Source organism: Kushneria marisflavi, assembly GCF_002157205.1.
In the GTDB taxonomy this organism is placed as follows: Bacteria; Pseudomonadota; Gammaproteobacteria; order Pseudomonadales; family Halomonadaceae; genus Kushneria; species Kushneria marisflavi.
This window is the reverse complement of the sequence record NZ_CP021358.1, coordinates 2,188,754-2,246,424: the sequence shown is the minus strand read 5'-3', so window position 1 is coordinate 2,246,424 and position 57,671 is coordinate 2,188,754. Positions and strand designations below refer to the sequence as shown.

Below are 57,671 nucleotides of genomic sequence, written 5' to 3'. Positions count from 1 at the left end.
CACGGATGACGTATCGACAGGCAGGTAAGCCCCCGTATGACGGGTATGCTGACGGTTGTAGCTGATTCCCGCGACCAGTTCGTGTTCGCGACCCAACAGTTCGAAGGGGCCATCAACGTAGGTATCCACAGCGTCCATTCGACGCGTGCTTTCATAGCGCCCTGCACCGCCGTTGAGTCCCAGTCCGGACTGGCGGTCAGGAAAGCCGAACATGTACAAAAGCTTGTTGTTGCTTTCGAGCGTCGCATGAGTGGCGACCCCGCGCAGCTCCCAGCCGTTATCAAACTGATGATTCAGCTCGGCAAAGACCTTTTCCGAATCGTGATCATAAAAGGACCATCGTGGCGCGACGCTGAAATCTCGATCGAAGTCCGTGCGGCTACCGTCGCTGTAAAGCAGCGGCAGGCCGCCCCAGGTCACATCGTTTTGATGCGTGTTCTGATATTCATATCCCAGCGATACGGTCGTGTTGTCCGTTACATCGGCATCGATCACGGCATAGCCAAACTTCTTGCGCTCGCTGAAGCGATCCAGAATGCCGTTGCCATCTTCATAACCGCCGATGAAACGCCCCCTGATGTCGCCGGATTCGGTCAGCGGTGTCTGCGCGTCGATCACTGTACGACCATGGCCGTGGCTTCCCAGCTCGCCGGAGATGGTTCCTGTCGGCCTGTAAGCGTCTGCATGTTTTCGAACAAAGTTGACCGAGGCCCCGGGATTGCCGGCGCCCGTCAGCAAACCGTTGGCACCACGAACCACTTCGACACGATCATAGATGGCGCTATCCAGTGCCGCATCGCCCATATACCACTGCGGCTGAACGGTCGTTGGTATGTCGTCAAACTGGTAGTTGTTGATCAAAAAACCGCGGGAGTAAAAGCTGCGCCGGGTACTGTCGATGCCCGATACGGAAATGCCCGTCGTATTGGCCAGAATATCTTCAAAATCGCGAAGATTCTGATCCCTGATGCGCTGCTCGGTCATCACACTGACGGATTGCGGAATCTCCTTGGGTGAGAGATTCATCCGCGTACCGGCCGTTATGGCACGCCGGGTATAGCCCACGTTCTCATAGAGATTGGTGGCCGTGACGGTGAGGGTATCGATGGCGGCGTCATCGGCCTGAGCCATGACGGGGGTGATCAGACAGGCGCCGGTGGTCACGATCGTCAGGGCGTGACGACCGCAGGATGGCTTTTTCATGGTATCCCTTGCTGGCGCCTCGTGTGCGCCGGTTATCGGTGTTATGGCCACGCGATTTTGATGAGCCACCAGATGCAAAGTCAACTCATACAACAATTATTCTCATTTTCATTTGAAGAAAGTGTTATGACCCCGCCACCTGTTAACCATAGAAATATTTGAAGTTAACCAGAGACGCTGGCAAAGTCGCCGTTATCTTTTATTTTTGAAAAGGTTAACAGTGCCATGCCCACCACTCGCTCCAATGCCGCCACCGCCGAGTCCTTTCGTCATGACTGGCAGCGCCACGAGATCGAGGCGCTGCTGACCCTGCCCTTCAATGACCTGCTGTTTCGGGCACAGAGCGTGCACCGTCAGCACTTCGACCCCAACGCCGTCCAGATCTCCACGCTCTTGTCGATCAAGACCGGCGCCTGCCCGGAGGACTGCAAGTACTGCCCGCAGTCCGGGCATTACAACACCGGCCTTGAGCGCGAAAAGCTCATGCAGGTCGAGGCCGTACTGGAAGAGGCGCGCCGGGCGAAGGAGGTCGGGGCGAGTCGTTTCTGCATGGGCGCGGCGTGGAAGAATCCGCGTGCGAAGGACATGCCTTACGTGCTGGAGATGGTGCGCGGCGTGCGCGCCATGGGGCTTGAAACCTGCATGACGCTGGGCATGCTGACCCGGGATCAGGCGCAGTCGCTCGAAGAGGCCGGCCTTGATTACTACAACCACAACCTGGACACCTCACCGGAATACTACGGTGAGATCATCACTACCCGCACTTACGCCGACCGACTGGAAACGCTCGATCACGTACGCCAGGCCGGCATGAAAATCTGCTCCGGCGGCATTCTCGGCATGGGCGAAAGCATCAATGATCGCGCCGGCCTGCTGCAGCAGCTTGCCAACCTGCCCACGCATCCCGAAAGCGTGCCGATCAACATGCTGATCCGCATCGAAGGCACGCCGCTGGCACAGGTCGAGGATCTCGACCCGATCGACTTCATTCGCACCATCGCCACTGCCCGCATTCTGATGCCGGCCTCTCACGTGCGTCTGGCCGCCGGGCGCGAACTGATGAGCGATGAGACCCAGACCCTGGCCTTTTTTGCCGGCGCCAACTCGATCTTCTACGGCGAGCGACTGCTGACCGCTCAGAACCCGCAGGCTGCGCACGATCAACGCCTTTTCGAGCGGCTGGGGCTCTATCCCGAGCAGCGACACGATGTCGATGATGCCACCCATGAGGCCGTGCTCAACGATCAAATCCGCCAGGCGCAGGCTGCGGCCATGACCACCGATGCCGCCGCCCATTGAGAGGGACACCGTCGAGATGAGTGCCTTCGAGCGTGCCCTGCATCATCGCCTCGAGCAGCAAAAGTCCGCCGGCCGCTATCGCCGGCGGCGCAGCCAGCGTGATGCCAGCGTGCATACCCGGATCAATGACCGGGGGATGCTGACCTTTTGCAGCAATGACTATCTGGGGCTGGCCACACATCCGCACGTGGTGGAGGCCCTGTGTGACGGCGCGCGCCAATACGGGGCCGGCGGCGGCGCCTCACACCTGGTCAACGGCCATCAGGAGATCCATGACGGGCTGGAGACGCAGCTGGCACAGTGGACCGGTCGTGAGCGAGCGCTGTTGTTTGGCAGCGGCTACCAGGCCAACCTGGGCGTCATCTCGGCGCTGATGTCCCGCGGCGGGCATGTTGTTCATGACCGACTCAACCACGCCTCACTGCTGGATGGCACCCGGCTTTCCGGTGCCCGGCTTCATCGCTTCGCGCATGGTGATCTATCCGGTGCAGCGCAGGCACTGGCCGGGCTATCGCCGGACGCCGATCGACTGCTGGTCAGCGACGCCGTCTTCAGCATGGATGGTGACTGCGCCGATGTGGCCACCCTGGCCCGGCTGGCCGAGCGTTTTGATACGCCGCTGATGATTGATGATGCCCACGGCCTCGGCGTGCTGGGCGCCAATGGCGCCGGCACGCTGGAAGCGCAGAACGTGGCGGCCGACCGCGTACCCATTCTGGTCGGTACACTGGGCAAGGCGCTGGGCACCCAGGGTGCCTTTGTGGCCGGCAGCCACGCGCTGATCGAATCGCTGATCCAATTCGCCCGGCCCTTCGTCTACACCACCAGCCTCTCGCCGGCGCTGGCCGCGGCCACGCTGGCTGCCCTGGATATCGTTCAGACCGAACCGGAACGGCGTGCCCATCTGCATCACCTGATCCAGCGCTTTCGACGGGAACTGCTCACGCTGGCGCTGCCCGATATCACGCTGATGCCTTCCGAAACGCCCATTCAGCCTCTGCTGATCGGCAGCGAACAGGCGGCGATGGCGCTGTCCAAGCGTCTTTATGAGGATGGCATTTTATGTACCGCCATTCGCCCGCCCACGGTCCCCCCGGGGCAGTCACGGCTGCGCGTCACCCTGTCGGCGGCCCACACGGAGGCCGACCTGGATCGACTGCTCGACACCCTCGAGCGCTGCTGCCGGGCAGTGACCTCATGATGACCGCCTCTCCAACCCTGATCCTGCTGCCCGGATGGGCCATGGCACCCTCCTCGCTGATGGCACTGGCCGCTGAACTCAAGGCGCAGCTGCCCGGCTGGGTCATCGACTGCCCGCCCCTGCCGGCTACCAGCGATGACACCCTCGAGGTCTGGCTCGATGATCTTGATGCCCGCCTGCCCGAGCATGCCTGGCTGGCCGGCTGGTCGCTGGGCGGCATGCTTGCCATGGCGCTGGCCGACCGGCGCCGCGGGCACTGCCCCGGCGTTATAACGCTGGGAAGCAACTTGAGCTTCGTGACCCGACATGACTGGCGGCACGCCCTGCCGACGGCCACCCTCACGGCCTTTCAGGGCCGCTGGGCAAGCGCCCCGGAAAAGACCCGGTCACGCTTTTTCGCGCTGGTGGCCCGCGGCAGCGCCTCGTACGCCTCCATGATCCGCCAGCTTGAGCAGCATGCGGCAACCCTCACCATTGAGCAGGCACTGGCCGGGCTGTCGCTGCTGGCGCACATCGATCTGCAGACGCAGCTCGCCCCTGGTCTCTGCCCGAGGCTGCACCTTTTTGCCGAGCTTGATGCGCTGGTGCCCCTGCAGGCCTGCCAGACCATCAACGCGCGATCCGGCAACAGTACGACCCATCAGCTTGCCGACACCGGCCACGCCTTTGTGATGGAGCACCCGGAAGCGTGCGCCCGACACATGGCGGCCTTTATTGCACGAGTCGACGCAGGAGAGGCCCATGAAGGCTGACGCGGCCCTGACGCTCAAACACCGGATCGCCGTGAGCTTTTCAAAGGCGGCGCCTCACTACGACCATCACGCCGGTCTTCAGCGCGAGGTGGCCGATGATCTGCTTCGCGCCCTGCCGGCCGAGGCCCTGCATCATCTGGCCGATGTCGGCTGTGGCACCGGCTACGTCACCCGGGGGCTGCATGCGCGCTACCCGGGCGCCACGGTCACCGGCATTGACCCGGCCCCCGGCATGCTTGAGGAGGCGGCCCGGCGCCACGGCCATGAGCCATTGTTCTGGACGCCTGGAGACGCCGAGCAGCTGCCTTTTGACGACGAACAGCTGGACATGGTGGTGTCCAGCCTGGCCATCCAGTGGTGTGCCACACCGGAAGGTTTTTTGAAGGAAGCCAAGCGCACGCTGCGTCCGGGCGGCTGGCTGGCCTTCACCACTCTGCTTGATGGCAGCCTCAACGAGCTGAAAACCGCCTTTTCAATGATTGAGGACCGTGCGGCGGTCAATGCCTTTCTCACGCATGAGGCGCTCTCGGTCCATCTCCAGGCCAGTCCACTCACGCTTCATACCCTAAAGGTCAGGGATCACCGGGTCTTTCATGACAGCGCCGCCGCCAGTCTGCGGGCGCTGAAGGCCGTGGGCGCTGCCACCCCGGACAGACCGGCACCGCAGGGGCTGATGAGCCGCCGACACTGGGCGGGCGTCACGCAGTCCCTGGAGCGCTTTCGCACCCCGATGGGGCTGCCCACCACCTATCGGGTGGCGCTGGTCCTCATGCAAAAACCTGGAGATCTCTCATGACGGATCACACCTCTGGTCCCTCCCCTTCGGCCTTTTTCGTGACCGGCACCGATACCGATGCCGGCAAGACCCTGATCGCCTCGGGCCTTTTGAGCGCGGCACGTACCCGCGGGCTGACGACCGCCGCCGGCAAGCCCGTCGCCTCCGGCAGCCAGCGCACCTCGCAGGGCCTGCGCAACGCCGATGCCCTGGCCCTGCAGGCCCAGTGCGAGCCTGCGCTTTCCTACGAGGCGGTCAATCCAGTGGCGTTTGAACCGGCCATTGCACCGCATATTGCGGCCAGTGAGGCCAGAAACAGGCTCTCGGTGGCGTCGCTTCTGACGCCCATGCAGACGCTGCTGGCCGCCAGCGCCGACTTCACCCTGATCGAAGGTGCCGGCGGCTGGCGCGTGCCTTTAAGCGATGACGCCTGCCTCTCCGATCTGGCCGTGGCGCTGGATCTGCCGGTCATTCTGGTGGTCGGTGTGCGGCTCGGCGCCATCAATCATGCCCGACTGACGCTGGAGGCCATCGAGCGCGACGGCCTGAGGGTCGCCGGCTGGGTGGCCAACGTGGTGGATGCCGACCTGTCGCGTCTGGCCGCCAATCTGGCCACGCTCGAAGAGTGGTTGAGCCGGCGTGGCGGCATCCCCTGTCTGGGCCTGGTGCCTTACCTTGTGGCGCCGACGCCAGAGCGAGTCGGCGCCTGTCTTGATCTCAATGTGCTACTGGAATCTCATGAACGATAACGCCACATGGATGCAGCGCGACCTGGCCAGCCTCTGGCACCCCTGCACCCAGATGAAGGATCACGAAACCCTGCCGGTCACCCCCATCCGCTCGGGCAAGGGGGTGTGGCTTGAGGATTTCGAAGGTCATCGCTACCTGGATGCGATCAGCTCCTGGTGGGTCAATATCCTCGGCCACGCCAATGAGCGCATCAATGCGCGCATCAAGACCCAGCTCGACACGCTTGAGCACGTCATATTGTCAGGCTTTACCCATCAGCCGGTGATCGAACTCTCCGAACGGCTGGGACGACTGGCCCCGGAAGGGCTGGGGCACTGCTTTTATGCCGACAACGGCTCCTCGGCGATCGAGGTCGCCCTGAAAATGAGCTACCACTACTGGCATAACCAGGGTCGACCGGAGAAGCGCCGCTTTCTGACCATCACCAACGGCTATCACGGCGAGACGCTAGGCGCGCTTTCCGTCGGCGATGTGGCGATTTTTACCGACACCTATCGCTCGCTGCTGCTGGATGTGATCAAGGTGCCGGCGCCGGACGGATTCGGTCTTCCGCGTGACCAGTGGATCGACCAGGCCCGGGCAGCCTTTGCCCACATGGAGGCTGCGCTCGAACGTCATGGCGATGAACTGGCCGCGGTCATCGTTGAGCCATTGATCCAGTGTGCCGGCGGCATGCGCATGTACCCGCCGGAGTATCTGACCTGGCTGCGCGAAGCGTGCGATCGACACAACGTGCAGCTGATATTTGATGAAATTGCCGTCGGCTTCGGGCGCACCGGCACGATGTTCGCCTGCGAACAGGCCGGCGTACGCCCGGACTATCTGTGCCTGTCCAAGGCGATCACCGGAGGGTATCTGCCGCTGTCGGTGGTCATGACCACCGACGAGATCTATGCAGCCTTCTATGACGACTATTCAACGCTGCGGGCCTTTTTGCACTCGCACAGTTACACCGGCAATCCGCTGGCCTGTGCCGCAGCGCTGGCCACGCTCGACATTCTCGAAGACGACGACGTGATCGCCACCAATCGCGACAAATCGGCTCGCATCGAGCAGGTGACGGCGCCCCTGCGCGAGCACCCACACGTCGGCGATGTCCGCCAGACCGGCATGGTGGTCGCCATCGAAATGGTGAAGGACAAGGCAACGCTCGAACCCTATGACTTTCGTGAACGTCGCGGACTCCGGGTCTTTCAGCACGCCATGTCCCGCGGTGCCATGTTGCGCCCGCTGGGCAACGTCATCTACTGGATGCCGCCTTACGTGATCACCCCCGAGGAAATCGACTTTCTCGGCGAGGTGACTCGCGAAGGGCTGGAGGTCGCCACCGGGCGATAGGGCTAACCACTCGCCGAGAACGCGGCACTCAAGGACATGATCACCGGCGCTTCAGGGGTCTGTCTTTCTCCGGGTCTTTGGTCATTGCGCCATTGGTCGACAGGTCACGGCCCTGATTCGACAGTCGAATCAGGGCTCACTACTATCGAAATATGAAAGATCGAAACGGCCGCCGCAGACAGGTGTCAGGGCATCGGCAGCAAGGATCGATACTTTCAGGGGCCGCATCAAAAAAGACGATCACGTCACACCATCGGTGGTAGACAGATGTCCGATAAAAAATGAGCACAGCGCAGACCGGAAAACCGACGACAAGGAAGACGCTCAGGAGCATGCCCCGAGCAGAAGCGAGCAGGAACAGATTGCCCAGCCCTGGTCCCACGAAGAGCAGGCCGAAAGCTGCGAGGCCGAAGAACGCGAGCTGAGCCCGAAGCGGCTGGTCGTGCTCGGGCTGGCCGCACTGGGCGTCTCCTACGGCGATATCGGTACCAGCCCCCTCTACGCCCTGCGCGAATGCTTTCGCGGCGCCAGCCACCTGACACCCAGCGATGCCAATGTGCTGGGCATTCTGTCACTGATCTTCTGGGCACTGATTCTGGTCGTCTCGACCAAGTACATGCTGTTTGTCACCCGCGCCAATAATAACGGCGAAGGCGGCATGCTGGCGCTGGTGGCCCTGCTCAACCCCTGGCGCAAAAATGCCGGGCCACATTCAAAGTGGCTGCTTCGGCTGGGCATCTTCGGCACCGCCCTCTTGTACGGCAGTTTCATGCTGACGCCGGCGATTTCAGTCTCCAGCGCCGTGGAAGGCCTGAATGTGGCCACCAAAGTCTTTGAGCCCTATGTCATCCCGATCACGATCGCCATTCTCGTGGCACTGTTTGCCATTCAGTCACGCGGTACCGAAACCGTTGGGCGCTTTTTCGGCCCGGTGATGGTGGTGTGGTTCACAACGCTCGCCTCACTCGGGATCTACGGCATTGTTCAGGAGCCCGGCGTGCTCGCGGCCGTCAACCCGCTGCGGGCGATCGAGTTCTTTAGCATCAATCACTGGACAGGCTTTGTGGTGCTGGGTGCGGTCTTTCTGGTGGTGACCGGCGGCGAGGCGATGTATGCCGACATGGGTCATTTCGGCCGGCGCCCGATCCAGCTGGCCTGGTTCGGGCTCGTTCTGCCGGCGCTTTTGCTCAACTATTACGGCCAGGGCGCGATGCTGATCCACTCCCAGGGCCAGTCCGCCAGCCAGCCGTTTTATAACCTTGCGCCGGAATGGGCGCTTTATCCGCTCGTCGGCCTGGCGACCATCGCGACCGTCATTGCCTCGCAGGCCGTCATTTCAGGGGCCTTCTCGCTGACCCGTCAGGCGGTCCAGCTCGGCCAGCTGCCGCCGATGCGCCTGTTTCAGACCTCCTCGGAAGAGTACGGTCAGATTTATGTGCCGACCCTGAACTGGCTGCTCATGCTGGCCACCATCGGGCTTGTGCTCGGTTTTCGGACCTCGACCAATCTGGCCTGGGCCTACGGCGTGGGCATCTCCTTTGCCATGACCATCACCACGGTGCTGGCGTTTTTCATCATGCGCGAGCGCTGGGAGTGGCCACTATGGGTGGCCGGGCCGATTACCGTGGCCTTTTTGCTGGTCGACCTGCCGTTTTTCGGTGCCAACCTGCTCAAGGTGCCACACGGCGGCTGGTTCCCGGTACTGACCGCGGTCGCCATGTTCACCCTGATGAGCACCTGGTTGCGTGGGCGTGAGCTGCTGAGCCGACGGCTCAGGCATGACAAGGAAGCGGATGAAGACAACGCCGACGAATCGGCCCCGCTTGAGGAGTTCGTGCGTGAGCTGGCCGACAGCGAGACCATCCGTGTCGAGGGCACCGCCATTTTCCTGACCGGCAGCGATGCCGGTACCCTGCCTATGCTTCACCATCACCTGCAGCACAATCACGTGCTGCATGAACGTGTGCTGCTTTTGACCGTTCGCACCGAGGACTCCCCTCGTATCCCGGCCGCCGAGCGCCTCGAGATCGATGACCTGGGCCAGGGGGTCTATCGGGTCATCGTGCATTACGGCTTCATGCAGACCCCCAACGTCCCGGTGGCCGTGCGTTTTGCCGAACGGTTCGGCCTTGAGGTGGACATGGAACAGGCCACCTTCTATATCGGCCGGGCGACGATCATTCCCACCGACGAGGTCCCGGGCATGATGCTGTGGCGCGAGAAGCTGTTTGCGTTCATGGCGCGTAACGCCATCCAGCCCACCTCGTACTACAAGGTACCGCCGCAACGAGTCATCGAGCTTGGCCTGCGTGTGGAGATTTGACGGTCAAAAGGCAGGCAGAAATCGCAGGGAGCGGCTGTCGGGTGCCCCGGCCAATCCGGACGGGGTGCCCGATGGTGCAGGCTGAAAGGCGTCCTGTGCCTTCCCTGGCCCTTGATTACCAGTGATAGCGCAGCGTGGTCAAAACGGATCGACCGTTGCCGTAGAAGCCACTATTACTGACATTGTCGACGTAGGTCAGATAGTCCCGATCGAACAGGTTGGTGACGTTAACGGCCAGATCCACATTCTCGGTGAGATCGTAACGGGCCATGGCATCGACCAGCGTATAGGAAGCGGCCTTGTCACTGTTTTCATCGTCGATATAAGTGTCGCCGACAAAGCGGGTGCCCAGCCCCAGGGTCAGATCACCGCGGGTGCTGCTGCCGGGAATCGTGTAGTCGGCCCATACCGAGGCAATGTTGCGCGGCACCAGCATCGGGCGGTTGCCTTCGTTGCCAGTCAGGCCGTCTTCCTTGATCTCGGGGTCCCAGTACGAATACGCCGCCGTCATGTTGAGCCGATCGTTGAGAGCCAGCTTGCCTTCAAGCTCGAGTCCGCGAACGTTGATTTCACCGACCTGGCGATAAAGGGTCGGCGTCACCCGCTTGACGACGTTTTCCTGAGTGAGATCAAACGCGGCCAGCGTCACCAGTGCATTGTCGGTCGGACGATATTTCATGCCGATCTCGTACTGCCTGCCTTCCTGCGGCTCGGCGCTGCCCTCGATCAGGCTGCGGCTTGAGGGCGGCTCGAACGACTCCGAATAGTTGGTGTAAAACGACAGGTTCTCCAGCGCCTTCCAAGTCAGGCCGGCACGTTTGGTAAAGGCGTAGTCACTGTAGGAGGCATCTGCCGTGTCTGTTTTGATCTCGTCGTAGCGACCGCCCAGCGTCACGATCCAGCGATCATCAAAGGTCAGCTCCTCCTGCAGGTAGGTGCCGCGTGACAGCTGTTTCTGGTGAAAGTTGTCGGGCGCACCCAGCGTTACGCAGGCCTCTCCACAGTAACGTGGGTTGTCGGGATCGATTCCACCCGCCGTCCCAAAGCGCGAGCGCTCATCGACCTCATCGTTGTTGTAATCAAATCCCGCCAGCGTCCGGGTCCTGATGCCCTCAAATTCATGATCGAACTGGAGCTGGTTGTCGATGGCGTACTGATCGCGCTCACCGGCCACCACGAAGGCAGCGCGCCCGTCGCGCGGGTCCGGTTCGCTCAGGTAGACATGGCGGTAGTCCATGTTCAGATAGGTATAGCGGGCGTTCTGGCGAAAGGTCAGGCCGTTTTGAAAATCATGCTCGAACAGATAGCCGGCATTGCGCTCGAAGCGGTCCAGATCGTTGTAATCGGGCTCGCCAAGAAAGGTTTCCGGGTCAATGTTCGACCCGATCGGGATGGCATGTGAGGTATTGCCACGACGCTTGTTGTAGTCGGCAAGCAACGTCAGCGAGGTGGCGTCATCGGGCTTCCAGGTCAGGGCCGGGGCGAAATAGAAACGATCATCGCGGGTTTCATCGGCACTGAGCTCGGCGTCCTGCCACTTGGTGGTGATGCGATAGCTCCACTCGCCGGCCTGATCGATCGGGCCACCAAAGTCGGCTGCGGTTTCGGTGTGGTCATCGCCCAGTGTGGTGTAGACCTCACCGAAATCGTAATCAAGCGGGCGCTTGGTGATCGCATTGACCATGCCACCCGGCGCGTTGAGGCCAAAGAGCGTCGAGGTCGACCCCTTGAGGATATCGATGCGCTGCAGACCGTAGGGCTCAAGCTTGCCGCCGGTAAAATTGACTGTGCGACGGCTCAGTCCGTCCCGATAGGTACCAGATGAGGTGCCGTCAAAACCACGAATCATGAAGTAGTCATAGCGGTCATCACCGCCGTATTGATCCACCGCCACACCTGCCGTATAGCCAATCGCCTGCTCGAGGCTCTGCACGTTGCGTGTGCGCATCTCTTCTTCGGTGACGGTCGAGACGCTATTGGAAAGATCGAGCACTTCGGTATCGGTTTTGGAGCCGGTCATGGTGCGACGCGCCACAATGGAGCTGTCCGGGCCGGCAGCGCTATCGGGTACGGCAGCCGCCTCGACGGTCATGGTGTCCAGTGATGCTTCAGTGTTCTGCTGTGCCTGAACCGGGGCGGCCGTGGCATACACGCCGGCGGCGGCCACGACAGCACCGAGCAGACGCCGCCGAGCGCCGACGTCGAACACGGGCGATGATGTTTTCATGATGTCCCTTGCCGGTGCGTTTAACGCACCCGTTATTGGTCTTAAAAAGCGAAGGGATTCTGAAAAGCCGCCTCGTTAAAGTCAACAATAATCATTCTCAAATAATAAAATGGCGTTTTTGGGCGCCATTGCAGTATTGCAATGGCTTGACTCGACGCCTCAGAGCATTAGAGCCTCAATCGCCGAAGGCGTTTTAAATGAGGTCCCAAACAGGACAGTCCCATGTCACGACTTTTACTGCTGAGCAGCGCCATGGCCGGTGACACCGGCTATCTGGTCTGGACCCGCCCTCTGATCAAGGAATTTCTGAGCGCGCATTCCACGCCGATCACACGCGCGCTGTTTATTCCCCACGCTGGGGTCAGTAAAGGTTTCGACACCTATCTGGACCACGTCCGCGCCGCGCTTGATCTCGGCGACATCACGCTGGACAGCCTGCATGACAGCGACGACCCCGAATCGGCGATCCGCCGTGCCGAGGCGCTGATCGTGGGCGGTGGCAATACCTTTGCACTGGTCAGCCGGCTTTACGACCTAAATCTGATGGATGTCATTCGCAAGCGCGTGGGTGAGGGCCTGCCCTATATTGGCTGGAGTGCCGGTGCCAACCTGGCAGGCCCAACCCTGTGCACCACCAATGACATGCCGATTGTCGAGCCTCCGAGCTTTCGAACCCTTGAGCTGGTGCCCTTTCAGATCAACCCTCACTTCATCGTCGACAAGAGCGCCGGACACCACGGCGAAAGCCGGGAAGAGCGTCTGGCGGAGTATCTGACGCTCAATCCGAACAGCAGAGTGGTCGCCCTGCCGGAAGGTACCGCCCTGCGCCGGGAAGATGACCGGCTTGAACTGCTCGGTGAGCGGGATGCCTGGCTGTTGATGCATCAAGGCACGCAGAGGCTGCCAGCAGGCCAGCCCTGCGACGGGCTTTTGATGTCGAAGGTCATTGAATACTGAATGATAACGACCGGCCTCGCTTGTGAGACACGACCCCTGAAAGTGGTGAAGGACTTATGCCCCCGGCTCATCTTCCCAGTAGGCAGGCATATCATCATGTCGACCCAACAGGCGGGCGCGTTGCCGGTCAGAACCCTCGGCTCGCGCCATGAACTTGCCTGAGTCGGGGTACTCAATGATGTCTGCAGGAGCCCTGTTTGAAATGGCGAGATAATGCAGCGGCTGATCGCCGGTATTGATCAACTGATGAGCCATCTCTGTACTGCCAGCCGGCGCACCCAGTACATCACCCACCGTGACACGGTGACGCATCTCGCCAAATCGATAATCGCCTTCACCCTGCAAAATGACAAAAATCTCATCTTCCACATGATGATTATGAAACGGGCAACTCGATCGCCCCGGGGGCACCTCATTGTAGGTGACGCCCAATGCCTTCAGGCCGAGCAGAGCGCCAAGGCTGATGTCCGAGCCCCCGAAAAAGTCGCCCTGTTGCCAGGGGCGCGTAGTCAACCGTGACAGATTGATGACTGGTGTCATGACAGATATCTCCGAAAACGCATTGGTTCAAGATGACCAGGCAAGCCTGATCATCTTGCCCGAATGGCGGCAAGGTGCCATCGTCATGACAGGACCGGGCGCACAGGGCGCCCGATGAACAACGACAGGAGCGTGCGCGGTGTTTATTGCCATGAACCGTTTTCGGGTCAATCCCGAGCGTGTGGAAGAGTTTGAAAAGCTCTGGCTGGAGCGTGAAACCCACCTGCAGGGCCTGCCCGGCTTCGTTGAGTTTCATATGCTGCGCGGTCCCTCCGAAGAGGATCACGTGCTCTATTCTTCCCATACCCTCTGGCGTTCGCGCGCGGACTTCGAGGCCTGGACCCACTCCGAGGCCTTTCGTGCCGCCCATGCCAATGCCGGCCAGAGTCGCCGTGAGGGGCTTTATCTGGGGCCGCCGAAATTCGAGGGATTTGAGGTCATTCAGACCATCAGCGACACGAACCAAGACTGAGTGCGTGACGGCCTGTTCTACTGCGGAGCATTTCAATGAGCGATCACGCCGATAGACGTCTGCTGGCCGTGGTAACCGGTGCCAATACGGGGCTGGGGTTTGAAACCGCACGCGCCCTGATGCATCAGCACTACCGAGTCATTGTGGCCGCCCGTGATGAAGCAAAGGGACAGGCCGCTGTCGAGGCACTCCGTGCCGAGTCTCCCAAGGCCGATGTGCGCCTTGAGCTGCTTGATCTCAATCGGCTGGCGTCGGTACGCGAGTTTGCACACCGCGTGCAGACTCAGGAGCCGTCACTGGATCTTCTGGTCAACAACGCCGGCGTCATGGCGCTGCCTCGCCGCGAGTTGACCGAAGAGGGGTTCGAGCGTCAGCTCGGCGTCAATTATCTGGGCCATTTCCTGCTGACGAGCCTGCTGCTGCCGCAGCTGATGCATGCCGCCGCGCCACGGGTGGTCCAGCTTTCAAGCCTTGCCCACCGGGGCGGGCAGATCGACTTTGAGGATCTGCAGGGCGAGCGCCATTACGATCCCTGGCGGGCCTATCGTCAGTCGAAGCTGGCCATGCTGATGTTCAGCCAGACCCTGCAGCGTCACAGCAATCAGGAGCTTTGGGGACTGGACAGCCTGGCAGCGCATCCGGGGCTTTCGCGCACGGCCCTGTTTAATCACGGCGTGAAGAGCCGTCCGCTGGTGGGCACGCTGTTCAGACTGGCCATGCCGCTTTTAAGCCAGAACGCCACCGAAGGCGCACGTCCCACGATTCATGCCGCCACCGCCAGCGACATCCGGCCCGGCGACTATTTCGGTCCCGATGGCCCGGGAGAAACACGGGGTGCCCCCAAACGCGCCCGCATGTCGCAGACCGCCCGCGACCAGGCGCAGGGTGAGCGGCTCTGGCAGGTGTCCTGTGAATTGACCGGCGCCGAATGGTCTGCCTGATCACCTCGCAGGCGGTGAGGTGATGACCTGCACATGGCCCGGTGGAAGGCGCTTTGAAAAGGGCTTAACAGCGGATCAAGCCATGCTTTAAAGCGCCCGCCCGGGCGCTTTTTGACGCTGTGCCGCGATTGCCCTCGCCCTAAAGAGGGTTTTCCGGTCGGGATCGGGTGCGTAGGATAGAGGTTCCTTCGCCATGAGAGCGGCCATGCGTTACTCCCTGATCGTGATTGCAAGCCTTGTCGCCAGCCTGAGCGTCTCATCCGTCCAGGCCTCGGAGACCACCCAACGCGCCATGGCGCAGCAAAAGGCCCGGGTGCTCGAACAGCGCGCCTCCAATGAGGGCGGCGTTCAACCGCCGCCCCCCGACGTTCGCCTGACCCGCGATGGTGCACGGGCGATCGATCCCAACGGCCAGGCGCCGCTGGATGATGCGGTGACCTGTCTGGCCCGCTCCATCTACTGGGAAGCCAAGGGCACCAATGCTCGGGAGATGGAGGCCGTCGCCAATGTGGTCATGAATCGCCTGGGCAGCAGCGGCTTCCCTACCACGCTGTGCGGCGTGGTCCAGGAGGGTTCGGAAACCGGCAGCTGTCAGTTCTCTTGGTGGTGCGACGGGCGCCCGGACGAAGCCAGCGAGCCCAAAGAGTACGCCGCAGCGCGTGAAATTGCCCGACGCGCGCTCAATGGCAGTCTGCTGGATCGCACCCACGGCGCGCTGTTTTTCCATCATCGCGGCATTACGCCGGCATGGGCCTCAAGCTTTGTCCTGACGGCGAAAACCAGGGAGTTTCTGTTCTATCGACCGTAGCATCATGCCCTGCGAACGATGACGGGTACCGCTGCGGCCCGTCATCCTTGATATGAAACACGTCCCTTGTCTCCCCGGCAGGGATGACGGCCTCCTTGCCGGTACAGCGTAAAGACCTGGACACGAAGAATGGTCTAGTGGAGATCAACGGCTTCCCGATTCGCTGTTGTCATCATGCCATGCGCGCCACAGGGTTAATCAAACCTGCTTCAGACTTAAATCCTCCCCACCAGGCCCGCCATGAGCACTTCTGCCAGGGTGGTCATCGCCTGCTGATCTAGCGTTCACAAGCCACCGCCCCCGCTTGATGTCCGGTGGCACACTCTGCTGTATCCATTACAACCATAACCATCAGGAGTGCTGTCCTGTATGCGTCTTATTGGCCGCCTGTTCACCCACATTGCCGTTCGCTACCTACCGGACGCCTTTGTCTTTTTGTTTTTCCTGACGATTGCGGTGCTGGGGCTCGGCATCATATGGGGCGACGGCCACGCGCCGCGTCAGGTGCTGGATTACTGGGGCAACGGTTTTTTCAGCATCTATGAATTTACCTGCCAGATCATTCTGGTGCTGGTCAGTGGCTACGCGCTGGCCCATACCCGGCCGGTGCGGCGCGCACTGATCAAACTGACCCACCTGCCACGCACCGAGGTGCAGGTGATTGTGGCCACCACGCTGATCGCCATGCTCTGCAGCTGGATTTCCTGGGGCTTCGGTCTGGTGGCCGGAGGTCTGGTGGCCCGGGAGATGGGCATTGTCCACCGCGGGCGCGTGCACTACCCGCTGGTGGTGGCAGCGGCCTACTCCGGATTTATCGTCTGGCATGGCGGCTATGGCGGCTCGATTCCCACCGTCATTGCCAATCCCGGACACTTTCTGGAAGCCGAGATGGGCATCATCCCGGTATCGCAGACGGTCTTTTCGATCGGCAATCTGGCCATTCTGGCGGCCATGGTTCTGGTGGTACCGGCCGTTCTGGTCTCGATGCGCCCACGGGCCGATGAACCCCGCACCAGCCTGCCGGACAATGAACAAAGCGATGACCTGACGGCCACTTCCCTGCCCGAGCGCTCATACATGACGCCGGCCCAGCGCCTCGAATATTCCCGGCTGATCCCGCTGACGCTAGGCGTGATCGCCCTGCTCTGGCTGGCAGATCACTTCATTACCGGCGGCGGCGTGAACATCAATACCGTCATTCTGAGCTTTTTCGCTCTGGGGCTTTTGTTTTCCCGCCATACCCGTGAATACATCACCTTTTGTACCGGTGGGTCGCGCACGGCCTATGGCATCATCATGCAGTTCCCCTTCTATGCCGCCATGATGGGCGTGATCGCAGGGACCGGCATGGCCGCCGATATCGGCAGTGCGCTGGTCTCGATCGCCTCCAGCGACACGCTGCCCTTTTACTCATTCATCAGCGCCGGGCTGATCAACTTTTTCATTCCCGCCGGGGGTGGTCAGTGGATCATGCAGGGACCCATCGTGATCGATGCCGCCCGGCAACTGGATGCCGATATGGCCAATGTGGCCATGGCGGTAGCCTGGGGCGATGCCTGGACCAACATGGTCCAACCCTTCTGGACGCTGCCGCTGCTGGCCATTGCCGGCCTGCAGATTCGCGACATCATGGGCTATACCTCGGTGATCATGCTCGTGACCGGCGTTGTGCTGAGTATTGCCATGTTTCTGATTTGACCTGCCCTGGGCGAACGACCTCGCCCCGGTGTAGTCAGACCCGGGGTGGGAAGATCGCCGGAGACAGGGAGACAACATGCGGGCAGCGGCAGGTAAAAAGGGCGTGACTCTGATGACATGGGCAGTGCTGAGCCTTTGGCGCGGCACTGCCATGGCAGATGCTTCCCCGGCGCCGGCGACCATTGATGAATCGATGGCGCTCGAGGTAGCCGAAGTCCTCAAGGCGGCCGCCGAGGCTCCGGTCGTACGCACTGATCATGGCCTGCTGCGCGGCGAGCATGACCAAGGGTTTTCGGTCTATCGCGGCATCCCCTTTGCGGCCCCGCCGGTGGGGGAGAATCGCTGGCGCGCGCCGCAACCGGTCAAGCCATGGCAGGGCCTCCGCGAGGCCACACGCTTTGGCCATGACTGCATGCAAAAGCCGCTGTCGAGCAGTGCCTCACCCGGCGATGAGCGCCCCGATGAGGACTGTCTTTATCTCAACGTCTGGCAACCCGATGGTGCCCGCGCCAGGTCGGGCGAAAGCGACACCACCGACCGTACAGCCACCAAACCGGATAACAGCCGCCGGCCGGTGGTGGTCTGGCTCTATGGGGGGGCCTACGTCAACGGCGGCGCCTCATCGCCGGCTTATGACGGCGAAAGCTTTGCCCGCGATGGCGTGCTCTATGTCAGTTTCAACTATCGACTGGGACGCTTCGGCTTTTTTTCTCATCCGGCGCTGAGCGGCGAAAACGGTGATGACGCCCTTCGGGGCAACTACGCCGTGATGGACCAGATCCAGGCACTTGAATGGGTCAGAGACAACATCGACCGTTTCGGCGGCGACCCGAATCAGATCACCGTGGTCGGCGAATCTGCCGGCGGCAACTCGATTCTCAATCTGATGGCAAGCCCTGCCACCGAGGGTCTTTTTCAGCGCGCCGTGGTGATGTCCGGCGGCGGCCGCGGGCTGCGCGCCATACGTCATGATCTCCACGAGGATCAACCCGACAACCCTTCCGCCGACACCTTTGGCAAGCGGTTTGCCCGGCGCCACGGTATAGAGGGCAATGGTGAGGCCGCACGTCAGGCACTGCGCGATCTGCCGGCGGCGGCGGTCACCGGGGATCTCAACATGAGCATGATGTATACCCCCAACCGCGAGCGCGACACCTTTGCCGGCGGGCCGGTGCGCGATGGCAGGCTGCTTGTTGATGAAACCCAGAACCGTTTCAGACAGCAAAAGCAGCGACAGATACCGCTGCTGATCGGCTCGACCAGCCTTGACCTGGGGCGCGTGGACGCCGCCTCCAAGACCGAGCTGTTCGATGCCTTTGGCGATAACGCCGATCGCATGCGCGCGCTCTATGATCCCGGCGGCAATGCCAATCTGAAAACGCTGGCCAAGGAGATCGGGCGCGATCGCACCATGACGGAGCCTGCCCGTTTTATCGCCGACGAGATGTTCGCGGCCGGTCAGCCGGTATGGCGCTATCGCTTCTCCCATGTGGCGGCGCCAAAACGTGCCGACTGGCCCGGCGCACCGCATGCCACCGATATCCCCTATCTCTTTGATCGTCTCGACAATGCCTACGGCAGCGGCATCGACGACAGTGACCGCACTACGGCCACGGCCTTTCATCGCTACGTGGTCAACTTTGCCCTGACCGGCGACCCCAATGGTGAGGGGCTGCCGCAGTGGCCGCGGCACGACCCGCAGCAGGAGCAGCTGGTGGACTTCACTCAGGACGACGGACCGCAGGTGATGCGCGATCCCTGGTGGGAGCGACTGGACATGATCGAAGGCCGCTGGCTGGTCTCACGTGCCATCGAGCCCGAGGGTGACGAGTAACGGGAGCATCACTTCGAGGTGGTCTATCCTGAGCGCATGATCCAACGCAAACGGAATACCGCATGCAACGCTGGTTGAAAGGACTGCTGACACTGGGGCTGCTGGCCACGCCCCTGTGGGCCTGGGCTCAGGCGTCATCATCCCACCCGACTCGGGTGGATATCGATACCGGCACCCTGCGCGGCAGCAGCATGCTGGACGTGACGGCCTTCAAGGGCATCCCCTACGCCGCCCCGCCCACGGGCGAAAATCGCTGGCGTCCCCCGCAGCCGGCCAGACCCTGGTCAGGTGTGAGGGAAGCCACCCGCTTCGGGCCGGACTGCATGCAGCATCCTGCCCCCGGTGATGCAGCGCCGCTGGGTGCCCGCTCTTCCGAGAACTGTCTCTATCTCAATGTCTGGGCGCCGGCGGATGCCATTCCCGACCCGCGGGCGGACAGTGCCATGACCAATCATCCGGTACTGGTATGGATTCACGGGGGCGGCTACGTCAATGGCGGCACCTCGGCACCGGTCTATGACGGCAGCGCCTTCGCCCGCGATGGCGTGATTCTGGTCAGTCTCAACTACCGGCTGGGCCGCTTTGGCTTTTTTGCCCACCCGGCCCTGAGTCGCGAGCAGCCAGGTCAGGCGCTGGGTAACTACGCCATCATGGATCAGCTGGCCGCCCTGAATTGGGTGCAGCGCAATATTGGCGCCTTTGGCGGCGATGCCGCCAACGTCACCATCATGGGCGAATCCGCCGGCGGCGCGTCGGTGCTGGACCTGACCGGCTCACCGGCTGCGCGCGGGCTGTTCCAGCGCGCCGTGGTGATGTCCGGCGGTGGACGGGCGCTGATGGGGCCAATGCCGAAACTCTCGGACGAGCAGGGTGAGCAGCCTTCGGCCGAGACGATCGGCGAGAACTTCGCGCATCGACACGGCATTACGGGTACAGGCAGCGACGCGCTCGCCGCGCTCAGGGCGTTACCCGCCGATCAGGTGGTCGACGGTCTCAACATGCAGAGCCTCATGGCGCCGCGAAAAGGACCGCGCACCTGGACCGGCGGCCCGATTCGTGATGGCGAGCTGGTATCGGGTCCCCCCGAGGGCATCTACAGGGCCGGCCTTCAGCAGCATGTCCCCATCATGATCGGCACCACTGATGCCGATCTGGGCTTTAGCACGGCCGACAGCATGGAGGCCCTGTTCTCACCCTTCGGCGCGGATGCCGATCAGGCTCGAGCCCTGTACGACCCGACAGGCAGTGACGATGTACAGCGGATCGGCTGGCGCGTGGGGATGGACCGGATGATGACCGAACCGGCGCGCTTTGTTGCCAATCAGGTCGCCGCCACCGGCGAGCCGGTATGGCGCTATCGCTTCTCGCACGTGGCCCTCGAGGCGCGCGATGACTGGCCCGGCGCCGTCCATGCCAGCGAACTGCCCTATCTTTTTCGAACGCTCGATGCGCGTTACGACCACCTTGATGACAGTGGCCGGGCCATGGCGTGGCAGCTTCATCGCTACGTGGTCAACTTCGCTCGGGACGGCAATCCCAACGGCGGCGGCGCGCCCACCTGGCCGCTGCATACACCACTGTCGAACCTGATAATGGACTTCACGCAACATCAAGGGCCGGTGGCTCGTCAGGACCCATGGCAGACGCGGCTGGATCTGATCGAGCGTCATTTCACGCCGGCTCTTGATCATTGAGTCAACGGGCAGACGCAGGACGCCGAAAACCAAATTGATGGGCTACGACTTTGGTAACCATTAGTAACAATGTAATTAAGAAGGTAACAGTGCGGCCGATATAGGCGATGAACATCTTCTGGATTCGCCATCATGAAACTGGATCGCTTTTACGCACAGGCCAACGAGCAGGATCACCTGCTGCAGGATGCATTTGATCATGAAACCTTCGTGAGCAGGCTGTCTTCCTGTCAGCAGATTGAACAGGACTACACGAGCATGATTCAGCGCGAGGAGCATCTGCGTCTGGCCTGGCAGAACACCCCTGAAACCCTGCGTCTTCTTTTACAGGGCACCGCGCTCGGGCGACTGCTGGAAGGCCTTTAATGTCAGGCGTGTGAACGGATTTTCCTGTCATGACCTGAGGTTGCGGCCTGATACAATTCGAGACACCGCACAACTCTGCACACACGGTAACCGTTTCTGGTGGCATGATCGGCATCCCTTGCCGATCAGCCCTCCTTCGGCGTCTCCCCCTGAAAAAGCAGCTTCATGAACAAGGCACTCATCAATACCGCCTGGATTCTTGGCGAAAAGGTCATGTTGGCGTTGGCCGGCATTTTCATCACGGTTTATGTCGCCCGCTATCTGGGCCCCAGCGAGTTCGGCCTGATCAGCCTGGCCCTGGCGATCGTGGCCCTGATCACGCCCATGGTGAAAATGGGCGGTGACAACGTGGTCTTCAACCGGCTGGCCCGCAACCGGCATAGCGGGCTGCTGCTCATGGCCGCCTCGACCCGGGTGCGCGCGATCAATTTCGTCATTATCTGCACGCTGTTGACCATCGGTGCCTGGTTTTATTTCGACACCCCCAAACAGATGGCGGTGTTTTCCATCATCATCTGGGGCAGTTTCTTTACCACCAACGAGGTCTACAGCGTCTTTTTCAACTCGTCGCTGGATTCCAAGTTCAATACCGTGGCGCAAAACATTGCCCTCGGTGTCGGAGTAGCGCTGAAGTTTGCCTTTATCAAGCTCGGTGCCACGGTCGGTTTCTTTGCGGCCGCCAACATCATTCAGTGGGCAGTGTCGTACTTCATCAAGCAGCACCTGTTCCGCCGCAAGACCCGCGAGATTGCACATACCTTCAAGACCCGCAGCCGACGCCATTCGCGTCATATCGTGCAGGTCGGCATTCCGCTGGCGATTTCGAGCCTGTCGATCGCCCTCTATACCCGTACCGACCAGATCATGCTGGGCAGCATGCTCGACGAAACACACGTGGGCTGGTACAGCGCAGCATTGACCCTTTCTCAGGGCTGGATGATGTTTCCCATGGCCCTGATGACCTCCTGGATGGTAGGCATCAACCAGGCCGCACGCGGCAGCAATCCAGCGCTGTTCGAGCATCGCATTCGCCGGCTGTTTCTGGCTGTCTTCGTGGTGGCGGTGATTCCGGCCACACTCATGGGGATTTTCCGGGTCGAGCTGATCGACCTGCTCTATGGCGATGAGTATGGCCCGGCGGCATCCGTACTGGGCATTACGGTCATCTCGTCGGTCTTTTCCGTACTGGGCACCTCGGCCTTCAACGTCATTACCGTGATGGGCGGCTACAGCTTCCTGCTCAAGAAGATGCTGTTCGTCAGCGCCCTCAATATCGTCCTGAACTACCTGCTCATTCCTCACTTCGGGCTGGTCGGGGCGGCCCTGTCGACGCTGATTGCCGAGATCCTGTCCGCTGTGGTGCTCAATCTTTTCTACCGCCGGGGTCGTGTTCTGAAACTTCAGATGACCGCCTTCATGGGCGCCAGACCCGCTCCTGCGCAGGCCGGCTGATCAGCCGGCCCTGTTGATACTTCGGAAACCGATACCATGATTGAAATGTTTGTCTGTGGGGATGTGGTCAATCGCCAGTACAGCGGTGGCCCGGTCTGTGATGACGCCATGAGCGCGACCATCGCCGGCTGCGATTACGCCGTCTGCAACTTCGAAGCCCCGGTTCGTGGTGTTGGTCGCGAACAGCCCAAGGACGGGCCGCATATCAACCAGCAGGCCGAGATCATGTCGGTGCTCAAGGAGCATGGCTTTGACATGATGCTGCTGGCCAACAATCACATCATGGATTTCGGTGACGAGGCCCTTGAGGCTACCCTGCGCGAGGGCGAGCGTCTTGATGTCGACATGATCGGCGCCGGCATGAACGTCGAGCAGGCCTACATGCCGCTGATTCGCGACATTCAGGGCGTGCGCATCGGCATGATCAACGCCTGCGAGGCGCAGTTCGGCGTGCTCGATCACAACGCCGATGCCGACCAGGCAGGCTATGCCTGGCTCAACCACCCGGCCATCGACCGAATGGTGATCGAGCTCAAGCGCGAGTGTGACTTTGTCATCGTCTTCGCTCACGCAGGTCTCGAGTATTACGATATTCCACAAAAGGAGTGGCGCCTGCGCTATCAGCACCTGTGCGATCTGGGGGCCGATGTCGTCGTGGGCGCGCATCCTCACGTCCCGCAGGGGCATGAGGCCTATCACGGCGCGCTGATCTTCTACAGTCTGGGCAACTTCTACTTCAGCAACCGGCCCAATCCGGCGGCGAAGAAGAACTATTCCTATGCCGTCAAACTCGGCTTTGAAAAGGGCGCTCCGGTGCGTTTCACGCCGGTCTTTCATCACACCGAAAACGATGTGGTGTGTCTCTCGCCGGAGAATGATCGCACTGATCTGGCGCGGCTCGACAGCCTGCTGCAGGAAGGCTATCAGCAGCGCTACGACGAGATGAGCACCGCCATCTATCAAAAATACATCCAGCCCAATCAGATCCGCAGCCTCATGGGCGTACCTTGTGACGGCACGCTCAAGGGCAGCCTGAAGGAAGTAGCGGCAACGCTTCTGGGCAAGCGTAGCCACCTGAACAAACCGGTGCTGGGCATGCACCTGATGAAAAACGAGACCTACTATTACGCCGCCCGACGCGCGACCGAGCTGAAGGCAAAACGCTCGTAGTACGTGACGTCACCGGCACAAAAAGGCCCCCGGACAGCACGCTACCCGGGGGCCTTTTTGATGACATGCGTGCTTTTATCACCACTTCTGCCTGATGATGCGGCCGAACGCATCGACACCCAAGCGCGATCGGCATAAGGTTTTTGTCCGGGAATCTTCCCCTGGACAACAACACTTTTGATCAGGACCCCTCATGACCGCCTTCGAGTCCTACCCCAGCGCCGAGCAGCTTCGCCAGTGGCGCCACGATTTTCATCGCCATCCCGAAATCGCCTTTGAAGAGCAGCGCACCAGCGCGCGCATCGCCGAGCTGCTGCGTGAGGCCGGCATCGAGGTTCATACCGGGCTGGCCGGCACCGGCGTTGTCGGCACGATCGAGGGCGCGCGTGGCCCGGGGCGTACCATCGGCCTGCGCGCCGATATCGACGCGCTCGCCATCGAGGAGGCCACCGAGCTTGAGTGGGCGTCCACTATTGCCGGTCGCATGCATGCCTGCGGCCATGATGGACACACTACCATGCTGCTGGGCGCGGCCTGGGCGCTGGCGCGCAATCCCGACTTTGCCGGCCGCGTGCACGTCATCTTTCAGCCCGCCGAGGAAAATGAAGGCGGCGCCCGGGTCATGATCGAGCAGGGGCTGTTTGAGCTTTTTCCGATGGACGCTGTCTACGGCCTGCATAACTGGCCGGGCATGCCGGTCGGCGAGGCGGCCGTCCACAGCGGCCCATCAATGGCCGCCTTTGATGTCTTCACGCTGCGACTGTCCGGACGGGGCTGTCACGCTGCCATGCCGCACATGGGTGATGACCTCATTCTGGCAGGTTGCGAGCTCGTTACCCGTCTTCAGGGGCTCATCAGTCGTGAGCGACCGGCGCATCAGCCGGCGGTGCTGAGTGTGACCCAGTTTCACGGCGGTGATGCCTTCAATGTCATGCCGGGTACGGTCGAGCTGCGCGGCACCCTGCGCTGTTTCGACCCGGCTCTTCGCGAACACCTTGAAAAGCGCTTTCGCGAGGCCATTCAGGCCGGCGCCGATTTTCACGGTATAAGTGCCGAGCTCGACTATCAGTCACGCTATCCGGCCACCATCAACGACGCCGAGCAGGCCAGGCGCTGTGGCGAAGTGCTGGAAGGGATGCCGGAAATTCAAAAGGTTCATTACGATCTACCGCCCTGCATGGCCTCGGAAGACTTTGCCTTCATGCTTGAGCAGTGCCCGGGCGCCTACATCTGGATGGGCAATGGTGACAGCGCCGCCCTGCACAATCCAGGTTATGACTTCAACGATGACCTTGCCCCGATTGGTGTGGCCTGGTGGCAGGCGCTGACAAGGCATCTGCTGGGGTAGCCATCTCTCGTCTCAGGCTCCTATCGCCGCAGTTGAGGCTTAAAAAAGGCCTTAATTGCGGCTTTAATCAGATCTCCCTGTTACATAATCTGGATCACTTTTGATGACGTCTGTCTGCCCTGTCGTCACAGCGACAGACGCCGACTTCTTCCTCTTCAATCCAGATATCATCATGGCCGAACAGCGAGCGCCCACCAGCGCCATCACAATGGACAGTGATGCGCTTTACCGTCAGTTGGTACAGAACATTACCGACTACGCGATCTACATGCTTGACCCTGAAGGCACCATCCTGAGCTGGAATGAAGGTGCCCGATACTTCAAGGGGTACTGCGCCGAGGAGATCCTGGGTCAGAATTTCAGCTGCTTCTACACGCCGGAAGAGCGCAGCTCCGGCCTGCCCATGCAGGGGCTGGCCGCCGCGCGTCAGAACGGCCGACACGAAGCGGAAGGCTGGCGCCTTCGCAAGGATGGCAGCGTGTTCTGGGCCAGCGTGGTCATCGATGCCATGTATGACAACGGCCAGCTGATCGGCTTTGCCAAGATCACCCGCGATGTCACGGAAAAACGGGCGCAGCAGCAGCAGGTGCTCAAGGCGCGTGACGACGCCGAGCGGCAATCACGTGAGCTGAGCGGTCTCTACGCCTTTTTGAATACCGTCATTCACAACATTCCAACGCGGGTCATGGTCGAGGACCAGAGCGATAGCCGTCTTCTGCTGTGCAACCACAGCATTCAACAACATCGGACCGGCCCCGAAACACTGCTGACGCACATATCGACCGATGCGCTTTTGACGCGCATTCGTGGCGAACGGCCTCGTGAGGACAACAGGGCCGCCGGCCATTTCAGATTCAAGATGGAAACGCCGGAGGGCACCTGTCGGCTGAAATGCCTGATACTGGACATCATGGACAACGGCCATGCCACCGGGCAGCGGCTCTACCTGGTCGATGACATTACCGAGGAGTACACCGCTCAGGCCACCATCCGCCATATGGCGCACCACGATGCCCTGACCAACCTGCCCAACCGGCTGCTGTTCGGCGAGCGCGCCCGGGCGCTGCTGGAGAATTTCGAACCCGATATTGGGCGAGTGGGCATGCTGCTGCTGGATCTGGACAACTTCAAGAACATTAACGATGTGCTGGGCCATCAGGTCGGCGATGATCTGCTGTGCCAGCTGTCCGCTCGACTCCATCAGCATCTGCATCATGGTGAGACCCTGGCCCGCATCGGCGGCGATGAATTCGCCCTGCTTGTGCCCGAGGCTCATGACGACAACGCGCTGTCCCAGCTGGCACACACTCTGGCGATCAGTGCACGCGCTCCGTTTCAACTCAGCGAGCACCGGGTTCAGACCGGTATCAGCCTGGGCGGCGTACGGGCCTCCAACGATATCGACAGCTTCGAGCAGCTGATGCGCTGCGCAGATCTGGCCCTTTATGAGGCCAAGCGCCAGGGCAAGGGCCGCTACGAAACCTTTCGCCCTGAACTGGCCGAGCTGGCACGCGAGCGCCTTGATCTGGAAAACGACCTGCGCAATGCGCTGGCGCAACAAGAGCTTTTTTTGCTCTATCAGCCCATTTATGACATCAGCGGCGTCCGCACCACCGGTTTTGAAGCACTGATGCGCTGGCGCCATCCGGTTCGGGGCATTGTGTCACCGCTGGAATTCATCCCGATTGCCGAAAACAGCGGCCTGATTCTGGAGATCGGTGCCTGGGCGCTGGTTGAGGCCTGCCACGAGGCCTGTCACTGGCCGGATGAGCAGCGCATCTCGGTCAACCTGTCGCCGGCCCAGTTCCGCCGCCAGGCGCTGGTCGACGAAGTCACCAGAGCCCTGGCGATCACGGGCATCACCCCTTCCAGACTGGAACTTGAGATCACCGAATCGATTCTGCTGGATGCCAGTCAGCACAACATCGACATCCTGCATCAGCTCAAGCAGCTGGGGGTTCGCATCGTACTCGACGACTTTGGCACCGGCTATTCGTCGCTGCACTATCTGCGCTCCTTTCCGTTTGACCGGCTCAAGATCGATCAGAGCTTCATCCGCGAGATGTGCGACAGCCGCGAGGCGCTGGCCATCGTGCGCGCCGTCACCGGCATGGGTAAAAGCCTCGAGATGGAAGTCACCGCCGAAGGCGTTGAGCGCCCCGAGCAGATGGCCCTGCTTCAGCAGGAAGGCTGCTCTCATCTTCAGGGCTTTCTGCTCGGCCGCCCCGGGCCGGCTGCCGACATTGTTTGCGGGCCAACAAACGCTCTCGAGTCTACGTCGTCGCGCGTCCCGAACTGATCAGACGCCGGCGCTGCCCCTGCTGATCCAGCAGCCGACCGGCCACTTCTGCCAGTGGGATCATCTGGTGACAGATCATGGCCAGCTGCGAATGCACCAGCCGGCGGGCGTCCTCGACCTCTTCCGGCAACTGCTCGAGAAAGGCCACCATCGACTCGGGCGGCGGTGACAGCGCCCCGACGCCCTGACGCCGGGACAGCGCACGGGCAATGGTCGAGAGATAGCCGCTGATGGCCTCGAACACCCCTTCCAGCTCCTGAACATCCAGCCGCTCACTGACGCCACGCCGATGGGCGCCCAGCGCCGAGAGATGGCCAAGAATGCTGTGGGTAATCACCAGCAGCCGATAGCCTTCATCGGCATCATGGCGATACTGTCCCGGCTCCTGCATGACGCTGGCCAAGCGAGTTGAAAGCGCGGCATCGGCGTTGTGGGCGTTGCGCCTGGCCAGCCGATAGGCCAGATCATCGCGCTTGCCGCTTTGATACTGACGCACGATCTCGCGAAAATAGGCCTCACTGGCCGTGATCACTGACGCCGCCTCCCGATTGAGCCGCCGACCCTGCCAGTCTGGCAGGATCAAAAGCACCGCCAGCGCCGCCAGCCCGGCGCCGAGCAACGTATCGAACAGGCGCGGCCAGATCAGATCAAACCCGTCGCCGACCTGGTTGAAGCAGGCCAGCACCATCAGCGTGATGGCCGCCGTGGCGATCATGTAGTGACGGATGCGGGTGGCGAAAAAGAGCACCCCGGCCAGCACCGCAATCAGGGCCTGCGCGGCGTCCCAGGGAAAGAGCGTGATCAGCGCCCAGCCGGCCAAAAGCCCCAGCACGGTGCCGGTGATGCGCTGGCGCAGGAAGCGGTGGGTGGCGCCAAAGCTTGGCCGACAGACAAACAGGGTGGTCAGGAGGATCCAGTAACCCTGGGTCGGGTGGATCAGGCGCAGCAGCAGATAGCCCGCCACCAGCGCCGAGGAAAGACGCAGGGCATGGCGAAAGATGGGAGATGAGGTCCGCAGATGCCCGCGCAGTCGCTGCCAGCCATCGCGAAAGCCGCTCGGCGAACGGTCCAGCAGATTGCGATCATGCTCATCAAGGGCAAGCTCTGGATTATCGGCGCGAGTGAGCTGGCGCTCCAGCTCGCCCAGATTGATCGCCAGTGACGTCAGCGAGCGCAGCAGACGATGGTTCTGACGGGCATCGCCTCCAGGCGGATGCTGCTTGAGATACTCAATGGACGCGCGCAGGTCAAACAGTGCCTGCTCGCTTTCCCCATGATCAAACGACTGACGTAGCAGCAGCGCTCTGCCCAGCGCCTGACAGGACTGGCCCTGTTGATATAAAAGCCGCTGACAGCGAAACAGCACGTCGCTGTGAAAGAAGTGTTCGGCCAGTGCCGAATAGTCGTAGTGGGTGGAACTTGCGCGCTCGTGAATGTCCTGAGCGATCAGATAAAGACGCAGATAGCGGTCGATGCGCGCACTGTTTTGTTGCCCCTGAAGCCGCGAAAAGATCATCTCCTTGGCCTCGTTGAGCGCGCTGACCACCCGGCCATTCTGACGCGCCAGTGCCAGCCGACGAGCGCTGCGATCCACCCCGCGCAGCGGCTCGAACAGCGACGCCTTGATGGCGAGATACTCTCCCAGCTCCGTCATCAGCGCCGCCAGGCTCTGGCGCACCGGCTGGTGGGTAAAAAGCGCCTGCCAGACAATCGACAGCACCCCGTACCAGGCGGCGCCCGCGACCAGCAGCAGCGGCCCGTGCCACAGATTTTCCACCGTCACGCCACCGCGCTGCTCGATATTGATCATGGTGTAGACCGACAGGATCAGCGTCGCCGTCGTGATGGTGGCGTAGCGCTGACCAATGGCGCCAAGCATGATCATCAAAAAGGTCGCCAGTCCCAGTCCGACCCCGAACAGCCACGGATGAGCAAAGGTCAGTTCCACGGCAAGCGAGGCGATGGCAAAACAGACCAGCGTCACCAGCAGCGCCCTTAGTCGCCCCTGCCAGCTGTCATCGGTCTCGGCCAGGGCGCTGGCAATCACGCCCAGAAACAGCGGAATCATCTGTCCGATATGGCCAGACAGCGCGCTCCAGAGCATGACACCGGTCAGCGCCATGAACACGCGCAGACTGTAGGCAAAGGCATCCAGCGCCCAGAGACGGCGCAGTGAATGGGTCAGGCGATCGAGCATGGGCGCTGGCATCCACAGGTGGCAGGAGATCGGAACATATCGGATGTCCCATAACAGCGCGAACATAACAGAAAGGCAATGGAGACGACATTATCGCCCGGGGCAGGCAGGTTGGGAGCGCATGTCAGAACATGACAACGCCGGCCCCAAAGGGCCGACGGAGAGAAGTAATGCGACCGTAAGGGCGGTTAAAAATCCAGCGTCGCCGAGAGCTTGAAGGTACGAGGTTCACCCTGTAGCAGCGTCTGCGATCCTGTTGTGGCCGCTGACGCCCAGTACGCTTCATCGGTAACGTTTTCGACATCGGCGCGCCAGATCAGGCTGCCTTCGTTGAACGGCATGGTATAGCGAAGCCCCAGATCGAGTCGCGTCCATGGGTCCACCTTCAGATGATTGGCCTCGTCCACGTACTGCGAACCGTTACGGATCACGCGTCCGGTCGCGGTCAGATTCTGTACATCAGGCAGATCCCACTCGCCGCCCAGCACGTAGCGATAGCCCGCCACACCCGGCGCATCATTGCCATCGTTGGCGCTGTCGGTGGTATCGCGCAGCTCGGGGTCCATCCAGGTCGCACTGGCCAGCAGACGCACGCCCTCCAGAGGTTCGCCGTAAAGACTGGTCTCGAGTCCGCGATTGCGCTGCTCGCCGTTATAGCCAGCCGTTCGAGTGCCATCGGCGCTGGTTTCGATGCTGACCTGAGGCTGCTCGATCTGGAACAGCGCGATACCGCCGCCGAGATTGCCGTAATCAAACTTTGCGCCGACCTCATCCTGTTTGGAACGGACAATCCCCAGAATCTGGCCTGCATTGGTCACCGGATCATTTCCGATACTTGTCGGCGCCGTGTCGCCCTGCTGTAGCGCTTCAATGTGGTTGGCATACAGCGAAATATTGTCGGTCGCCTTGTAGAGCAGGCCGTAGACCGGCGTCACACGCGACTCGGAAAAGCCGGGCTGGCTTGAACCGTCACCACTGTAATTATTGACCTCGATTTCCTGATAGCGCGCGCCCAGCGTCAGCAGCAATCGGTCATCGATAAAACCCAGCGTATCGGAGAGCGAAACACCATTGTTATAGACCCGGCCGGTGGTGTTGGGATCACTCAGATTACCGCTCACAAACGGCGAGTCCAGAAGCGCTATGTCAGCAGGATCGTAAAGATTGGTCGCGGTACCCGCGAAATTGCCCTCATAGGCGACATCCTTGCGCGAATAGACGCTGGAGTAGCCCAGGTTGAGCTGATGCGAGACCGGCCCGGTGTCGAGCTTTCCGCGCAGCCCGGTCTGGCTGGCCAGCGATTCCGACTGATAGGCCGTGTCCAGCTGGGAAACGGTGCCGTTGCCCTCTTCATCGGCCAGGCTGACGCTGCCGGACAGGGTTCTTTCATGGGTCCGATTACCGCCCAGCGCCGCGTAGCCGGTCCAGTCATCGTTGAAGTCATGCTCGCCGCGCACCATGGCGAAGGTGGTTTCAAGGCTCGAACGATTCCAGCCCGGTACATAGTTGGCATCAGCGTCCGGTACATCGGGCACCGAGTTGCCGGTATAGCTGCCCAGATTCAGATTGAGCCGATCGCCGTCGATCACGGTTTTCTGATGGCCCAGATCGAACGAGAGACGATTGTCTCCGCCGTCATAATCCAGTCCCAGCAGGGCCAAGGTGTTTTCACGCTCGGCGTCATTGACGGCGGTATCACCGCGCCCGCGCTTGAGCACCAGCCGAGCACCGAACTCGTTGGCCTCACCAAATCGGCGCCCGATATCCACACCGGAGTCGATATAGCCATCGCTGGTATAGCCGGTCGACAGTCGGTTGATGGGCGTATCGGTGGCGCGTTTGGGCTCGATATTGACTGACCCACCCACACCGGTACCACCGGCCGGGACACCGTTGGCAAAGGCACTGGCACCCTTGAAAAGCTCTACGCGACTGGCAAAGTCGCTGGCAACGATCTGACGCGGCAGTACGCCGTAGAGACCGCCAAACGACATGTCGTCGTTGTAAAGATTGAAGCCGCGAATCTTGAAGGATTCGGCATAGTTGCCAAACCCCGTACCGACCGCGACCGAGGCATCGTTTTGCAGCACGTCACCGATGGTCTCGGCCTGCTGGTTCTCGATCAGCTCATCGGTGTAGCTGATCACGTTGAACGGCGAGTTCATGGCATCCTGTTCACCCAGAATGCCGAGTCGCCCGCCCTGTGCCACCTGACCACCGGCATAGGCCGGCGGGGGCAGATTACCGGCGGTTTCGATGGCAGTACTGGTGACCGTAATGGTCTCAAGATTGCCCTCCTGCTCGGCCGCCGTTGCCGCCCCGGCAGCGACCGCACTGCCTATGGCGATCCCTGCGGCGAAGCGCTGTACCGACCACCATCCGAAATCCTGCTCCCTTGTCATTGCCCTAAACCCTTTGAATTATTGTTGCCTCGATCTGACAGCGTCATTGGCCACCAGTGTGAATGGTATGCATTTGAAAACGATTCGCATATGAAGTGCAACAGGCATTGACTTAAGCAGACACAAAAAAACCATCCCGAAGGATGGTTTTGATGGCGCGCTCTGACCGGGACAGACTCAGTCGATATTGAACAGGTCGCGAGTGTAGACCTTGTCCTGCACGTCCTTGAGTTCGGGCATCATGCGGTTGGCCACAATTACATCGGCCTCGGCCTTGAAGGCCTCGAAGTCCTTGATGACGCGCGAGTTGAAGAACTCATCTTCCGAAAGGCTCGGTTCATAGACGATGACTTCAACGCCCTTGGCCTTGATGCGCTTCATCACGCCCTGCATGGCGCTGGCGCGGAAGTTGTCGGAGCCGCTTTTCATCACCAGACGATAGACGCCAACGACCTTCGGCTGGCGACGCAGGATCGCCTCGGCCACGAAGTCCTTGCGGGTACGGTTGGCTTCGACGATGGCCTGAATCAGATTGTTGGGCACGTTCTGATAGTTGGCCAGAAGCTGACGGGTGTCCTTGGGCAGGCAGTAACCGCCATAGCCAAAGCTCGGGTTGTTGTAGTGGTTGCCGATACGCGGGTCGAGGCCGACACCGTCGATGATCTGACGGGCGTCGAGGCCGTGAGTCTCGGCGTAGGTATCCAGCTCGTTGAAATAGGCCACACGCATGGCCAGATACGTATTGGAGAAGAGCTTGATCGCCTCGGCTTCGGTGCTGTCGACCAGAAGTGTGGGGATGTCCTGCTTGATCGCGCCTTCCTTCAGCATATTGGCAAACTGCTCGGCACGCTCGGAGCGCTCGCCGACAATGATGCGTGACGGATGCAGGTTGTCGTACAGCGCCTTGCCCTCGCGCAGAAACTCCGGCGAGAACATCAGGTTTTTCGTGTTGAAGCGCTCGACAGCATCATGGGTATACCCCACCGGCACGGTGGACTTGATCACCATCACGGCGTCGGGATTGATCGCCATGACATCATCAATGACCGACTCAACGCTTTTGGTGTTGAAGTAATTGGTCTGGGGATCGTAATCGGTGGGCGTGGCGATAATGACAAACGCCGCATCGCGATAGGCCGCTTCCTTGTCCAGTGTGGCAGTGAAATTCAGCGCACGGTTGGCCAGGAAATCCGAGATTTCCACGTCCTCGATGGGCGAGATCCCCTCGTTGAGACGCTCAACCTTCTCGGGCACGATATCGACCGCGACCACTTCATGATGCTGCGCCAGCAGCATGGCGTTGGAAAGGCCTACATAGCCTGTGCCTGCAACTGCAATTTTCACTTGAACCGTCCTTTCGTCAAAAATGTGCTTTACCGACCCTCACCGGCCCCTTTAAGTACTCCGGTGACCGCGCCCCCGGGGGCGGTGTCGTGACTGTTACCGACCATCATACTCGACCCGCCCCTGAAATCGCTTGGCACAAACGCTACTTTTCATCCCTGTACAACGCCTATCAAACAGCAGGGCCAGCGCAAGGCTGGCCCATGGTAACGCGCTTTCGTGCCCGTCATCAGTCAAACACGGCTTACCATTCGGCAAAGCTGCCATCGGCATGGCGCCAGATGGGGTTGCGCCAGCGGTGGCCGATTTCGGCGCGCTCGCGCACGTAATCCTCGTTGACCTCGACGCCCAGCCCCGGCCCCTGAGGAATCTTCACATAGCCATCTTCATAGGCAAACACTTCCGGATTTTTGACGTAATCCAGCAGGTCATTGCCCTGGTTGTAGTGAATGCCCAGGCTCTGCTCCTGGATAAAGGCGTTATAGCAGTTGGCGTCGAGCTGCAGATTGGCCGCCAGCGCGATCGGGCCCAGCGGGCAGTGCAGGGCGAGCGCCACATCATAAGCCTCGGCCATGTTGGCGATCTTGCGTGTTTCGGTGATGCCGCCGGAGTGGGACGGGTCGGGCTGGATGATATCCACATAGCCGCCGGCCAGAATCTGCTTGAAGTCCCAGCGCGAGAAAAGCCGCTCGCCGAGCGCAATCGGGATGTTGGACAGCGGCGCGATCTCCTTCAACGCCTCGGCGTTCTCGCTGAGCACCGGCTCTTCGACAAACATCAGTCGATAGGGTTCAAGCTCCTTCATCAGCACCTTGGCCATCGGCTTGTGCACGCGACCGTGGAAATCCACACCGATGCCGAAGTTCGGGCCGACCGCATCACGAATCGCCGCCACGTTGGCAATGACCCCATCGACCTTGTCGAAGGTATCGACGAACTGCATCTCTTCACTGGCGTTCATCTTGATGGCGGTAAAGCCGCCGTCCATGCGCTCTTTCGCCATGCGCGCGGTATCGCCCGGACGGTCACCCCCGATCCAGGAGTAGACGCGAATGCGGTCTCGCACGGCCCCGCCCAGCAGCTCGTGAACCGGCACGCCCAGCACCTTGCCCTTGATGTCCCAAAGCGCCTGATCGATACCGGCCAGGGCGCTCATGTGGATGGCCCCGCCACGATAGAAACCGCCGCGATACATCACCGTCCAGTGATCCTCAATGTGACGCGGGTCCTTGCCGATCAGATAGTCGGAGAGTTCTTCTACCGCCGCCGCCACACTATGGGCGCGGCCTTCGACCACCGGCTCGCCCCAGCCGACAAAGCCCTCGTCGGTCTCGATTTTCAGAAAGCACCAGCGCGGCGGTACGATGAAGGTTTCCAGTCGGGTAATTTTCATGGCAGTACTCGGCAGTTCCTGGTCGGAAATGAATGGGACAAAAGGCGATCAAACAGGGATCGATTCGCAGCGACTCAGCGCTTGAGTGCCTGCCAGGCATCCGCGAAGGCGCGAGCGTTGCGGCCGACTTCCTCGGCACTCATGCCGGGCTTGTAGAGCGCCGAGCCGAGCCCAAAACCGCCAGCGCCGGCATCGACAAATGCCTGCATGTTGTCGGGCGTAATGCCACCCACCGGCAATAGCGCCACCTCGGGCGGCAGCACGGCGCGCCAGGCCTTGATCACCTTTGGCCCCAGCTGCTCGGCAGGGAACATCTTGAGCACATCGGCACCGGCGTTGAGCGCGGCGAAGGCCTCGGTCGGTGTGGCCACGCCCGGGGCACTGACAAGGCCGGCCGCTTTCGTGGACTGAATGACGCGCGGGTCACCGTGGGGGGAGACGATCAGCTTGCCGCCGGCGTGCGCCACGTCACGCACCTGCTGGACGCGGGTGACCGTCCCGGCACCGATCAGGCACTTGTCGCCCAGAAGCCGATCCAGCCGCACGATGCTTTCCAGCGGCTCGGGTGAGTTGAGCGGCACTTCCATGATGCGAAAGCCCGCGTCATAAAGCGCCTGACCGATGGGCTCGATTTCGTGCTGGGTGACACCGCGCAAAATGGCGATCAACGGCAGGGTCTGCAGGTACTCATTCAACATGGTCTGCTCCTTGGTGAGCTAAAGCGTCAGGGTCATCGGGCGGCGGCAGTCAAACCGGCATGGCGGGCGATGGTCATCAAGCCGCTGATGCTGGCGTCATGAATAATCTCGACATCAGGACATTCAAAGTGGGCCAGCGCGCGGGCGTACCTCCGGCACAGGGCGTCATCGCCGATCAGCGCAAGCCTCAAACGGGACGTATCTCCCAGCGCAGCCGTGGCACTGCGCACCTCTTCGCCGATCAAAAGCCCAGAGAGGTAGGCAAGGCTGGACTCGGGTGAAAGTTCCCCCGCCAGCACGCGGCTGCGCACGCTGAAAAGCTGCCCCGAAAGTCCGGCACTGCCGGCATCCAGAGCATTTTTGACCCCCTCATCGAAGGCATTGAGACTTGCTGTCTCGCTGGTCTCTTCCTGACACTCACGCGCGGGACGCCCCAGAATCGAGTGCTCGCGCAGTACGGCGTAGAGTTCACCGGTCATGTGGGTCGTGAAACCGACCAGCCGCTCATCCTCGATTCGCGCCCACTTGCTGTGGGTGCCGGGCATGACCAGCAGCGAGTCCTTCGAAAGCTCGGGATACCGGACCATGACGCCGATCAGCTGGGTCTCCTCACCGCGCATCACGTTGGGCAGGGCGCCGGTCACGGCATCGCTGTGCTGCATGACGCCGGGCACCAGCGAGAGCCGGTCGATGCCGGTATCGATCTTGACCAGCCCGGTGGCGATGGCATTGGCATCGGCGGGTGCTGCCACATAGGGCACCTCCTGCCAGCCGCCGCGGCTGCCGATCATGCCGCAGGCCAGTGCCGGAAGCTCCGGATGCGCCTCGCGCCACGACCCGACAACGGCCTGATAGGCCCGGGCGAAGTCCCCTTCCGGCGTATGCAGAATGCCCCAGGGCTCGTGACGGTGATCCAGAATCTGCCCCTCCCCGTCGAGCAGCCAGGCACGCAGCGTGGAGGTGCCCCAGTCGAGCGCGATCAGGCGCGCAGAGGTATCAGTCATGAAAGGCTCCCGCAGATAAAGAAAAGGCAGAATCGGGGTAATGCTCAGGCCGAGCGATCCGTTGCGATAGCTGCGCGGCGGCGTCACGCACGCTCGGGCCCAGCTCGGCCAACCGTGCATCCGACATCCAGGGTGTGGCACTGGCAATACTGATCGCCGCGACGATCATGCCCCGCTCATCACGCACCGGTGCGGCCACGCAGCGAATGCCGCGCTCGTTGTCCTCAAGATCCAGCACGATGCCCGTCCTTTGATAATCGAGCAGGCGCGCCTGATAGTCAGGCCAGGCCGGCGGTATCAGCGGTGCCAGGCCCGCGACCGGCGCCTCGACCTGGCGCGCCTGATGATTACAGGCGAGGGTGTAGAGTCGCTGCCACTGAGCCTCATCAAGATCGAGCATCAGCGCCCGCCCCACACCGGTCAGGGCCAGCGGCAGCCGAAGTCCCGGACGCGAGCGCATCTCCAGTCCGCGCGAGCCGCGGATCTTGTCGAGATAGACCACATCATCACCGTCACGAATACCCAGATGTACGCTGTCGCCGCAGTGTTGAGCCAGTGCCTCGATGATCGGACGGGCCAGCGTGACCAGCGGCATCTGCTCGCGGGCGCGGGTGCCAAGCGTTGCCAGCCTGGCGCCAAGCTGATAGCCGTGGGCGCTCTGGCGCAGATAGCCGGCATGGAGCAGCGCTGACACCAGTCGATGCGTCGTGCTACGTGTGCATTGAATATGCGCGCCGATGGCGGCCAGGTCGTGATGCCCCTCATAAACGGCATCAAGTACCGCCAGACCGCGCATCAGGGCCTGCGCACCGGCCGGTCGGGTAGAAAGAGATGTTGTCATGAGCCCAAGTGTACGCCTGAATCCGCTATATCCCAAAATACGAACATCGATCCCATATTGTGGGATTAACACCCGTGATACGAAGGTCTCGTTCCTGTACTAAGGTCACAAAAGCCTTCGTATCAAACTGCCAACGGGATTTGATCATGCATGATCCGCTGATGACCTGGCTTGCCACCCTTCCCCACTGGAGCCTGGCGGTGATGGCCATTGCCGTCGTCGTGGCGCTGCACGGCCTTTTAAAGGTGGTGCACCTTCGCCTGCGCAGTCTGGCGAACGGGCGCTGGCATCTGCTCAATGTCGCAGCCCTTGCCGTGCATCCGCCGCTGGTATGTCTGGTCTGGTGCTATGGCGTCATGGTGGCCCTTTATTATCTGGTGCCCGACGCGCTGGGCTGGCAACCCACCATCATGACGCTGGCCAACGTGGTGGGTGTATTTCTGGGCTTTTGGCTGTTCGTGCGGGTTTCCCGGCGAGTCATTGCGGTCATGGACCGCTGGTCTGACACTCGCCAGGGGTACTTCGAGCGCTTCCTCGCCCCCTTCATGGCCCGGGCCGCGGCAGCACTTTTCCCGATCTTTTTGCTCTTTTCGCTGTTTCCGCTTTTTGTCACTTCCGAGCGCTTTGATCTCGCCATCCACAACCTCACCAGCATGCTGCTGATTGGCAGTGTCGCCGGCATCCTGGTTCACGGGGTCAATATCGTCGAGCGCGCGCTCAGGGAGCACTATCGCGTCGATGTGGCCGACAACCTGGCCGCGCGCAAGGTGCACACGCAGATTGCCGTACTGCGCAAGCTGGTCAATTTCATCATCGTACTGGTAGCGCTGGCCTCGATGCTGATGCTCTTTGACAAGGTGCGACAGCTCGGCACCAGCATTCTGGCCTCGGCCGGCATCATGGGGGTGGTACTGGGCTTTGCCGCGCAAAAGATCTTCGGCAACCTGCTGGCCGGCGTACAGATCGCCATGACCCAGCCGATCCAGCTTGATGACGCGGTAGTGGTGCAGGGCGAATGGGGCTGGATCGAGGAGCTGACGCTGACCTATGTGGTGGTCAGGCTGTGGGACTGGCGACGACTGGTACTACCGATCAACTGGTTTCTCGACAACCCGTTCGAGAACTGGACACGAAAGACCAATGACCTGATCGGTAGCGTAATGCTCTATGCCGACTTCTCGCTGCCGCTGGACGCGCTGCAGGAAGAGGCCACCCGCATCGCACAAAACTCACCGCTGTGGAGCGGCGTGGTATGCAAGGTACAGCTTCTTGAAATGACCGAGTACAACATGCAGCTACGCGTGCTGGTCAGCGCCCGCGGCGGCGGCGATACGTTTGATCTGCGCTGCGAGATGCGCGAGGGGCTGATTCGCTTTATTGCCCGTGAATACCCGGACGCCTTCCCCCGCATGCGCGTGATGATGCCGGATCGCAACAGCCTGCACGGCGAGCAGCCCCAGGAGCAGCGCGCCGCCCCTGTTGAAGAGACGACGCTGACCCAGACACCGGAGGACGCCCCTGCGGAGCAGCGAACGCCCAACGGGCCAGGCCTCGGCTGACGCGGCCGGGCGTTACTGCCCGGCGCCGGCCATCAGATCAGCCTGAATCACCTCGATCCAGTAGCCGTCCGGGTCCTTCACGAACACCACGTTTTTCATCTTGCCGTCATTGGCGCGCTTGATGAACTCGACGCCCATGTCCTCGAACCAGGTCTCGGCGCTTTCCAGATTCGGCACGTTGAAGCAGATATGCCCGTAGCCCTGCGGGTCCGAGTTGCCGTTGTGATAGGCAAACTCAGGGTCCTCCTCGGTGCCCCAGTTGTGGGTCAGCTCCAGCAGCCCGCGCTGGCTGAAGGTCCAGATCGTGCGCTCATCCGGGTCTTCCGGCACGCTGTCTTCCGGAGAAAGCTGGGTCAGAAAATAGAGCGTGAACTTGAGCTCGGGGAAGTCGAGCTTGCGCAGCAGGCGCATGCCGAACACGTGGGTGTAAAAGTGCAGGGCACGCTCCGGGTCCTTGATGCGCACCATTGAGTGGTTGAGCGTAAAGCCCGCCGCGGCTGTCGGAATTTCCTCGGCCACACCCGGGGCCTTCTCGGTAAAGGTGGTCATGTGTTTCTCCTTTAAAACGTGTGGGTGCCAGTGTCGACCATGCCGGGCTCCCCTGCCACGGACGAGCGAATTTTTGGCCGGAGAGCAGGCAATGTGCTGTCGATTCAGAAATGGCGTGGTTCTTATTGCGTCACGGCGGGCCTGTGCATATCGATATGGGGTATGCCATCTTCCTCATAAGGGTCGCTGACGGCGACAAATCCAAAGGATGCGTAGAAAGCCGTCAGGTAGACCTGCGCGCCAATCCTGATGCCCAGGCCCGGATAGATTTCCTCGGTGAAACGAATGGCTTCACTCATCAGCGCCCGGCCATATTGGTGCCCGCGAAAGGCCTTGAGCGTCATTACCCGACCGATCGAGGGCTCGGCGAACTTGTCGCCGGGCCCGACAAGGCGGACATAAGCGGCCAATTGACCATTCACGGTTGCCCTGAGATGCCAGGCAAGCGGGTCAAGGGCATCCACTTCCTGATAGGCGCACTGCTGCTCCACCACAAAGACCGCTTCGCGCGCGGTCACGATCTCATAAAATTCGCGCGTGCTGAGCGCATCAAATCCTGACCAGCGAAACTCCAGGGGCATGCCGGTTTCTCCTGCCTATGGCGTTGTTTTTCGAGTATCGAGTGTACAAAAAGGAAAAAGCAGAATGCTGCAGATTTATGGACGCACAAGCTCCTACAACGTGCAAAAGGTGCTGTGGCTGGCCGACGAACTCTCGCTTGATTACCAGCACATTCCTGCCGGCGGCGAACATGGAGGACTGGACCGTCCTGAATTTCTGGCCATGAATCCGGGCGGGCGTATCCCGGTCATCGTGGATGGCACGACCATCATCTGGGAAACCCATGCCATTCTTCGCTACCTGGCGTCGCAGTACGGCAACGATAGCTTCAAGCGTGAGACACCCGCAGCGCAATCGCTGATCGACCGCTGGGTCGACTGGTCGCTGTCAGAACTGGAACCGGCCTTTTTTGGTGGTATCTTCTGGGGCTATTACCGAACGCCGGCCGCGCAGCGTGGTCAGGCTGCCATTTCAAGGGCGCTCAAACGCTGCGACCAGCTTTACCAGCGCCTTGATGATCAGCTGCGCCAACAGCCCTGGCTCAGCGGTGAAGCCCTGGGACTGGCCGACATTCCCGCCGGCACAACGCTGTATCGCTATTTCGAGATAGAAGGGATATCGCGTCCCGAACTACCCAATGTTCGACGCTGGTACCAGCAGTTGCAGACAAGACCCGCCTATCAACAACGGGTCATGCGCCCCTTTGACGAATTGAAGGGCCGGCTGGCCTATTAGAAAAACCGTTTAAACCCTCACTATTAGAGGACATCGCATGCTGGGCATCCATGATCTCGCCATTTTCATGCTCTCGGGCCTGATCCTGAACATGACGCCGGGACCGGACTCGCTATTGATCGTGGCGCGCACCGCCGGGGGCCGCTGGCAGCAGGGCGCGGTGACGGCGCTGGGCATCAGTACCGGCACGCTGGTGCATGTACTGGCGGCGGCTCTTGGGCTGTCGGCCATTCTGGCCACCTCTGCGATGGCATTTACGGTGGTCAAATGGGTCGGGGCGCTCTATCTGATCTGGCTGGGCCTGTCGGCGCTGCTCAAGCGACGCCATCAGACCCCGCAGGCTCCGGTGACGCGTGCCCGCCCTGCCCGTCTGCGCACGCTGTTTCGTCAGGGCTTTCTGACCAACGTGCTCAACCCGAAAGTGGCGCTTTTTTTCATGGCCTTCATGCCGCAGTTCATTGACCCGGCATCGACGCTCAAACCGCTCGCTTTTCTAACCCTTGGGCTGACCTTTGATGTCGTGGGCACCCTTTGGAGCGCTGTTCTGATCGCCGCCGTCACGCTGGGCGGGCAGCGCCTGCGACCCGGGGTCAGGCTCAAGGCGTGGCTAGAGCGCGGTGTCGGGGTCATGTTCGTGGCACTGGGCGTTCGACTGGCCCTGACGCGAACGCCTTCTCTGGCATAAAAAAATCCGGCGCTCTGGGCGCCGGATAGCCAGGCAGTAATCGCTAGTCAAAATAGCTGAACGTCTCGCCCTTTTTGATGTTCAAAAGCGTCTCGTAGATCAAACGAATGACGTTTTCGACGTCCTCGCGCTGCACCATCTCGACGGTGGTGTGCATGTAGCGCAGCGGCAGCGAGATCAGCGCCGAGGCCACACCGGTATTGCTGTAGGCAAAGGAATCGGTGTCGGTGCCGGTGGCACGCGACTTGGCGACCCGCTGGAAGGGGATGTTGCCCTTCTCGGCCACGTCCAGAATCCGCTCGCGCAGGCGGTTCTGCACCGCCGGGGCCCAGGCAATCACGGGGCCGGCACCCATCTTGTTGCTGCCTTCCTTCTTGGGATCAATCATCGGCGTGTGGGTGTCGTGGGTCACGTCCGTGACGATCGCCACGTCCGGGCGAATGCGCTCGGCGATCATTTGCGCGCCGCGCAGGCCGACTTCTTCCTGAACCGAGTTGACGATATAGAGACCGAAATCGAGCGTCTTGCCGTTCTCCTTGAGAAGACGCGCCACCTCGGCAATCATGAACCCGCCCACGCGGTTATCCAGCGCGCGGCAGACGAACTTGTTGCCGTTGAGGATGCTGAAGGTGTCCGGGTAGGTGATCACACAGCCCACATGGACGCCGAGCTTTTCGACCTCCTCCTTGTTGTCACAACCCACATCAATAAAGATGTTGTCCGGCTTGGGCGCCTGCTCTTCGCTGCCGGGGCTGCGGCGGGTATGGATCGCCGGCCAGCCGAACACGCCTTCGACGATGCCGTTTTTCGTATGGATGTTGACCCGTTTGGACGGTGCGATCTGGTGGTCGCTGCCGCCGTTGCGAATCACATAGAGCAGCCCCTCATCGGAGATGTAGTTCACATACCAGCTGATCTCGTCAGCATGGCCTTCGATGACCACCTTGTAGTCGGCATCGGGATTGATCACGCCGACCGCCGTGCCGTAGGTGTCGGTGAAGAACTCATCGACCCATGGGCGCAGGTAGTCCATCCACAGTTTCTGACCTTCCCACTCGTAGCCGGTGGGCGAGGCGTTGTTGAGATAGCGTTCGAGAAAGTCCAGCGACTGGTCGTTCAAAAGCGGGGTGTTGTCACTCATGGTCTGTCCTGTTGATGCAGTGATTCAGGGATCAATCGATCCGTACGTCCTGACCCTGGCGTGAAACCGTCCTTTCGTCCAGCGAAACAGCTGGGGCAGTCTCGCTGTCAACAATTGGCTGCTGCACGAACCTCAGGTTCATGCAAGCCTCCCGCCCACTCCAGCACGATGTTCGATCATACCCTCGCCGTACACTCGGGCGCGGGTTTCCTGCCACTCCAACGCATGACAACAGCAGGTTGCTCTCTGGAAAATGCCGGCCTGACGTTACCACGGCTCAGGCAGTTCCAACCTCTCAAACGATGGAATGCAGGGAAGCGCCATGGAAGCCATCACCAACGTCTCGGTTCGCATCGTCCAGCGTTATCTGCCCAGTGCCTTTATGCTGGCCGTCATGCTGACGGCCATCGTGTTCGCCCTTGGCATGGGTATTACCCGGCAATCCCCCATCGAGATGGTGACGTACTGGGGAGATGGCTTTTCCAGACTGTTCACCTTCGGTATGCAGATGACGCTGGTGCTGTTGACCGGCTATGTGCTGGCCCTGACGCCAGTGGTCCAGACCGCGCTGTCCGGCCTGACCCGGCGAGCCGGCTCGCCACGTCAGGCCATTTTGCTGACCATCGTGGTCAGCTTTGTCTGCTACTACCTCAACTGGGGCTTCGGCATGGTGGCAGGCGCCATTCTGGCGCGCGAGATGGGGCATCGGGTCAAGGGTATCCATTTCCCGCTGCTGGTGGCGGCCGCCTATGGGGGGGAGCTGGTGCGAGGCCCGTCATCATCGATTCCACTGGTGATTGCCACGCCCGGGCACTTCATGGAGGACGCGATCGGTATTGTGCCGGTGTCGCAGACGCTTTATTCCGGCTGGAACATCGCATTGACCCTTTTGTTGCTGGCGCTGCTGCTGGCCTTTTTCGCCCGCCAGAAACAGCCCGAGCACATCATCACCCTGCAGATGACCGATCAGACCGCCTCGGAACCCGCCGAATCGCCAGCCACCCACGACGGTACGCCTTCCGATCGCATTGAACACAGCCGGCTGCCAACCCTGTTTCTGGGGGCGATGGCCATCCTGTATCTGATCGCTCAGGCCACCACCAATGGCCTTAACATCGACCTCAACACCGTCATCATTTTCTTTCTGGCACTGGGGCTTTTACTGCATCGAAGCCCGAAGGCCTATCTGGGCGCCGCGGAAAAGGGGGTTCGTGCGGCCAGCGGCATCATCGTGCAGTTCCCGCTGTATGCCGGCATCGCGGGCATGATGACCGGTTCGGGACTGGTCATGTACTTTTCAGAGGCCGTCATCTCGCTCGCCACGCCTGCCACGTTTCCGATCCTGACCTTTCTGTGCGCCGGCATCGTCAACTTCTTCATCCCCTCCGGTGGCGGTCAATGGGCCATTCAGGGACCGATCATGATGGAGGCCGCCGCCGCCATCGGCGCCGACCCGGCCCAGACCATCATGGCCTTTACCTGGGGCGATGGCTGGACCAACCAGATTCAGCCGTTCTGGGCCCTGCCGCTGCTGGGCGTGGCGGGACTTTCAGCACGCGACATCATGGGCTATCTGATCATCTGGCTGGTCATCTCGGGGCTGGCCATCGGGGGCATGTTTGCCGCACTGGCCCTGTTGGGTTAAGTGATCACACGAATCATCGAGGTACCGCATCAGTAGCGCGACATGGATGGCCTTTACCGTATGAGTTCATCTTCAACCGGTATATGCAGCGTTATCAGATCTCTTTCAATGGATTTGACGTGCGTCAATAAATGAACAGCGTTCGCCTGGCACAATGATGTCAGGCATTTAAAGGGATCGGGTCAGGCGCATCACGCCTTGAAGGGGAGCCCGAACCACTTCAGAAAAAACCTGTTCAGGGGAACCAGACACATGCGCGCGCTGCCGCTTATTTCCATTGCCGCTCTGGCACTCGGGGTAACCGTGGGTACAACTGCCCAGGCTGCTGAATCCACTTACGGTCAGGGCGATTTCTTCACCCGCGCCGGCCTTGCCAAGGTTTCGCCAAAAGACGACAACGGTGATTACGATTCACTGGGAGTGGACAAGGTCGACGTCAAGGATGGTCGTGGTTTTGCGATCACCTTCGGCTATCGTTTCCTCGACAAGTGGGGTGTAGAGCTGCTGGCCGCGCAGCGCTTCAAGCATGATTTCAATCTGGACGGCGATCACGGCGGCTCGGTCAAGCACCTGCCCCCGACGCTGACCCTGCAGTATTATCCGCTGGGCGGCACCGATGCCCGCGTACAGCCCTATGTCGGCGCCGGTATCAACTACACCCGATTCTCGGCGGAAAACGTCGATATCGAGGGCGCCAGCATGGACATGGAGAACTCCTGGGGGTGGGCCGGTCAGGTCGGTGTGGATCTCGTGCTCAATGATCACTGGGCTCTGAATGCCGCCGCCTGGTATCTGGATATCGATTCCAACGTGACGGCCAGTGCCGGAGGTGAAACCTACAAGACACATCTGGACATCGACCCGGTCGTCATCATGAGCGGCATCAGCTACCGCTTCTAATCCGCCGGGTTTCAACGATCAGTACCCTTTTGCACCGCACTCTCGACCGGTGCTGCCCCGACGGTTTCGGCCTGCCGTCGGGGTTTTTTATGCCTACGGATCAGCCTCGAACATGCCCTGGCATCCTGGCGCACCTTCAGCGTCGGCAAACCTCCGCGTCAGGCAGGGCTCGAAAACGCATAACGCTCGCGGTTAATATCGCAAGACCTGCTGCCGATCGGAAACCTGCTCATGTCACTGTTCGCTGCTTCAAGCCTGCCTCTGCGCCCCGCCCGGCGCCTGCGCGAGATCTTTCTGCTGATGACGCTTTTGTGGCTGGCCGGCTGCGCCGGTAACCCGGAAATGCAGACCAGTGACATGGGGCCCATTTCCGAACAGCAGGATCTCTCGATCGAGCGCGTGCTGGTGATGAACCATGCCCGTGACGCGCTGGGGACACCCTATCGCTATGGCGGCACCACCCCTTCGGGGCTGGACTGCAGTGGCCTGACCCAGACCAGCCTTCTGGCAGCGGGCATCGAGATCCCGCGGACCTCCCAGCAGCAGTTTGACGCGCTCGAGCGCATCGACCGCGCCCGTCCGGGCGATCTGATGTTTTTCGGCTCAGGGAACCGAGTCAGCCATGTCGGCATCTACATGGGTAACAATCAAATGATTCATGCCCCTGGCAGCGGTCGTCAGGTCAGCATTGCCCAGCTGGGCAACCGCTACTGGCGCAGCCACTATCGCGGCGCGGCGGCACCGGCCCCCTGAACGGGCCGACCCCTTACCCACCTGTCACGAAAGAGAGCCCTCAATGATCGACCCTACACGCTATCGGTGGCTGGCGGTGCCGGCCCTGCTACTGACCCTGGCCGCCTGCGATCAGGCCAAGAATGACCCACATGCCGACAGTCAGACCAGCACCCAGGACAGCGGGTCCTCGACGACGGAGGCTACCGGGGCTCAGGACCCGCAGGGTCAGCAGAATCAGGATCAACAGAAGGGCCTTTCCCCCACCTTCGTTGATCGTACGATCACCGACCCGAACTGCCAGGGCGATCAATGTGCCAGCGTTGAGGTGCGCATGGTCCAGTTTGACAGCGACCCGGCGCTTTCCAGCGATATCGAACGGCGCCTGATTCGGATGGGCAGTCCGATCAGCGATTCGGTCGTGCCAGAGGATGCCCTCCCCACCACCGTGGAGGCCTATGCCGACAACTTCTTCGATCAAAGCGCTCAGGCCAATCAGGACTCGGACAATCCCCGGCCCTATAGCTCAACGCTGGAAGCAAAGGAGATCAGCCGGCACGATGATCTGCTGGTACTCGAACTGCAAAGCTATGTGATGACCGGTGGCGCCCACGGCATGCCGGGCACCCACTATATGGTGATCGATGAAAGGACCCATCAGGTCGTGACACTCGATGACATGCTCAAGGAAGGGCAACAGCCCGCCTTCGAGGCGGCGCTGAAAAACGCCTGGCAGGACTGGCAGAACAACAGCGACGCGGGCAGGACGCTGGACCCCCTCAACTGGCCGTTCTCATCCAGTGACAACGCCGCACCGCTTGAGGACAGCATGGCCGTTACCTACGACGCCTACACGCTCGGGCCCTATGCCATCGGCCAGCCCACGCTGACCATTCCCTATAGCGCCTTGAGCGATATTCTAAAGCCGCGCTTCATCCCCGCCACTGATACCCCATCGGCTCAGTCGGCCCACTGAGCCGGTCACAACGGCCGGAGGTGTCATGTCACGCGAGCTTTTACAGCATCCCTTCATGAGCAGGGCAGCGCTTGAGCACTTCACCACCCCGGCGCTGATCAGGGCCATGTTGGCCTTTGAGCTGGCGCTGGCGGATAGCGAAGAGCAACACGGTATCCTGCCGGCGGGCACGTACCTGGCCATGGCACATCATTTGACGCCCGAGGTCTTCGATGCCGTCGCGCTCGAGACGGATACCGCACTGGGCGGCAATGCCGCCATCCCGTTTGTGCAGCAGGCGAAGGCCGCGCTGCCTGAGTCACTGAGACAGTGGTATCACCATGGCGCCACCAGCCAGGATGTGCTGGATACCGCACTGATGCAGCTCAGCGCACAGCGACTGCCAGTGATGCTGGGGCTTGTCGAGCGCAGTCTGGACGCTCTGGCGCAGCTGATGCGCCATCATGGTGACACCCTGATGATTGGTCGCACCCTGATGCAGCAGGCGCTGCCGACCACCTTCGGCGTGCGTGCCGCGCAGTGGGCGCTGCAACTGGACGAGGCACGCCTGCGACTTTCAGACATCGCTATCAAAGGCCTGCCGGTCCAGTTTGGCGGCCCGGTAGGCATTCATGGCGGCCTGCCGGGCGGGCTGCCCCTGATGGAGACGCTGGCGCAACGGCTGGGACTGCGCGCGCCCCTGCTGCCCTGGCACACCAACCGCCAACCCATCCATGCCCTGATGACCGCGCTGGATGCACTGGCCGTTGCCGCCGACAAGATTGCCGGCGATATCATCCTGCTGGCTCAAGGCGAGCTTCAGGAGCTTGCCGAACCCGCCGGCGAAGGCGTAGGGGGCTCATCGTCGATGGCCCACAAGCGCAATCCTGTCCGTTGCACCCTGATCCGTGCGGCCAGTCGTGGCATCCACGGTCATGTCACCACCTTCCTTCATGCCGCCAGCCAGCCACTGGAGCGTGCCGCTGGAGAGTGGCACAGCGAATGGGCCGCCCTGATCGAATCCCAGCAGCTGCTTGAAGGGGCCCTCGACCAGCTGGCCATAACCCTGGAGGGACTGGAGGTTCATATTGATGCCATGGCGCGCAATCTCGCCGCCACGCACTCATCGGATGCCAGAGCGCAGCTCGGCAGCGCTCATGACCAGATCGCTCGGGTGCTGGACCACCTGGGACGATAGCCATGGCACGAGCCCCACACTTTGGCACATCACGCCTGCCATCTTTATTCGCGGTGCCTGAGGGGTCGTAAGACTTTCCGATCCCTGCCGCGCGCAACAATCGTCTAACGTGTGCTCATTCGCGGCCTCGAGAATCACTTCAGCACACTTGTTTGCCCCCCTCCCCACCAGAATGCCAACAGGCTTCCATCAATCAATACGCGCTTCGGTTGCCATCGCAACGCTCTCTCAGCGAGGTCACCATGCGGTTTCTTTCCCTGCATCAGCGCCGGATTGCCTGGCGACTGACCGGTGCCGAAGCAGCACCGCTTCTGATTCTGGCGCATCCTCTGGGCATGCATCAGGGCATCTGGGATGAGCTACTGCCTCATCTGCTGCCTCATTTTCGCCTGTTGAGCTGGGATCTGCCCGGCCATGGCGCCAGCGCGCCCATACAGCAGGCCATCACGCTGAAAACACTGGCCGACGACGCCGTGGCATTGGCCGATGCCGTCGGGGCCGAGCGCTTTTATTTCGTGGGCACCTCGATCGGCGCGGCCATCGGCCAGACGCTGCTTCAGTATCACCCGCAGCGTCTCAAGCGACTGATGCTGACCAGTACCGGCGCCACGATCGCCACCCCGCAGGACTGGCACGAGCGGGCAGAACGCGTCCGACACGAGGGACTGGCGGCGCTGGCCGACACCCTTGCCCCTCGCTGGTTTTCTCTCGCGACACGTACGACCTGCCCCGACCTTGTCGAGGGCTGGATGGCACAACTCGCCCGGAGCGACGGGGAAAGCTACGCCCGCCTGTGCGAAGCGCTGGCCGACTTCTCCACCTCGCGTGACGATCTGGAAGAGAAACTGCCTCCGCTGGCGCTGCTGGGAGGTATGGAGGATGTGGCCACGCCCCCTGCCGCGCTGAAGGCGCTGGGACGTCTGCTGGATGATGCCCCGGTGACGCTTCTGGAAGATATCGGCCACGTGCCGGCCGTTGAGGCCCCCGAAGTTCTGGCGCGACATCTACACCAGGCCCTGCGCTCATCAGAGAGGCCTACCGGGGAAGGTATCGGCTTCGAGACGGGTCTTGAAGTGCGTCGACGCGTACTGGGCCCTGAACATGTGGCCCGTTCACTGGCGGCGGCGACCGATCTTGATATGCCCTTTCAGTCGCTGATCACCCGCACCGCCTGGGGCGAGCTCTGGGGGGACGAGACCCTTAGCGTGACCCAGCGCAGCATGATCACGCTGGCGATTCTGGCCGCGCTGGGTCGCGATGGCGAGCTTGGTCTGCATCTGAAGACTGCCCATCGCACCGGTGTGACCGTCGAAGAACTACGCCAGGTGCTGATGCATGTGGCGACCTATGCCGGCGTGCCCGCAGCCAATCACGCCTTCTCTCTGGCCCGCCAGCATGGCTGGGGCGATCAATGACAAGGACAACACCATGCCCGGCGATTCCGACACCGCCTTCAATCCGGCACTCAATGGCCCTGTAGAGCAACACCAGCCTCCGCAGGTGTTTGATGCCTATCAATCCACGCGCCTGAGAGGGCCCCGCAACAACCTTATCATTACACCGAAAGGCCTGGCCGAGCGTACTGCGCCGGTATACGGCCATCACAATCTCGGGCGCGAGGACAATGATCTGACCCTGCAGCATGCGGGCACGCCGCTGGGACAAAAGATCGTGATTGCCGGGCAGATACGCACTACCGACGGCCAGCCGGTGCCCAACGCCCTTGTCGAGCTGTGGCAGGCCAACGCCTCCGGACGTTATACCCACAAAAAGGATCAGCACGCCGCACCGCTGGACTCCAACTTCTCCGGTGCCGGGCGCACCCTGACCGATGCTCAGGGTTATTACTGCTTTATCACCATCGCGCCCGGTGCCTACCCGTGGGGCAATCACTTCAACGGCTGGCGTCCCGCCCACATCCATTTTTCAGTGCTTGGGGCTGCCTTTTCCCAGCGTCTGGTCACACAGATGTATTTTCCCGGCGACCCGCTGCTGGCGATCGACCCGATTTACATGGCCAACCCTGATCGACGCGTGCGCGAACTGATGATTGCCCGTTATGACCGTCGCTTCGATATTCCGGGACAGGCGCTGGGCTATCGATTCGACATGTTTCTGGGTCCCCACGGCACCCCTCTGGAGTAACCCCATGCCCCATCGAGAGATCACCGACCAGGCGCCGACACCGCAGCAGATCATGCGCGATGCACATGCCCATCCTCCGGCGCCTGCCCATTTACCCACCGGCACGCAGACCGTAGGCCCCTTTTTTCATGACGCGCTGCTGCCCGACGGCGACATCAGAATGCTCCGGGGCAACGATCTACCCCCGGGACGGCGTATCAGGTTGCACGGTCAGGTGTTTGACGGCGCGGGCCAGCCGGTCAATGACGCGATGCTCGAATTCTGGCAGCCCGATGGCGAGGGGCACTTTCATACCCAACATGCCCGCCCCGATTTCGACGGGTTTGGCCGCGTTGCGACCCGGGAGGACGGCAGCTTCTCGATACTGACGCTAAAGCCTGGCCGCACGGCGGCGGAATCTCCCCATATTGCCGTCCATCTGTTTGCCCGCGGCCTGCTGCATACGCTGGCCACACGGTTTTATTTCGACGACGAAGACAACGATGGCGACCCCGTGCTGGCTGAAGTACCGATCGAGCGCCGAGCGACCCTGCTGGCCCGACGCGATGACACGGACGTCTACCGTATCGACATTCATCTTCAGGGTGCACAGGAGACCGTGTTTTTCGAGCATTGATCATGCGCGGCGAGGCCGCCCCATTTCGATACAGTTCATGGAGTCGTCAGGATGCGATCGATTGCGACCGTCTCTCTCAGCGGTGATCTGGGCAGCAAATTCGAAGCCGTGGCCCGGGCCGGCTACGACGGCATCGAAATCTTTGAAAACGATCTGCTCACCTGGAACGGTGCCCCGGAAACCGTGCGGGCGCTGGCCGAGTCACTGGGTCTTGTCATCATTGCCCTTCAACCCTTTCGCGACTTCGAGGCCATGCCCGAGCCTCATCGCAGCCGCAATCTTGTCCGCGCCGAGCGCAAGTTTGCCCTGATGAAGGCGCTGGGGACCGACTTCATGCTGATCTGCAGCAACACGTCACCGCTGAGCGTGGCGGATGATGCCCGCGCCGCCGAGGACCTGCGCGAGCTGGCCGAACGCGCCGCGGCGCACGGCCTGCGTATCGGTTTCGAGGCACTGGCCTGGGGGCGCCATATCAACGACTATCGCCACGCCTGGGCGATCGTTGAGCGCGCCGACCATCCGGCGCTGGGCCTGGTGCTGGACAGTTTTCATGTGCTGGCCCCGGGCCTGCCGACAGCGCCGATCGCCGACATTCCGGGGGAGCGGATCTCTCTGGTGCACCTTGCCGATGCCCCCCTGATGCAGATGGACCTGCTCAACTGGAGTCGCCACTACCGCTGTTTTCCGGGTCAGGGCGGGCTCGACATGGCAGGCTTCATGCGCGCGCTGGGGCGTACCGGCTATAAAGGTCCGCTGTCGCACGAGATCTTCAATACCGATTTTCGCATGGCCTGTGCTCGCGATACGGCGCTGGATGGCATGCGTTCGATGATTCTGGCCGAGCATCTGCGTGATGAGACGTCCGCCCCGAACACTCCGGCGACATCACCGAGCTTTCAGGGTATCCATTTTCTGGAATTCACCCTAGACGAAACGCAGGCCAAAGCGCTGGGGAAGATGCTGACCCTGCTCGGCTTCTGTCACATCGGACGCCATCGCTCCAAGAACATCGACCTCTGGCGTCAGGGAAAGGTGCATCTGGTGCTCAACATGGACACGCACATCTTTGCACACACCTACCGGCTCATGCACGGCCTCTCGGTCTGTGCCATTGGCGTTCGTGCCGACCACCCCGAGCAGACCATGGCGCGCGCGCAGACCTACAGGGCCTGTGCCTTTGAAGGCCCGGTCGGGCCTGGCGAGCTGCGCCTGCCCGCCATTCGCGGCGTCAATGACAGCCTGATCTATCTGGTCGACCCCGACACTGCCCGCGACCGTCAGTGGCGCACCGATTTCTTTCTGTTCGAAGCGCCAGTCCCCCTTGAGGCCGGCATCACCAGCATCGATCATCTCTCCACGGCCGTGGCGCCTACCCAGCGGCTGCGCTGGCAGCTCTTCTTTCGAACCGTGTTCGGCCTCGAAGCCAGCATCGAACACGAGATGGCCGACCCCAACGGCCTGGTCGTCAGTCAGGCGCTGGTCAGCCAGGATCAGACCATCCGTCTGGTGCTCAACACTTCTCCTGCCCATGACACCCTGCCCGGACGCTTCATGAGCGAGGGCCGTGGCGGCATCCAGCAGATCGCGCTGGCCACCGACGACATCTTCGCCACACTGGATCAACTGATCGCCAGGGGGCTGAGGCTGGTGCCCATTCCGGACAACTACTACGACGATCTGGCCGCCCGTATCGAGCTGGACGACGCACTTGTGGAGGCCATGCGCGCGCGCCACATTCTTTATGATCAGAGCGAGCACGGCGAATTCCTTCACGCCTACACCGATCTATTTGACGGCCGTTTCCATTTCGAGATCATTGAACGCCGCGGCGACTATACCCAGTTCGGCGCGGTCAATGCCCCGATCCGGCTGGCCGCACAGTCACGCCTTCACACAGTGACGGCACGGGCGTCCTGACAGGATCGGTCGTTAACATGAGGGCGTAATGCAACCGGACACACGCCGTGGCAGGATAGCGCTTTCGACCCGGCTGATGCCGTGTCATGCCCTACCTGCCCGGAGTCACGATGAACGTTTTAATCCTCAACGGTCCCAACCTGAATCTGCTGGGCAAGCGTGAACCGGAAATCTACGGCTCTGAAACGCTTGCCGACATCGAAAATGCCATTCGTCACCGTGCCTTCGACCAGGGCCTGGCCACCGATTTCCTGCAGACCAACCACGAAGGCGTGATGCTTGATCGCATCCATGAGGGACGCGAACGCTTCGACGCCATCATCATCAATCCGGCGGCCTGGTCGCACACCTCGGTCGCGCTGCTGGATGCGCTCAAGGCCTTTGAAGGACGCGTCATCGAAGTGCATCTGTCCAACATTCATACCCGCGAAGCGTTTCGCCACCACTCGTATATCTCTTCGCGCGCCGAGGCGGTGATTGCCGGCATGGGCAGCTTTGGCTATCTGGCCGCGATCGATTATCTGGCACGCTAAGCCGAGCCCTTGAAAAACATCGAATCCATCAAGGGACCGTGCAGCAGTCTCCACGACGGCCTTTAGACAAGGATGAACCATGAGCAGCATCGTTGATGCGCTGGCACCGCTCTTTGCCCTGATCGCGCTGGGTGCAGTGCTCGGCTGGGCGCGCTTTCCAGGCGGTGAGTTCTGGCCGCGACTCGAGCGCTTCATCTACTATCTGCTGTTCCCGGCCATGCTGGTGGCCACGCTCGCCATCGCCGATGTCCGTCAGGTGTCGGTGCTGCCGCTGGCCCTGACGCTGGTCGGCACCATGATCGTGCTGGGCAGCGCCCTGTGGCTGGCGCGCGCGCGTCTGGCGCTCTCCCCTCCGGTGTTCACTTCGGCCTTTCAGGGGGTGGTGCGCTTTAACACCTATGTCGGCGTGGCCGGTGCTGCGGCGCTGTACGGCGAGCCGGGGCTGACCGTCGCGGCCGTCGCCATCGCACTGATGGTGCCCACGGCCAATATCCTGTGCGTGCTGGCCTTTATCGTCTCCGGCACGCAGGGGCCTGCCAGTGTCGGCAAGAGTGTGCTGGCGCTGGTACGCAATCCGCTGATTCTGGCCTGTCTGGCAGGCGTTTTGCTCAATGTCAGCGGTATCGGCCTGCCAGGCCTGAGCGCTCCGGCGCTGGCACTTCTGGGACAGGCCGCCCTGCCTCTGGGTCTGGTGGCCGTGGGGGTGGCGCTTCGTCCGAAGGCGCTGTGGCGTGGCGGCCGGGCATTCTGGTTATCGAGTCTTCTCAAGCTGGTGGCCACCCCGGTACTGGTGCTGGGGCTTGCCTGGTTGTTCGGCCTGCACGGGGTGGACCGCCATGTTGCCCTGCTTTTTGCCGCGCTGCCCACGGCCACCTCGGCCTATATCCTGGCCCGCCAGCTCGGCGGGGATGCCGAGCTGATGGCGGCGATCATTACCGGACAGACCCTGCTGGCGATGCTGGCCATGCCCGTCATGCTTGAGCTGCTCGGCACACCCTGATCGTTATTCGCCCTGATCCGCTATGCTGATGGGCACACGATACTTTTTCGGAGGCCTTTCATGGCCGAACTGACGCTTTTCTATGACGGCAACTGCCCGCTGTGCGTCAATGAGATCAACCATCTGAAGCGACTCGATCAGGGCCGGCGCATCGAATTTGAAAACATTCATGCCGAGGACTTCACGAGCCGTTACCCCGACGTGGACCGCGAGGAAGCCAGCGCCATCCTGTTGGGTGACGTTCACGGCCAGCGCATTCGCGGGCTGGACGTCACCCATCGCGCCTGGTCACTCGTCGGCCGAGGCTGGCTCACCGCTCCCCTGCGCTGGCCGCTGATACGCCCCATCGCGGATCGGGTCTATCTGTGGTTTGCCCCCAGACGCTATCGCATTTCAGGCTGGCTGACCGGTCGTCAGCGCTGTAACACCTGCGAAGGCACCTGTGGTACGACGCCGCCGGAACGAACGCGACAGTAATCAGGCAAAGCGACCCGGGCTGAAGGCCGCCATGGCCGGGGTGTTGTCCTTGCCGGCCATCGCCTCGGCCAGCCACTGGCCGGTGACGGCCGAGGTAGACAGCCCGATATGACCGTGGCCAAAGCCGAACCATAACCCTGGATGGTGGGGCGCAGCACCAATGACCGGCAGCCCGTCCGGCATGGAAGGCCGCCGCCCCAGCCACGGCTCGCTTCGCGCCTGCCCCAGGGCAAGCACGTCACGAACCCGGGGCAGTATGCGGGCAAGCTGGTGCGGGGTCGCTGCCCGATCACGTCGATCAAACTCGATGCCGGTCAATACCCGTACCCCCCCTTTCATCGGTGAGCAGACGAAGGCACCGTCGACATCATGGAAAGGCGCCATCAGCGCCTGGCCGTTGTCCAGCGAAAACTCCTGATGATAGCCCCGCTCGAACGCCATCGGCAGGCGGTAGCCCAGCGGGCGTACCAGCTCCATCGACCACGGGCCGGCACAGACCGCGACCTGATCGAAATATGTTTCATGACCGGCCACGCGATAGCCCCGGGCGCAGGGCTCGATCCCTTTTGGCGTATCACGGCGCCACTCCCCGCCACGGGCCACAAACAGGGACCGGTAGCGCTCGACCAGCGCGCCGGGACTGTCAACATGCGCGGTGTCGGGAATACGTACCCCCAGGGTGTAGTGTTTCGAGGCGCCCTCGAACACCGTTTCCAGCGTCTCGCCTTCAAGCAGATCGAAGCGGACGCCATTGCTGTCCCAAAGCGCCCGTTCGCCGGCAATACGCCCCAGCGCGCCGGGCTGTCGATAAAGCTTGGTCCAGCCACGCTCGTGAAAGAGCGAACTCGCACCTGCAGGGCCCGCCCAGTGACGATGTGCCGCCAGTGCCGGCGTAATGAGCGTATTGAGTGCGGCCGCACGCTTTCCAACCGAACCGGGCTCACATCCCCGCATGAAGCGCCAGAGCCATGGCGTGATGCCGGGCAGGACGCCCGGGGCAATACGAAGCGATGGATCGCGATTGAGCAGATAGCGCGGCAGACGGGCGAGGACGCCCGGAATATTGAGCGGAATCACCGAGGCATGCGTGATGACCCCGGCATTGCCATATGAAGTCATCTCACGTTCGGCATCCGGCGCAAACAGAGTGACCTGAAAGCCACGTTCCTGAAGTGACAGTGCCGTACAGCTGCCGACAATGCCGCCGCCGAGCACGGCCACTGATGAATGCATCATGTTCTACCCCAATAACCAGAAAGCAAACCCGACCAGCGTGAAATAGATCGTGACCGGCAGTGCCATCAGCATGGTCCTGACCGGATCAACCCGGGTTTTTATAATGCCGCCGACCAGCCCCGTGACCACAAAGGTGGTCAGTCCCACCGGCGGCATCGACTGTCCGGCCATGGCCAGCTGCGCGGCCCCCACCGCCACCGCGACCGGGTCCTTGCCCAGGTGCGTCAGCGTGGGCGCCATCATGCTCACGATCATGGTTTGTGCGGTGGTCTGGGAGCCGGTGAGCATCCCCACGCCAAGCGTGGCCAGCCCGCCGACGGTGGCCATCAGATGCGGCGCGAGATGTTGGGTGGCCTGCTGGACCAGATCGATCAGGCCGGCCTGGTAGAACACCCCGACCATGACCCCGGCACTGAGCTGAATCTGCACCGTTCGTGAGACATTTCGAAGCCCGCTGACCATGATGGCCCCGGCCTGACGACGAACCGTGGCAAAGGCCAGCGTGACCAGCAGTGCCATGATAATGGCCAGTACCACGCGAAAGGCCATGCCACGCAGGATGGGAATGCCTTTCAGTGCCGCCACCCCTGAGCAATGCCGGGGACATGCTCAAAGAGATTGAACCCCAGTGACGCTGCGATCACGATCACCAGCAGCACGGTCATCGGAATCAGCGTACGCCAGCGCGCGCGCAGTACCTGACCCAGTGGCTCCGGAGCCGCCATGTCCACACTGCGCACCTTCCGGGAAAGCCACACCCCCATCAGCATGGCGATCACGACGCTCACACTCATGGTCAGATAGGCCCATCCCAGGATGTCACCGGGATCGATACCGGTCAGCGACGCCGCCAGAAAGAACGACTGCGAGATGGGCGGCATCCCCGAACCAATGACCGCCCCCATCACGATAATCACCGCGATACGTTCACCGCTCAGCTTGAGAGAAGCGAGCGTGGGGATCACCAGAAGCCCGATAACCGTGGCCGCCGCGATGGCATCCCCCAGAAGCGATCCGCTGAGCACCAGCGTCATGATCACCGCGCAGACCAGCCCTGCGGTAGAGCGCCCGAACAGCGCTCGAAAGCTGTCGAGCGCCGTTTGCATGGCCCCCAGTCGCACCTGGGATTCGGCATAGAGGCTGCCGAAAATCGAGAGCATGATTACCCACGCCAGCTTGTCGATACCGTATATGGCGGCGCTCGCAACGTCGGTGGGCGAAAGCCCGCCCAGCAGGGCTGCTGCTGCCGCTGCCGCAAGCAGTCCCAGCGTGACGTTGCCGCCGATACGCGGGATGGGCAGCAAGATAATGGCAAACAGCAGCGCAACGGGAACGAGCACCAGCCACATGACAATTTTCCTTGTTGTTGTCGAATCAATCCGGCATTCGGTGTGTCTAGAAGGGGCCGTAGCACCGACCGTGCCTGATGGCCGTATGAATGTCATGCACTTCAATCCCCAGACGATGCGACAGGGCCAACCGCCAGGGAGAAAGATTGGTGCATTCCAGCACAAGCGTCGTCATGTCGGCTGCCCTGGCCTTGAGAGCATCCGCAGCGGCCATCACCTCGGCTTCAACACGCGCCTCGCACCAGCTCGTGCGATCTTCACGAATGGTCGGATAAAACTCCCGGCTCTCTTCCAGCCCCTGAATGACCACATGGTCTCTTTGAAACCGGCCCAGCGGTATCTGCGCCAGAACACGAGCATCGAAGGTCAGAATGCCGATCGGCCCGGCACGCGCCGGGTCATCACAAAGGCT

Annotated in this window: 51 protein-coding genes (2 of these 51 running past the window's edge); 34 read left to right on the top strand and 17 right to left on the bottom strand. The window is 61.5% G+C overall.

The genetic code is table 11. From position 1 onward, the window contains the following. Positions 1-1,203, bottom strand: partial view of a ferric-rhodotorulic acid/ferric-coprogen receptor FhuE gene (fhuE, locus tag B9H00_RS10235; protein WP_147376573.1) — the 5' portion only. The gene continues 915 nt to the left of window position 1, outside the view; the window shows 1,203 of its 2,118 coding nt (coding positions 1-1,203); its start codon is at positions 1,201-1,203; its stop codon lies off the left edge, out of view. 225 nt (positions 1,204-1,428) lie between these two features. On the opposite strand from fhuE, the gene bioB reads away from it, so the two are divergent. The 7 genes from bioB (at position 1,429) to B9H00_RS10200 (ending at position 9,641) form a co-directional block, all read left to right on the top strand. Continuing rightward, positions 1,429-2,502, top strand: coding sequence for a biotin synthase BioB (bioB, locus tag B9H00_RS10230; RefSeq protein WP_086900573.1), 1,074 nt, complete (start codon positions 1,429-1,431; stop codon positions 2,500-2,502). Continuing rightward, entirely contained in the window at positions 2,486-3,703 is a 1,218-nt protein-coding gene (bioF, locus tag B9H00_RS10225; protein ID WP_236944251.1) for an 8-amino-7-oxononanoate synthase, read from the top strand. Before bioB ends, bioF begins: the two co-directional genes overlap by 17 nt. Then, the gene (locus B9H00_RS10220; RefSeq protein ID WP_086900572.1) at positions 3,700-4,455 is read left to right on the top strand and encodes an alpha/beta fold hydrolase; all 756 of its coding nucleotides are present in this window, start codon (positions 3,700-3,702) and stop codon (positions 4,453-4,455) included. Before bioF ends, B9H00_RS10220 begins: the two co-directional genes overlap by 4 nt. Beyond that, complete coding sequence (gene bioC / locus B9H00_RS10215) at positions 4,445-5,251, top strand: malonyl-ACP O-methyltransferase BioC (protein WP_086900571.1); 807 nt, start codon at positions 4,445-4,447, stop codon at positions 5,249-5,251. The genes B9H00_RS10220 and bioC overlap by 11 nt, the downstream gene beginning before the upstream one ends. Continuing rightward, the gene (gene bioD / locus B9H00_RS10210; RefSeq protein WP_086900570.1) at positions 5,248-5,979 is read left to right on the top strand and encodes a dethiobiotin synthase; all 732 of its coding nucleotides are present in this window, start codon (positions 5,248-5,250) and stop codon (positions 5,977-5,979) included. The genes bioC and bioD overlap by 4 nt, the downstream gene beginning before the upstream one ends. Continuing rightward, positions 5,969-7,318, top strand: a complete 1,350-nt coding sequence (locus B9H00_RS10205) for an adenosylmethionine--8-amino-7-oxononanoate transaminase (RefSeq protein WP_086900569.1) — start codon at positions 5,969-5,971, stop codon at positions 7,316-7,318. The genes bioD and B9H00_RS10205 overlap by 11 nt, the downstream gene beginning before the upstream one ends. Before the next feature lie 256 nt (positions 7,319-7,574). Beyond that, on the top strand, positions 7,575-9,641 hold the full coding sequence (locus B9H00_RS10200) for a potassium transporter Kup (RefSeq protein WP_211329626.1): 2,067 nt from the start codon (positions 7,575-7,577) through the stop codon (positions 9,639-9,641). A 115-nt stretch (positions 9,642-9,756) separates the two neighbouring features. Here B9H00_RS10200 and B9H00_RS10195 read toward each other — a convergent pair whose 3' ends face one another. Further along, positions 9,757-11,868, bottom strand: coding sequence for a TonB-dependent siderophore receptor (locus B9H00_RS10195; RefSeq protein ID WP_086900568.1), 2,112 nt, complete (start codon positions 11,866-11,868; stop codon positions 9,757-9,759). Positions 11,869-12,090: 222 nt separating this feature from the next. Here B9H00_RS10195 and pepE point away from each other — a divergent pair, with 222 nt between their 5' ends. Beyond that, complete coding sequence (gene pepE, locus B9H00_RS10190) at positions 12,091-12,825, top strand: dipeptidase PepE (RefSeq protein ID WP_086900567.1); 735 nt, start codon at positions 12,091-12,093, stop codon at positions 12,823-12,825. 54 nt (positions 12,826-12,879) lie between these two features. Here the strand turns inward: pepE and B9H00_RS10185 are convergent, their stop codons facing one another. Next, the gene (locus B9H00_RS10185) at positions 12,880-13,365 is read right to left on the bottom strand and encodes a cupin domain-containing protein (protein WP_086900566.1); all 486 of its coding nucleotides are present in this window, start codon (positions 13,363-13,365) and stop codon (positions 12,880-12,882) included. 139 nt (positions 13,366-13,504) lie between these two features. Here B9H00_RS10185 and B9H00_RS10180 point away from each other — a divergent pair, with 139 nt between their 5' ends. The 11 genes from B9H00_RS10180 to B9H00_RS10130 all read left to right on the top strand — a co-directional run bounded on the left by B9H00_RS10180 (position 13,505) and on the right by B9H00_RS10130 (position 27,447). Next, positions 13,505-13,837 carry an antibiotic biosynthesis monooxygenase family protein gene (locus B9H00_RS10180; protein ID WP_086900565.1) on the top strand — a complete coding sequence of 111 codons (333 nt, stop codon included), beginning with the start codon at positions 13,505-13,507 and terminating at the stop codon, positions 13,835-13,837. Positions 13,838-13,872: 35 nt separating this feature from the next. Continuing rightward, positions 13,873-14,778: an oxidoreductase gene (locus tag B9H00_RS10175; protein ID WP_086900564.1), complete on the top strand. Its 906-nt coding sequence runs from the start codon at positions 13,873-13,875 to the stop codon at positions 14,776-14,778. A gap of 205 nt (positions 14,779-14,983) precedes the next feature. Then, complete coding sequence (locus B9H00_RS10170; RefSeq protein ID WP_086900563.1) at positions 14,984-15,586, top strand: cell wall hydrolase; 603 nt, start codon at positions 14,984-14,986, stop codon at positions 15,584-15,586. Positions 15,587-15,955: 369 nt separating this feature from the next. Then, positions 15,956-17,284 carry a short-chain fatty acid transporter gene (locus B9H00_RS10165; RefSeq protein ID WP_086900562.1) on the top strand — a complete coding sequence of 443 codons (1,329 nt, stop codon included), beginning with the start codon at positions 15,956-15,958 and terminating at the stop codon, positions 17,282-17,284. A gap of 76 nt (positions 17,285-17,360) precedes the next feature. Then, positions 17,361-19,118 carry a carboxylesterase/lipase family protein gene (locus B9H00_RS10160; protein ID WP_086900561.1) on the top strand — a complete coding sequence of 586 codons (1,758 nt, stop codon included), beginning with the start codon at positions 17,361-17,363 and terminating at the stop codon, positions 19,116-19,118. Between the two features lie 62 nt (positions 19,119-19,180). Then, positions 19,181-20,812: a carboxylesterase/lipase family protein gene (locus B9H00_RS10155; protein ID WP_086900560.1), complete on the top strand. Its 1,632-nt coding sequence runs from the start codon at positions 19,181-19,183 to the stop codon at positions 20,810-20,812. A gap of 132 nt (positions 20,813-20,944) precedes the next feature. After that, entirely contained in the window at positions 20,945-21,178 is a 234-nt protein-coding gene (locus B9H00_RS10150; RefSeq protein WP_086900559.1) for a hypothetical protein, read from the top strand. A 165-nt stretch (positions 21,179-21,343) separates the two neighbouring features. After that, the gene (locus tag B9H00_RS10145; RefSeq protein WP_086900558.1) at positions 21,344-22,630 is read left to right on the top strand and encodes a flippase; all 1,287 of its coding nucleotides are present in this window, start codon (positions 21,344-21,346) and stop codon (positions 22,628-22,630) included. Positions 22,631-22,666: 36 nt separating this feature from the next. Continuing rightward, a complete protein-coding gene (locus B9H00_RS10140) occupies positions 22,667-23,800 on the top strand; it encodes a CapA family protein (RefSeq protein WP_086900557.1) in 1,134 nt (377 codons plus the stop codon). A gap of 193 nt (positions 23,801-23,993) precedes the next feature. Further along, on the top strand, positions 23,994-25,148 hold the full coding sequence (locus tag B9H00_RS10135; RefSeq protein ID WP_086900556.1) for a M20 aminoacylase family protein: 1,155 nt from the start codon (positions 23,994-23,996) through the stop codon (positions 25,146-25,148). A gap of 172 nt (positions 25,149-25,320) precedes the next feature. After that, positions 25,321-27,447 carry an EAL domain-containing protein gene (locus B9H00_RS10130; protein ID WP_174678722.1) on the top strand — a complete coding sequence of 709 codons (2,127 nt, stop codon included), beginning with the start codon at positions 25,321-25,323 and terminating at the stop codon, positions 27,445-27,447. On the opposite strand, the gene yccS is transcribed toward B9H00_RS10130, so the two are convergent. From yccS to B9H00_RS10095, 7 genes are all read right to left on the bottom strand, one after another. Next, a complete protein-coding gene (gene yccS / locus B9H00_RS10125) occupies positions 27,422-29,644 on the bottom strand; it encodes a YccS family putative transporter (protein WP_086900555.1) in 2,223 nt (740 codons plus the stop codon). The genes B9H00_RS10130 and yccS overlap by 26 nt on opposite strands. A 188-nt stretch (positions 29,645-29,832) precedes the next feature. Continuing rightward, positions 29,833-32,046 carry a TonB-dependent receptor gene (locus B9H00_RS10120; protein WP_086900554.1) on the bottom strand — a complete coding sequence of 738 codons (2,214 nt, stop codon included), beginning with the start codon at positions 32,044-32,046 and terminating at the stop codon, positions 29,833-29,835. A gap of 177 nt (positions 32,047-32,223) precedes the next feature. Beyond that, positions 32,224-33,390 carry a nucleotide sugar dehydrogenase gene (locus tag B9H00_RS10115; protein WP_086900553.1) on the bottom strand — a complete coding sequence of 389 codons (1,167 nt, stop codon included), beginning with the start codon at positions 33,388-33,390 and terminating at the stop codon, positions 32,224-32,226. A gap of 244 nt (positions 33,391-33,634) precedes the next feature. Continuing rightward, positions 33,635-34,783, bottom strand: coding sequence for a galactonate dehydratase (dgoD, locus tag B9H00_RS10110; protein WP_086900552.1), 1,149 nt, complete (start codon positions 34,781-34,783; stop codon positions 33,635-33,637). 74 nt (positions 34,784-34,857) lie between these two features. After that, positions 34,858-35,481, bottom strand: a complete 624-nt coding sequence (locus B9H00_RS10105) for a 2-dehydro-3-deoxy-6-phosphogalactonate aldolase (RefSeq protein WP_086900551.1) — start codon at positions 35,479-35,481, stop codon at positions 34,858-34,860. Positions 35,482-35,513: 32 nt separating this feature from the next. Continuing rightward, positions 35,514-36,485, bottom strand: a complete 972-nt coding sequence (locus B9H00_RS10100) for a 2-dehydro-3-deoxygalactonokinase (RefSeq protein ID WP_086900550.1) — start codon at positions 36,483-36,485, stop codon at positions 35,514-35,516. Continuing rightward, positions 36,478-37,326, bottom strand: a complete 849-nt coding sequence (locus B9H00_RS10095) for an IclR family transcriptional regulator (protein WP_086900549.1) — start codon at positions 37,324-37,326, stop codon at positions 36,478-36,480. Before B9H00_RS10095 ends, B9H00_RS10100 begins: the two co-directional genes overlap by 8 nt. 146 nt (positions 37,327-37,472) lie before the next feature. Here B9H00_RS10095 and B9H00_RS10090 point away from each other — a divergent pair, with 146 nt between their 5' ends. Beyond that, entirely contained in the window at positions 37,473-38,885 is a 1,413-nt protein-coding gene (locus B9H00_RS10090) for a mechanosensitive ion channel family protein (protein WP_086900548.1), read from the top strand. Between the two features lie 12 nt (positions 38,886-38,897). On the opposite strand, the gene gloA is transcribed toward B9H00_RS10090, so the two are convergent. After that, the gene (gloA, locus tag B9H00_RS10085) at positions 38,898-39,434 is read right to left on the bottom strand and encodes a lactoylglutathione lyase (protein WP_086900547.1); all 537 of its coding nucleotides are present in this window, start codon (positions 39,432-39,434) and stop codon (positions 38,898-38,900) included. 122 nt (positions 39,435-39,556) lie between these two features. Beyond that, entirely contained in the window at positions 39,557-40,015 is a 459-nt protein-coding gene (locus B9H00_RS10080; RefSeq protein ID WP_086900546.1) for a GNAT family N-acetyltransferase, read from the bottom strand. 64 nt (positions 40,016-40,079) lie between these two features. Here B9H00_RS10080 and B9H00_RS10075 point away from each other — a divergent pair, with 64 nt between their 5' ends. Further along, positions 40,080-40,730: a glutathione S-transferase family protein gene (locus tag B9H00_RS10075; protein WP_086900545.1), complete on the top strand. Its 651-nt coding sequence runs from the start codon at positions 40,080-40,082 to the stop codon at positions 40,728-40,730. 37 nt (positions 40,731-40,767) lie between these two features. Further along, positions 40,768-41,415 (top strand): LysE family translocator, encoded by a 648-nt coding sequence (locus tag B9H00_RS10070; protein WP_086900544.1) that lies wholly within the window; start codon positions 40,768-40,770, stop codon positions 41,413-41,415. 43 nt (positions 41,416-41,458) lie between these two features. Here the strand turns inward: B9H00_RS10070 and B9H00_RS10065 are convergent, their stop codons facing one another. Continuing rightward, on the bottom strand, positions 41,459-42,556 hold the full coding sequence (locus B9H00_RS10065) for a M42 family metallopeptidase (protein WP_174678721.1): 1,098 nt from the start codon (positions 42,554-42,556) through the stop codon (positions 41,459-41,461). A 322-nt stretch (positions 42,557-42,878) separates the two neighbouring features. On the opposite strand from B9H00_RS10065, the gene B9H00_RS10060 reads away from it, so the two are divergent. The 12 genes from B9H00_RS10060 (at position 42,879) to B9H00_RS10005 (ending at position 54,674) form a co-directional block, all read left to right on the top strand. Continuing rightward, positions 42,879-44,201, top strand: coding sequence for a short-chain fatty acid transporter (locus B9H00_RS10060; protein WP_086900543.1), 1,323 nt, complete (start codon positions 42,879-42,881; stop codon positions 44,199-44,201). A gap of 252 nt (positions 44,202-44,453) precedes the next feature. Beyond that, a complete protein-coding gene (locus tag B9H00_RS10055) occupies positions 44,454-45,101 on the top strand; it encodes an OmpW/AlkL family protein (protein ID WP_086900542.1) in 648 nt (215 codons plus the stop codon). A 231-nt stretch (positions 45,102-45,332) separates the two neighbouring features. After that, positions 45,333-45,854, top strand: coding sequence for a C40 family peptidase (locus B9H00_RS10050; protein WP_086900541.1), 522 nt, complete (start codon positions 45,333-45,335; stop codon positions 45,852-45,854). 43 nt (positions 45,855-45,897) lie between these two features. Next, positions 45,898-46,809, top strand: coding sequence for a DUF3298 and DUF4163 domain-containing protein (locus tag B9H00_RS10045; RefSeq protein ID WP_157663208.1), 912 nt, complete (start codon positions 45,898-45,900; stop codon positions 46,807-46,809). Between the two features lie 25 nt (positions 46,810-46,834). After that, a complete protein-coding gene (locus B9H00_RS10040; RefSeq protein ID WP_086900539.1) occupies positions 46,835-47,986 on the top strand; it encodes a lyase family protein in 1,152 nt (383 codons plus the stop codon). 242 nt (positions 47,987-48,228) lie between these two features. Then, on the top strand, positions 48,229-49,401 hold the full coding sequence (gene pcaDC, locus B9H00_RS10035; RefSeq protein WP_086900538.1) for a bifunctional 3-oxoadipate enol-lactonase/4-carboxymuconolactone decarboxylase PcaDC: 1,173 nt from the start codon (positions 48,229-48,231) through the stop codon (positions 49,399-49,401). A 13-nt stretch (positions 49,402-49,414) separates the two neighbouring features. Then, positions 49,415-50,131 carry a protocatechuate 3,4-dioxygenase subunit beta gene (gene pcaH, locus B9H00_RS10030; protein ID WP_086901817.1) on the top strand — a complete coding sequence of 239 codons (717 nt, stop codon included), beginning with the start codon at positions 49,415-49,417 and terminating at the stop codon, positions 50,129-50,131. Between the two features lie 4 nt (positions 50,132-50,135). Next, entirely contained in the window at positions 50,136-50,747 is a 612-nt protein-coding gene (pcaG, locus tag B9H00_RS10025; protein ID WP_211329624.1) for a protocatechuate 3,4-dioxygenase subunit alpha, read from the top strand. Positions 50,748-50,798: 51 nt separating this feature from the next. After that, positions 50,799-52,664 carry a bifunctional sugar phosphate isomerase/epimerase/4-hydroxyphenylpyruvate dioxygenase family protein gene (locus tag B9H00_RS10020; protein ID WP_086900537.1) on the top strand — a complete coding sequence of 622 codons (1,866 nt, stop codon included), beginning with the start codon at positions 50,799-50,801 and terminating at the stop codon, positions 52,662-52,664. Positions 52,665-52,774: 110 nt separating this feature from the next. Continuing rightward, positions 52,775-53,197 carry a type II 3-dehydroquinate dehydratase gene (aroQ, locus tag B9H00_RS10015; protein WP_086900536.1) on the top strand — a complete coding sequence of 141 codons (423 nt, stop codon included), beginning with the start codon at positions 52,775-52,777 and terminating at the stop codon, positions 53,195-53,197. A 79-nt stretch (positions 53,198-53,276) separates the two neighbouring features. Then, the gene (locus B9H00_RS10010) at positions 53,277-54,197 is read left to right on the top strand and encodes an AEC family transporter (protein ID WP_086900535.1); all 921 of its coding nucleotides are present in this window, start codon (positions 53,277-53,279) and stop codon (positions 54,195-54,197) included. A gap of 60 nt (positions 54,198-54,257) precedes the next feature. Next, positions 54,258-54,674: a thiol-disulfide oxidoreductase DCC family protein gene (locus B9H00_RS10005; RefSeq protein ID WP_086900534.1), complete on the top strand. Its 417-nt coding sequence runs from the start codon at positions 54,258-54,260 to the stop codon at positions 54,672-54,674. On the opposite strand, the gene B9H00_RS10000 is transcribed toward B9H00_RS10005, so the two are convergent. The 4 genes in view from B9H00_RS10000 to B9H00_RS09990 are tightly spaced (at most 46 nt apart) and all read right to left on the bottom strand, a layout consistent with a single transcriptional unit that may run on beyond the window. Then, the gene (locus B9H00_RS10000; protein ID WP_086900533.1) at positions 54,675-55,910 is read right to left on the bottom strand and encodes an NAD(P)/FAD-dependent oxidoreductase; all 1,236 of its coding nucleotides are present in this window, start codon (positions 55,908-55,910) and stop codon (positions 54,675-54,677) included. It abuts the gene before it with no gap. A 3-nt stretch (positions 55,911-55,913) separates the two neighbouring features. Then, positions 55,914-56,495 carry a TRAP transporter large permease subunit gene (locus B9H00_RS17115; RefSeq protein ID WP_211329623.1) on the bottom strand — a complete coding sequence of 194 codons (582 nt, stop codon included), beginning with the start codon at positions 56,493-56,495 and terminating at the stop codon, positions 55,914-55,916. Further along, positions 56,483-57,259: a TRAP transporter large permease subunit gene (locus B9H00_RS17110; RefSeq protein WP_211329622.1), complete on the bottom strand. Its 777-nt coding sequence runs from the start codon at positions 57,257-57,259 to the stop codon at positions 56,483-56,485. The genes B9H00_RS17115 and B9H00_RS17110 overlap by 13 nt, the downstream gene beginning before the upstream one ends. A 46-nt stretch (positions 57,260-57,305) precedes the next feature. After that, on the bottom strand, positions 57,306-57,671 hold the 3' portion of the coding sequence (locus tag B9H00_RS09990; protein WP_086900532.1) for an aspartate/glutamate racemase family protein. It continues 336 nt past the right edge of the window; only the last 366 of its 702 coding nucleotides appear in the window; its start codon lies beyond the right edge, outside the window; it ends in the stop codon at positions 57,306-57,308.

What these genes read in the sequence shown, in the direction of transcription:
- B9H00_RS10080 (WP_086900546.1), bottom strand. Translation starts at nt 40,015, where the DNA reads ATGCCCCTGGAGTTTCGCTGGTCAGGATTTGATGCGCTCAGCACGCGC.
- aroQ (WP_086900536.1), top strand. Translation starts at nt 52,775, where the DNA reads ATGAACGTTTTAATCCTCAACGGTCCCAACCTGAATCTGCTGGGCAAG.
- pcaDC (WP_086900538.1), top strand. Translation starts at nt 48,229, where the DNA reads ATGCGGTTTCTTTCCCTGCATCAGCGCCGGATTGCCTGGCGACTGACC.
- B9H00_RS10175 (WP_086900564.1), top strand. Translation starts at nt 13,873, where the DNA reads ATGAGCGATCACGCCGATAGACGTCTGCTGGCCGTGGTAACCGGTGCC.
- pcaH (WP_086901817.1), top strand. Translation starts at nt 49,415, where the DNA reads ATGCCCGGCGATTCCGACACCGCCTTCAATCCGGCACTCAATGGCCCT.
- B9H00_RS10160 (WP_086900561.1), top strand. Translation starts at nt 17,361, where the DNA reads ATGCGGGCAGCGGCAGGTAAAAAGGGCGTGACTCTGATGACATGGGCA.
- pepE (WP_086900567.1), top strand. Translation starts at nt 12,091, where the DNA reads ATGTCACGACTTTTACTGCTGAGCAGCGCCATGGCCGGTGACACCGGC.
- B9H00_RS10040 (WP_086900539.1), top strand. Translation starts at nt 46,835, where the DNA reads ATGTCACGCGAGCTTTTACAGCATCCCTTCATGAGCAGGGCAGCGCTT.
- B9H00_RS10130 (WP_174678722.1), top strand. Translation starts at nt 25,321, where the DNA reads ATGGCCGAACAGCGAGCGCCCACCAGCGCCATCACAATGGACAGTGAT.
- B9H00_RS10135 (WP_086900556.1), top strand. Translation starts at nt 23,994, where the DNA reads ATGACCGCCTTCGAGTCCTACCCCAGCGCCGAGCAGCTTCGCCAGTGG.
- B9H00_RS17110 (WP_211329622.1), bottom strand. Translation starts at nt 57,259, where the DNA reads ATGTGGCTGGTGCTCGTTCCCGTTGCGCTGCTGTTTGCCATTATCTTG.
- bioB (WP_086900573.1), top strand. Translation starts at nt 1,429, where the DNA reads ATGCCCACCACTCGCTCCAATGCCGCCACCGCCGAGTCCTTTCGTCAT.
- B9H00_RS10165 (WP_086900562.1), top strand. Translation starts at nt 15,956, where the DNA reads ATGCGTCTTATTGGCCGCCTGTTCACCCACATTGCCGTTCGCTACCTA.
- B9H00_RS10000 (WP_086900533.1), bottom strand. Translation starts at nt 55,910, where the DNA reads ATGATGCATTCATCAGTGGCCGTGCTCGGCGGCGGCATTGTCGGCAGC.
- pcaG (WP_211329624.1), top strand. Translation starts at nt 50,136, where the DNA reads ATGCCCCATCGAGAGATCACCGACCAGGCGCCGACACCGCAGCAGATC.
- B9H00_RS10075 (WP_086900545.1), top strand. Translation starts at nt 40,080, where the DNA reads ATGCTGCAGATTTATGGACGCACAAGCTCCTACAACGTGCAAAAGGTG.
- B9H00_RS10090 (WP_086900548.1), top strand. Translation starts at nt 37,473, where the DNA reads ATGCATGATCCGCTGATGACCTGGCTTGCCACCCTTCCCCACTGGAGC.
- B9H00_RS10220 (WP_086900572.1), top strand. Translation starts at nt 3,700, where the DNA reads ATGATGACCGCCTCTCCAACCCTGATCCTGCTGCCCGGATGGGCCATG.
- B9H00_RS10140 (WP_086900557.1), top strand. Translation starts at nt 22,667, where the DNA reads ATGATTGAAATGTTTGTCTGTGGGGATGTGGTCAATCGCCAGTACAGC.
- B9H00_RS10050 (WP_086900541.1), top strand. Translation starts at nt 45,333, where the DNA reads ATGTCACTGTTCGCTGCTTCAAGCCTGCCTCTGCGCCCCGCCCGGCGC.
- B9H00_RS10120 (WP_086900554.1), bottom strand. Translation starts at nt 32,046, where the DNA reads ATGACAAGGGAGCAGGATTTCGGATGGTGGTCGGTACAGCGCTTCGCC.
- B9H00_RS10010 (WP_086900535.1), top strand. Translation starts at nt 53,277, where the DNA reads ATGAGCAGCATCGTTGATGCGCTGGCACCGCTCTTTGCCCTGATCGCG.
- B9H00_RS10095 (WP_086900549.1), bottom strand. Translation starts at nt 37,326, where the DNA reads ATGACAACATCTCTTTCTACCCGACCGGCCGGTGCGCAGGCCCTGATG.
- B9H00_RS10055 (WP_086900542.1), top strand. Translation starts at nt 44,454, where the DNA reads ATGCGCGCGCTGCCGCTTATTTCCATTGCCGCTCTGGCACTCGGGGTA.
- B9H00_RS10145 (WP_086900558.1), top strand. Translation starts at nt 21,344, where the DNA reads ATGAACAAGGCACTCATCAATACCGCCTGGATTCTTGGCGAAAAGGTC.
- B9H00_RS10105 (WP_086900551.1), bottom strand. Translation starts at nt 35,481, where the DNA reads ATGTTGAATGAGTACCTGCAGACCCTGCCGTTGATCGCCATTTTGCGC.
- gloA (WP_086900547.1), bottom strand. Translation starts at nt 39,434, where the DNA reads ATGACCACCTTTACCGAGAAGGCCCCGGGTGTGGCCGAGGAAATTCCG.
- B9H00_RS10005 (WP_086900534.1), top strand. Translation starts at nt 54,258, where the DNA reads ATGGCCGAACTGACGCTTTTCTATGACGGCAACTGCCCGCTGTGCGTC.
- B9H00_RS10150 (WP_086900559.1), top strand. Translation starts at nt 20,945, where the DNA reads ATGAAACTGGATCGCTTTTACGCACAGGCCAACGAGCAGGATCACCTG.
- B9H00_RS10100 (WP_086900550.1), bottom strand. Translation starts at nt 36,485, where the DNA reads ATGACTGATACCTCTGCGCGCCTGATCGCGCTCGACTGGGGCACCTCC.
- B9H00_RS10155 (WP_086900560.1), top strand. Translation starts at nt 19,181, where the DNA reads ATGCAACGCTGGTTGAAAGGACTGCTGACACTGGGGCTGCTGGCCACG.
- B9H00_RS10045 (WP_157663208.1), top strand. Translation starts at nt 45,898, where the DNA reads ATGATCGACCCTACACGCTATCGGTGGCTGGCGGTGCCGGCCCTGCTA.
- B9H00_RS10060 (WP_086900543.1), top strand. Translation starts at nt 42,879, where the DNA reads ATGGAAGCCATCACCAACGTCTCGGTTCGCATCGTCCAGCGTTATCTG.
- bioF (WP_236944251.1), top strand. Translation starts at nt 2,486, where the DNA reads ATGCCGCCGCCCATTGAGAGGGACACCGTCGAGATGAGTGCCTTCGAG.
- B9H00_RS10065 (WP_174678721.1), bottom strand. Translation starts at nt 42,556, where the DNA reads ATGAGTGACAACACCCCGCTTTTGAACGACCAGTCGCTGGACTTTCTC.
- B9H00_RS10070 (WP_086900544.1), top strand. Translation starts at nt 40,768, where the DNA reads ATGCTGGGCATCCATGATCTCGCCATTTTCATGCTCTCGGGCCTGATC.
- B9H00_RS10205 (WP_086900569.1), top strand. Translation starts at nt 5,969, where the DNA reads ATGAACGATAACGCCACATGGATGCAGCGCGACCTGGCCAGCCTCTGG.
- B9H00_RS10195 (WP_086900568.1), bottom strand. Translation starts at nt 11,868, where the DNA reads ATGAAAACATCATCGCCCGTGTTCGACGTCGGCGCTCGGCGGCGTCTG.
- dgoD (WP_086900552.1), bottom strand. Translation starts at nt 34,783, where the DNA reads ATGAAAATTACCCGACTGGAAACCTTCATCGTACCGCCGCGCTGGTGC.
- bioD (WP_086900570.1), top strand. Translation starts at nt 5,248, where the DNA reads ATGACGGATCACACCTCTGGTCCCTCCCCTTCGGCCTTTTTCGTGACC.
- B9H00_RS10185 (WP_086900566.1), bottom strand. Translation starts at nt 13,365, where the DNA reads ATGACACCAGTCATCAATCTGTCACGGTTGACTACGCGCCCCTGGCAA.
- yccS (WP_086900555.1), bottom strand. Translation starts at nt 29,644, where the DNA reads ATGCTCGATCGCCTGACCCATTCACTGCGCCGTCTCTGGGCGCTGGAT.
- bioC (WP_086900571.1), top strand. Translation starts at nt 4,445, where the DNA reads ATGAAGGCTGACGCGGCCCTGACGCTCAAACACCGGATCGCCGTGAGC.
- B9H00_RS10020 (WP_086900537.1), top strand. Translation starts at nt 50,799, where the DNA reads ATGCGATCGATTGCGACCGTCTCTCTCAGCGGTGATCTGGGCAGCAAA.
- B9H00_RS10170 (WP_086900563.1), top strand. Translation starts at nt 14,984, where the DNA reads ATGCGTTACTCCCTGATCGTGATTGCAAGCCTTGTCGCCAGCCTGAGC.